Below are 56,124 nucleotides of genomic sequence, written 5' to 3' on the forward strand. Positions count from 1 at the left end.
AACAACTGCATATACTATATTACCATTTACCATCATTATGGACAGGCGGTGATTAGTGTGTGTAATAAAGGGGAGAAGAGAATGATTAAAACAGCTACTGTCGCTAAACGTGTTTCTGTTCCTGTTAAAAAATCTGGTTGGAAAAGAATGGCTGAAATCGCTGAACAAAGCATGAATCAAAACAACTACACTATTGAAGATGTCCGTAAAGATTTAAGGGAGATTAGAGATAGTTACTAAACAAATTCCTCTAGTTATTCCTGATACTAATATCTTTATTAATGCTTTGTTCGGTAGAGGAATGTTTAAAAATGATTCAATGATATTAGAACTAGAAGAACGAGGAACGATACAATTTGGGTTTACCCATCATACTCAGAATGAGTTATACGTAGTTGTTTGTAGAAAGATAACTGAAAGCAGTATTTTTGAATGTAAAGAGTTCTTTGTTTTTTTAAATGAGATTTTTGATCGTTCAAAAGTTATTGATTCGGCTAGTAAGTTAGAAAAGCTGTCAACTGATAAGGGTGATCAGTTTTTCATTGAGGCAGCAGTTGAGATGAACGCTACTTATTTAGTAACCAATGATGCTCAAAACGGTTTATTGGAACTAGGAGAATATCAAGGAGTTAAAATTGTTAAGCCCGAAAAGCTAATAAAACAATTAATTAAAGTTAAGTCATAACCTCCCCCACTCAACAATGAGTCATGTGGGAGGTTTTTTAGTGTTGACACAATATATTATTGTTGATTTACAAATATTAAGAGTCTGTCTAAACAACATATATTTCTTTTCTTTTTTTTATTAATTACAGTTAAATAGCGTATATCGGAGTGATACGTATGAATAAACAACCGCCATTAGATGATCGTCATTACTTAGCGATAGAACTATTACTGACGATTGGGCGTCGTAATAAAGGATTGAACCGGGCTGCAATCGCTAAACAATGCGGCGTCTCACGAATGCAATTATATCGTTGGGAGCAGCGTAAAGACTTTCAAAAAGCGTTAAAGAAGCGGACAAAGCAAAAGCATCGGAAGATGTTTCCGAAACGGACGACTCTCGCTGAAATGGCGCTACAAGGGGACGAGAAATCGGCGCTCCAGCTACTCGAAGCTTGCGACTTGCTGACGAAGGAAAAGCGTTAAAATTGGCCGGAACGTCTACGGCATTAACCTTTTCGCGAATACGACCTAGTTACATTTCTGTATATTTTCGCGATTTTTTGTAAGCGAGGGGTCGAGACGGACGCTTTTCCGAGACTTTTTCAGAGGGAGGGATAGACGCAACAAACTAAAAAGTGTACGTTTTAAGGGATAAATACATATAATATAAGTTAGCGTAAGAGAACGAAGGGAACAACGGCAGTAATCGGACAGCGTCGTCTTTTACTCTGTAACGTATCGGGAGTAGTGTCGAGTATATATAAGAAGAAACTCGTCATTTTACGAATTATTACGGTTACGATACGTTACGAATGGGCGCTATCAGGTGTCCGTCTATGTCCGAATTACGAGCGCGTGGGGTCCGAACACTTCGAAAAGTCAGCCGAAGCCCTCCGGAAGAGACAGGCCGCGAAAACTCAGGGGGTCAAAAAAAGACGACCTACTAGGCCGCCTTAGTAGTATCATCGCCATCGTTAGTGATGAAGAATTTAATTAAATTTTCCAAAATGGTTGCTAACGCTATAATCATAACTCCTTTTAATAGTAGAGGCTGCAATTCCTCTATTAGCATTTTTTGATTAGAGTCAACTAATTTAATTTGAAAATACAAACCAACTAGTGAAACGACCTGGCCGGAGATTTTTATAAATAGAATGAGTTTAGATATAATTTTTATAATCAAATTGATCTCTCCTTCCGTTCATTTAACGCGCGATACAATGCGCCTTTACTAACGCCAGTCATTTCGGTTATTTCCGCGATAGTGTGTTTCTCCGAATCGTATAACGTTATAGCTTGCGTCAGCTTCCTCTTATCCGTCTTAGGGCGGCCACCTTTGCGACCTCTTGCCCGTGCTGCTTCAAGTCCCGCCTTTGTCCGTTCCTTTATCATATCGCGTTCTAATTCGGCGATAACGCCAATCATCTTGAACATCGCTTTACCCGTCGGCGTCGTCGTGTCCATTCCGTCTTGAATACTAACAAGTTTCGCGCCAATGTTATCGATGTGTTCCGATACTTCGATTAGTTTCTTAGTGGAGCGTGCGAGTCGGTCTAGCTTATATACGACTAGCTTATCGCCCTCTCTTAGTACGTCTAACGCGCGAGCCAGTTCCTCTCTATCGTCCTTACCTCCGCTTGCCTTCTCCGTATAGATACGTTCACAGCCGGCCTTTTCTAACGCGTCCATTTGTAGGTCGAGCGATTGGTCCGCAGTTGATACGCGAGCATAACCGATAATCATAGAACATTCCGCCTCTCATCGTTTCATTACCTTTATAGTACGGAAACGTGCGTTAAAAGTCAATAGTTTATGGAACGGCTTTCGGAATGAAAAAGGCGGCTCAAACGTTGATAGTACGACGTTACGTATTTTAGTCCGTAAACTATCGTTTTAGGAACACTTGTCGCGAGAAGATGAAAGATGCCCCCGGGGCGGTCAAGCGCAAATCGCCTCGCCTGGCGTCCGAATCTTTCTTACAAAATTTTAAAACTCGGGGTGTAACGGTATTCCCGAAAGAGGGGGGGCGGTATTCACGATATATTCGCGTCTTCAAGCGCCTCTTAAATCCGCGTATCATAATATCACTCTAAAAAGAAAAAGACGCCCAATAAGGCGTCTCCTCTCCGCTGTGCTGCGAGTAGATAATCGGGATTGAATAATAAGTACGACTTGATTTTATGTCGAATAACAAAGAATTTTTCATATAGTTGGAGGGGATTGGTGATATATGGAGAATTACTAGGTAAATAGACAAAAGAAGGTATGATAAATATGAAATTTGAATTACTAGAAAATGGGTTAGATTCTTTAAAATTTGGAATTGAATTTTACGATAGGTTTATTGATTTAGAAAACAAATATGATGATAACCCTGGTTATTTAAAAATGGCTGTTACGTGTACTCAAAATGCCCTTGAGTTATTTAGTAAAAGATTATTGAGCGGAATAAATGAGTTACTTATATACAAAAAGTTATCGGATGAGATGTTATTGAACATTATTAAAAAACAAAAAGAGGAAGAGGAAAAAGATTATTTTACAACCCCTCTGGAGATATTTATGTTATCTGACCAAGTAAATGTCTTAACAATTGGATATAAGGAATGTATTGAGAGACTCAAAATAATATTTGATTTAACAATTGAACAGTATAAAACGTTAGAAGAAATAGGGCGGCTCAGAAATAAGTTAACACACTTCGGAATAAATAAGACAATTGACTATCATGAAATATTAACTGTTCTGAATGCATCTTTAGAGTTAGTTGACACGTTTTTTCGAAGTAATTTATCAGAAAAAGACCGGGATAAACTTAGTGAATCTCTACCATCTCTTAGCGAAATGATATATTACGGAAGGGAAGAAGAAGCTAAAGCTTGGGCTTCCTTTTTGTCAGATGAGTTTGTTGAAATTAATGAAATATTTATAGATGTTTATTCGGATGATGCATTTATTGAAGAGTTGGCGCAAAGTGGATATGAGTTGGATATCTCTCAAGGATATTACAGTGATTCGGGCCAAATAGAGATAAATTTAATAAAGGATGGCAACAAAACTAGTATATTTAGCTCTTATCACCTACCAAAACTTAATACAACCGTTTATGCGGGGGAAGTCAGTAATGGACCTATCTTGTTTTTGATTGACCATCTAAATAAATATATAGACCTTCAAAAACCGAAACATTTTTACATATATAAAGATTTAACATTTTATGAGAATTTTATTAATTCAAGTACAAAGTTTTGGGAAGAACATAAAAATGAGGGGAAGTGTTATTCTACAAGCTTTACAAAAGATAACATAATAAGGGCTATTAAAAATGCAATATTAAAGTAATAGTAATTGCCTACTGGAAAATTGTCTTTTTCACAAACGTCATAAGCGCAATTAGTTTCGGATTAGTGGGTTGTTGTGCGGTTGCACGCAAAAAGGCGCTCTAGGCGCCCTTCTTATTTATCAAATAATTGCTTTAGCGGACTAAATTTATTGTGCTGAACCGTAACGTTACTCGTCGCCATATTTACATATCTACGGGTCATTGTAATATCCGAATGGCCTAGTATACGCATTAAAGAGAAAGGGTCCCCGCCATTTAATATGTAAAATAACGCGCCCGTATGTCTTAGCGTATGCGGGCTTACACGTTTATTCGTTACTCCTGCTGCGTTCCCATATTCCTTCAATATCCAACGGAAACTCGAAGCCTCTAATGGTCTGCCGTCGTAAGTCAGAAATAAATGCTCATCGTAAAAGTCCTCAATTTCCGCGAGGTATTCGTTCAGATATCGTAGTGTTCGATTAGAAAGCGGAACCGTTCGGCCTTTTCTATTTTTGGTAGAATCCGGCTCTAACGTAATACTTGCGTTTTTAACATCTACATTTTCGCGCTTAATTGATAGTAACTCAGATATGCGAACCATGGAATCTACGCTAACTAATATCATAGTGATGTCGCGGAATCCCACGTACTTCGTATCGTCAATCACACTAAGAATTCGTTGTAATTCATCGGGCGTTAACGCGTCAATCTGTTCATTTGGTTGTTTAACCGGTTTAAATTTCACATGAATCGCTTCATCTATATATTCTTCGCTATGACACCAACGTAAAAAGGCGCGTAGTGTTCTAATACGAATATTTATCGTTGAGTTCATTAGTCCTTTCTCTTGCATAAATTGGACGTAATCAAGAAATGGTTCTGAAGTTATTTCCTCATGTAACAAATCGCGAACTCCCTCGTTAACCTCCAAGAAATCGCAAAACCAATCATAGTGAGTCACATAATCGGCCAGCGTTTTTCGCGCCAATCCTTCCGTTTTCTTAATCACCATAAATTTATCGAAGAGTTGAGACATCGCGAATTTTTTTACCGCATTGCCGTTGAATTTACCTCCCGCGTATTTCCGTGTACCTTTCTTCATTTTAGGTCGCTTAAAACTCGCCTTACCTTTTAGCGCCATAATAAAAAAACCTCCCGCGTGTTAATTTACGCAAAAGGTTTACACTATGTAGTCACCGTAATAGTATCGTTGTTCCACGCGGATTCCCCGTAAAGTACCAACACGGTTTCGATAAAACTCCGATTAATCCGTTCGGGCAATCACCGTACAAATCAACGCTCAAAGCTGCGTCAAATCAGCGAAAGCCTTGCGGGGCTTGGATATTGGCGGGACTGTGTAGGAATCGAACCTACCGGAGACGGCACGCGCCTCCCGTGCGGTTTTGAAGACCGTGGCAAACACCAGTGTTGCAGCCAGCCCCATCATAAAATTAGACATGAAATAATTATGAAGGATCTTAGGGATTAAATCAAGTAAAAATGAAAAGGAATTATTTTAATAAATAGTTTTAAAAAAACCCACATTATAGGAGAAAGGGTGGGGGGTACATTGGATCAAAAACAATCTGAGCTAATTGATAAAATTAAATCGCTGAAGGAACAACTTACAGAAATGCAAAATCAGTACTGGCAGCTTTATTCTAACATGGGGACTTGGCAATTTTGGGTGATTCTTTTAATGTTTACTCTTCCGTTGGTGGCTTTATATTTTTTAATTGATCGTCGAAAAATGCTTCTATTAGGATTTTATGGATTCAATATTCATATTTGGTTTGGGTATATCAATGTTTGGGGGTATAATCGGGGATTATGGGAATACCCTTATGAACTAGTCCCATTTCTTCCAGGGAATTTAGCTTTGGATGCTTCGCTTATACCAGTCTTGTTTATGCTTGTTTATCAATGGACATTAAATCATCGTAAAAATTATTATTTATATACATTAGGACTTTCTGCTTTTTTATCGTTTATTTTTAAACCATTTCTTGTAGCTGTTCATCTGTTTGAACTTGATAAAGGGACGACGTACATTCATCTTTTTATTGCTTATTGTGTCATCTTTTTATTTTCAAAGCTAATAACCAGTATATTTTTAAAGATGCAGAAATCTTAGCAAGTGTGAAGGGAATAAAAGTGTTATGACGATTACGTCTTTCTAATGTTATTGTTTTTCATTCGAGTCATAATCGATTATAGTAGAGTTACAGCGTAGGTAGAAGGACGTGAGAGTATGAAATATTTTACAATTGGCATGGCGGGTCATATTGACCATGGAAAAACATCGTTAACGAGAGCCCTAACGAATGTAGACACCGATCGATTAAAGGAAGAAAAGGAACGTAACATTTCCATAGAACTAGGGTATGCTCCATTTAAGCTTGATGATGAATTTGAAGTTTCAATCATAGATGTACCAGGACATGAACGATTCATAAGACAGATGATTGCCGGTGTTGCCGGAATCGATTTAGTTATTCTTGTCGTTGCGGCAGACGAAGGTGTTATGCCACAAACACGAGAGCATTTGGATATATTATCGTTGTTAGGAATTGAAAGGGGAATGATTGCCGTTTCGAAGGCGGATCGAGTCGACGAGGAGATTCAAGAAATTGTTGAACTAGATATACGTGAAGCAATTGAAGGGACTTTTCTTGAAGAAGCTCCGTTTTTCTTTGTTGATAGCTTAAGTGGCAACGGGATTGATGGGTTAAAATCTGGCATCCGCGAATCACTTGTAAATGTGACAGAACGAAATGCACATGGGGCTTTTCGTTTACCAATTGATCAAGTGTTTACTGTTCATGGTCAAGGAACCGTTGTGCGAGGGACAGTTTATGAAGGAGTAATAGAGGAAGGAGACATGTTAGCGGTGCTTCCACAAGGTTACTCTGTTCGGGCAAGACAGATACAAGTCCATCATCAACAGAGAAGTTCAGGAAGAGCCGGTCAACGTGTTGCCGTTAACATTGGGGGGATTACAAAGCAATCGATTACTCGCGGAAATGTTCTTGTTGCACCGGGTTATTACGAATCAACGACGACAATTGATATATCGTTAAAAATGACAAAGACCTTAACATATCCACTTAAACAACGAGGGGCAATTAAATTACATATTGGTACAGCAGAGATTTATGGGAAAATTGTGTTCTTTGATCGAAATGAATTGCTAGAGAATGATGGGGAAATTTTTTGTCAATTAAGATTAGATCAACCCATTGTGACGAGACGAGGCGACCGTTTTATTTTAAGAAGACCAACACCAATGGAAACAATTGGCGGAGGTCGCGTGATTGATGCACATGGAGAGCGCTATCGGTTTGGGGTAGAAACCATTTCAATGTTAGCTAAAAAAAGTGAAGGTACACCTGAGGAATTGATCACAAGCGTGTTAATTGAAAAGAAATTACTGCCTATTCAAGAGCTTGCTCAACAAACAGGTTTGCAGCCAGAAACGGTTCAAACTATTATTGAAGATATGAAGGGGCGCGAGGAATTATTTCAGTTACCGAGCGGTGAGGTGACAGTGCGAACGGTCGTTCATTCACTAAGGGATGCGGTTGTACAACAATTACAGGCCTATCACGAACAACACCCACTTCGAGAAGGAATTATTAAAGCTGAGCTTATCCAAGGCCTTGCCAAAACGTTCCCAAAACGCTTGTCAGAGTGGCTTATTCAATTGCACGACGATGTCTTCCGTGTTAACGGTCCTTACGTAGCATCAAAGAGCCATCAAGCTCATCCGCCACAGCAGTGGGGAAAACGTATTGAACAAGCTGAGAAAGCTTTAAAGGAAGAGGGGTTAACGGTAACTCCTCTTGAGCAACATTTACAAGCTCAGAAAATTCCTGAAACGCTCTACTCAGATTTACTTCATTATTTTACACGGCAGGCGATTGTGTATCAGCTTGATGAGAAGCTATATATACATCAGGAACCTTTTAAAAATGCAGTTTTGCGCTTGTTTTCTAAATCAAACACACAATTTTCCTTACAACAGGCCAAGGAAGTTACCGAATTAAGTCGAAAATATTTAGTTCCGTTTTTAGAGAAGTTAGATCAATTAGAATTAACTTCGCGTCTTGAAAATGAACGAAAATGGAGAACAACCAATGTCGAACAATTTCTTAATCAATAAACAGCGAATTTTCTTTTTCACACCGTATTATAAACAAAATCGTGGCAATGCAACGACGGCGAAACGATTAGTAAAAGGGTTAAAAGAAGCTTCTTTACAAGTGACTGTTTTTGCTTATGAAGAAGAGACGTGGAACCATACATGGCAAGAGTTATTTGAACAAGCGGATTTATATCACGTGTTGCATTTACGTCGTTTTGCAAGTTGGCAAAACGAGCATCAACTAAATCTTTCAAAGCCATATGTCCTTACATCCGGGGGAACGGATGTGAATGAGGATTTAAAAAACGAGGCAGCAGCCATTTTAATGAAAGCAGTTGCTGATGAATCTTGTGCGATCACTGTGTTTAGTCTTGATGCAAAACAAAAAATTGCCCAAGCTTATCCAGAACTTGCTGCTCGTGTTCATGTTATTCCTCAAAGCATTTGGCTCCCTAATCCAACACCCGAAAATTCCGTTATGAAAGTGAGTGGATGTCCAAAAATTCTGTTACCGGCAGGGTTACGACCTGTGAAGGATGTCTTTTATTTATGGGATGCTCTTTTGGAGCTTAGAAAACACTGGCCTGAGATGTCCTTTTCGATTATCGGGGCTAAACTTGATAAACAGGTTTCTCGTGAAGTTGAAATACGAACAAAGCAGTTCAAGTGGTTTCATTATTTAGGAGAAGTCCCTCTAGAGAAGATGGCAGATATCTATAAACAAATTGACATCGTATTAAATACTTCTAAATCGGAAGGACAGCCAACCTCTTTATTAGAGGCAATGTATATCGGAAAACCGGTAGTAGCTAAAAGAATTCCAGGGAATGAAAGTATTATATGTCACGGGGAAAATGGGTTACTATTCGATTCACCTTATGAATTTTTAGAGCAAGTTAAAACGCTACTAGCCTCTCCGTCTACAAGAGAACGGATCATTGCAGCGGGACGAGAGTACGTAAAAGAACATGATTTAACCAAAGAGGTAGGGCAATATACTTCGGTTTACACTCACTGTATGAACAAAGCATCTCAATCACGCTAAAAAGTGTTTGGAGTAGGCATTCTACTTTACTTTCATGGTAGAAGGTGATAGATTCTATCCTAGACCTTATGATGTTATAAATTTATAGAAAGAACTAGGAGTGGACGATGATGAAGAAATGGTTAATTATGTTTGGTTTAAGTTTTGCACTAACAGCATGTGGCAGTGGGGAACCTGAGACAAGTGAAAATATAGAACCCCCTGCTGAGGAGGAAATCCCGGCAGAGGAAGCAACAGAAAATGATGAGGTATTTGAAGTTGCGGTTATACCATCGCAAACAGTAGGAGAAATGGAAACAGGTCTTAATAATCTTGAAGCACATTTAAGTGAACAATTAAATCGAGAAGTGAAAGTTGAGTCATACCCTAATTATAATGCTGTAGTCGAAGCGATTAATTATAATCATATTGATCTTGCCTTTCTTGGTCCATTAACGTATGTGATTGCTCACGAGCAAAGTGGTGCACAGGCAATCTTAACACAAGAAATTGATGACAGCCCTTATTACTATTCTTATATTATTACGCATCAGGATAATGAATGGGAGAATTTAGAGGGACTTTTAGAGGATAGTGCAGATGTTAATTTTGCTTTTGCAAGTATTTCATCTACATCTGGTCATTTAATGCCTGGCTTACATTTACGTAATTTAGGCTACTACGATGATGAAACAAATCATAAGTTTAACCAAATTCAATTTGCAGGTTCCCACGATGTTGTGGCGACGCTTGTTAAAGAAAAAAATGTTGATGCAGGTGCTATCGATAGTGCGATTTTAAATGAATTAATGGAGCAGGATAAAACGCTTGAAGAGAGCATTAAAGTGCTTTGGGAGTCAGATAAATTATATCAATATCCTTGGGTTGTTCCAGCTCAAATGGATGAAGAGGAAATTAAAAACATACAAGAAGCTTTTTATGAAATAACTGATGAGGAAATATTAAGAATTTTTGGCGGGGCGTCAAAGTTTGTTGAAGCAGATGATGCTAAGTACGCAGAAGTTCTTGAAGCAGCTCGTGAATTTAACATGTTAAGCCTAGAATAGGAGTCTTATTATGGTTTGGTTTCGAAGGCGCTATTTTATTTACTTCGTATTAATTTTATTTGCATTTTGGTGGAGTATGGATGTTACTGGGTTTCAATGGCGAAAGCTTGGGCAATTTTCAAATATGGTTGACATGGCCACTCGATTTTTTCCAATAGAGTGGTCACTCTTTCCTAGAATGGCCCAGGAAAGCCTAGTAACATTGGCAATTGCTTTTTTAGGGACGAGTTTTGCCTTAATCGTTGCTTTACCTTTGAGCTTTTTAGCTGCTCGAACGACAAGTGGACGGGCAATGTATACATTTATTCGCTCTTTTTTAAGCGCCCTTCGATCCATTCCAGAGATTGTATTTGGGTTAATATTTGTGACTGCATTTGGACTAGGTCCCTTTGCAGCAGTATTAGCGATTATTCTTCATAACATTGGTGTACTCGGTAAGCTTATTTCCGAACTCATTGAGTCGGCTGATACTGGACCACAAGAAGCGATGAAGGCTGTTGGTGCGACAAAATGGGTCGGCTATCTATTTTCAATATTGCCACAAATATGGCCAAATGTTCTTTCGAATTACTTTTATCGTTTTGAAGTTGCGATTCGAACGTCTCTTATATTAGGTTTTATTGGTGGAGGTGGAATTGGACAGCAGTTGTTTAACCATTTTCAAAGCTTTTATTACCAAGCAGTGGCTCTGGATATTGTCTGTATCATGGTTCTTGTTATCCTCGTTGATGTCATTGGTGGACGAATTCGAGCAGGAGTTATATAGGAGGAGAGCTTGTGTTAACAGTTTCCAATTTAGTTGTCCAATACCCTAAATCAAAAGAATCTGCGATTAATCATCTATCACTATCCATTAATAAAGGTGAGTTTGTCTGTGTGCTTGGGAAGAGTGGCGCGGGAAAATCAACATTTATTCGCAGTCTTAATGGGTTACAACGGCCAACTTCAGGGTCAATACGCTGGGAAGGGATAGAACTAACTTCATTAAGAGAAGCGAAGCTAAGACAACTGCGTTCTGAAATCGTCATGATCTTTCAACACTTTAATTTAATACCGAGAATGTCGGTGTTTCAAAATACGTTAACAGGTTCCTTTGGAAAAAGGGCTCCCTACAAAAATATCTTTGGCTTGTTCTCAGCCGAAGAAAAAGAAAAGGCTTATAATGTATTAAAGCAGGTTGAATTATCGGCACATGCGCATAAACGAGTCGAAGCATTAAGTGGCGGGCAAAAGCAGCGTGTTGGAATTGCACGTGCACTAATGCAGGAACCGAGAATGCTACTTGGCGATGAACCAGTTGCAAGTTTAGATCCTTCAACCTCGAGGAAGATATTTGAACTTTTAAAGAAGATTCATATTGAACGTGAATTAGTAACGATAGTCAATGTGCACGATGTTCAATTGGCAAAAGAGTTTGCGACAAGAATTATTGCGTTTCGGGACGGACACCTAGTTTTTGATGATTCGCCTAAACAGCTTACAGATGAAATGTTTACGAACATATATGGATAAAGAAGAAGCAATACTAAATGCTTCTTCTTTTATTTTTTATCTAAGTAGGGCGTTGAAAAAATTTAAATGCAAAAATGTATGGTAAAGCAAAAAAAGAGAAGGTAAGGATTATTATTTACCGTATTGACAATGATTTTTTAAAGACAATGCTTAATCGATGAAAAATGATATAGAAAAATCTTAGGGTAGTGACTACATTTTTTCTATAAAAATGGTAAGATAGAAGAATAGTTTATTAATTTATTTAATTAATGAGGTGAGTTTTAATGGGCAAAAGGTTATATCACGGAGCGGCCTATTATCCGGAACTTTGGAGCGAAGAGATTATTGAACAGGATATTATGCTAATGAAGGAAGCTGGTATAAATGTTGTGCGTATCGGTGAATTTGCATGGCATACGATGGAGCCTGAAGAAGGGAATATCGATTTAGATTTTTTTGTAAACGTAATCAAAGAACTTTATGACAATGGGATTGAAACGGTTATGTGTACACCGACGCCGACACCACCAATTTGGTTTACCCATGGTCATCCTGAACGAATGTATATCGATCAGGATGGGAAGGTGATGGGGCATGGATCACGACAACATGCTTGTACGAATAACGCTTACTTTCGTGAAAAAGCGAACATCATTACGGAGCATATTGCAAAAGCGGTAGGAAATCTACCAGGTTTAATTGGATGGCAGATTGATAATGAATTTAAATGCCATGTTAGTGAATGTATGTGTAAGACGTGTAAATCACTATGGCATGAGTGGCTAAAAGAACGTTATGGAACTGTTGAGAAATTAAATGAGGCATGGGGAACGAAAATTTGGAGTGAATATTATCATAGCTTCGAACAAGTACCGCAGCCTGGACCAGCTCCATTTTTACATAACTCTTCTTTGAGTACAATGTATCGACTTTTTTCAATGGAGAAAATCGCAGAGTTTTCGGATAGTCAAGCTGAACTGATTCGTAAATATTCGGATGCACCCATTACACATAACAGTAACATTCCTTTTGCTGTAGATAATGAGCGATTGTTTAAGAACTTGGACTTTGCTTCGTTCGATACGTATGCAACACAGGAAAACAAGGCGAGTTACTTAATGAATTGTGATTTGTGGCGTAATTTTAAACGTGGTCGCGATTTTTGGATTATGGAAACAAGTACTTCCTATGCTGCCTCTTTAGAAAGCTATGCCAGTCCACATGCAAATGGCTATTTAAGAGCTGAAGCGGTGGCTGCATATGCATTAGGAGCCGAAGCGTTCTGTTATTGGTTATGGAGACAGCAGCGGGCTGGTTGTGAGCAGCCACATGGCTCTGTCATAAGTGCATGGGGAAAACCGACTGTTGGTTATCAAAATGTGTTAGCTGTTGAAGAAATGAGAAAGAAAATTGAGCCTTTTATCGTAACAACAAGACCTAAGCAGCCCGAAGTAGCTGTTACTTATTCAGATAGGGCAAAAGTGTTTCTACAAACAGAACCTCATCAAGGATTAGATTATCGCGGATTAATTACGAGTTTCTATGAAAGAGTAGTTTCATTAGGAATTCATCGGGATGTGATTCCTGAGAATGCTAGTTTAGAAGGATATAAGCTTTTGTTTACACCTTTTGTTCAATATATCTCTAAGGAATACATTGATAAAGCGATAGCATTTGTTGAAGCAGGGGGGACGTGGGTTGTTGGTCCGCTTAGTGGTGGTAGAACGGGAGAACATACGATACACACGAATGCGGCCTTGGGTGACCTAGAAGAAAAAGTCGGTGTCGAAGCATTATACACGTATCCAATGGACGGAACAGGGGCAATTGGCAACGCCTTTGGAGAAAAAGCACCATTAGGTTTATGGAGTACGATTTTTGAATATGATGAAAAAACGGCAGTTGGTACAGTAGAAGGTGGTGTATCAGAAGGAAAAGCGTTTATCACAGAATATAAAATAGGTGACGGGAAAGTGGTCATGCTAGGAGCATTGCCAATAGGTGAAGCGGGAGATAGTCTATTAAAGAAAATGATAAAGCATTATTCGAATGAAGCAGATATTCCTTCACAAGCCGTGACAAATGGAACCATTGTTGCGCCACGAGTCAATGAAGACTTCGAAACATGGTTTGTCATTAATATGGACGGTAAAGGGGGAACGGTTACACTTCCTTCAAATGCGGTTGATGGACTCAGTCATGAACGTATATCAAAAGGAGAAATAAACGTTGGTCCGTACGAGTATCGTGTAATTGAATTGCGATAATAGCTACAAGCTATCAGTTGCTATCTTAATGATAGCGACTGATAGCTTGTTTTGTTGAACGGTGTCAAAAAACCATATATTTCGCAAATGATAAACAAGAAACGAATTGGTGAAGGGATAAGGAGGAAATTTCTGCACATTTATGATAATGTGTTTTTAACGACATGAATTGGAGGGATGAGAAGATGTTACCGAAAGAAATTGTTACAGCTCTAAATAATCAAATGAACTATGAATTTGAAGCAGCACACTCCTACCTAGCTATGGCTTCATACTTTTCAGCACATGGCTATCATGGTTTTGCTAATTTTTATATGGTCCAAGCTGAGGAAGAACGTTTTCATGCGATGAAGTTTTATCACTTCCTTGTTTCAATGGGAGAGCGTCCACATTTCAAAGCTCTTACTGCTCCAAATAATATGCATGAAAGTCCATTACATATCGCGAAGCAATCACTTGAACAGGAGCAAGCAGTAACCCGAAGTATTTATGCTATCATGGATCTTGCGACGGAACATAAGGAGCATGCGACGATCCAATTTTTACATTGGTTTGTTGATGAGCAAGTGGAAGAAGAGGAACTATTCCGTGATATTATTCAAAAACTTTCTGGCATAAGTGTTGGCGGTGACTACTTTATGATGATGGATAAAGAATTTGCTGAACGGAAAATGCATTAATGATAGAAACAAAAGGACGCTTGTCACCCAAGCGTCCTTTTATAATCTAAGTTACATTACTTTTATTGCATGTTCACCTTTCTCAACAACTCGTCCGATTATTGTCGCGTGCGCTTCGTCACCATGCATCGCGTTCACATAGGAGTTTGCCTCGTCTTCCGTTAGGCTAATGAGTAGCCCACCAGATGTAATTGCATCACATAAAATGCTTTTCTCCACGTCTGTGACTGTTTCCGAATAAAAAACTGAGTCGGCAAGCCAACGTTCATTTGCTTTCGAGCCCCCAGGAATGATTCCCTTTTCTGCAAGCTCTTGTGTCCCATCAAGCATCGGAACATTTTTCACATCAATTTCAAACGTGACATCACTACCTTTTGCCATTTCAAAACTGTGGCCTAATAAACCAAAGCCAGTAACATCTGTAACAGCATGAGGGTGTAGTTGCTCTAAATGTTCAGCAGCATGTTTATTTAGTAAAGCCATCGTTTCGGTTACAGCAGCTTCTTGCTCCGGTGTTACAGCTTCACGTTTAATTCCAGTAGTTAAAATACCTACTCCAATTGGTTTGGTTAATACGAGTACATCGCCCGGTTTGGCCCCGACGTTTTTAAAAATGCGGTCAGGATGGGCAAGGCCTGTAACGGATAATCCGAACTTTGGTTCTTGATCGTCGATAGAATGTCCACCGACAATAACAGCCCCTGCTTCTTTTGTTTTATCTGCTGCGCCACGTAATATATCAGCGAGCATTTCAGGTGGAAGCTTTTTAATAGGAAAGCCAACAATATTCATAACCGTTGTAGGTTTTCCACCCATTGCATAAACGTCACTTAATGCATTTGCGGCTGCGATTTGCCCAAACATATAAGGGTCATCGACAACGGGGGTAAAATAGTCGACTGTTTGAATCATAGCTAGGTCGTCAGTTAAGCGATAAGCACCAGCATCATCGGACGTATCAAGGCCAACTAATAAATTTGAGTCATGTGTTTGCTTCGGTAAATGTCGCAAAACTTGCGACAGGTCTTCAGGACCAATTTTGCATCCTCAACCAGCTTTCGTTGAAAATGATGTGAGACGAATCATTTCTTGTTTGTCCAATTAGGACACCTCCTAAGTTATCATTCAAAGAGAAACGTTTACTTCTCGATAATAGTTTGGCTATTGAGAGCGGAATTTTTGCATCCGTCCTCATATTATCCTACAATAGAGGAGAAAAATCTGTAAAGGAGTTTGATTTGAATGGGCTATAAAGTATCTGTTGAATTTTGTATGATGTGAAACTATGCACCTAAAGCCGTGAGTTTCACGGACGAATTATTGGAGCATTTTCGTGGTAAGGTTGAAGAGGTTAAACTTATCACAAGTTCTGGCGGAGTGTTTGAAGTTACGGTTAACGATGAAAAGGTTTATTCAAAGAAGGAAACAGGTGAGTTTCCTGATCCACAAGCAGTTATAAAACAAATAGAAGCGATGGACGCTTAGTAAGAGCCCTTCTTCAGTGCTTTTACTAGGCTGAAGAAGGGTGGCATTTTGTTGAATACATTATTACGTCAAATTCCAGCTATTCACGAGTTACAACAGGACTCGAGGAGTAGCGATTTATTAAATAAAGGTTTTTCAGTTGAGTTAGTAACAGAGTGGATTCAAGCGTCTGTATCCGAGCTAAGACAGGAACTATTGCAAGGTCTGTCGATTGAATCTTCACTGATCACGAATATTATTTTTGAAAAGGTAAAAGAAAGACTTACTGCTTACAATACAACGAATTTACAGCGAGTTATTAATGCAACAGGTACTGTTTTACATACAAATCTTGGGCGCGCAAAGCTTTCTCAAGAAGCGATTGACCAAGTGATTGATGTTGCAGGAAATTATTCAAATTTAGAATATAATTTGGAAAAGGGGCAAAGAGGCTCAAGGCATGATATCATCGAAGATTTAGTAAAACAAGTTACAGGTGCTGAAGCCGCAATGGTCGTAAACAATAATGCGGCTGCAGTCTATCTTGTTTTAAAAGCTCTTGCTCGTGATAAAGAGGTCATTGTATCAAGAGGAGAATTAGTTGAGATAGGTGGTTCTTTTCGCGTATCCTCAATAATGGAGGAAAGTGGTGCATCTCTTGTTGAAGTGGGAACAACAAATAAAACTCATTTCTACGATTACGAACAAGCGATCACTGAAAATACAGCAATGATTATGAAAGTTCATACTAGTAATTTCAAAACGATCGGGTTTACAAGTGATGTAGCAGCTAAGCAGTTAGCACCTTTAACTCAATCGAAGGATATACTATTATACGAGGATTTAGGAAGTGGCGCGCTATTTGACTTAAGAACATATCAAATAGGTGAAGAGCCGACTGTGAAAGAAAGCCTTCAACAAGGTGCAGACATCGTTACCTTTAGTGGTGATAAACTTCTTGGTGGTCCTCAAGCTGGAATTATTGCTGGGAAGAAACGCTGGATTCAAAAATTAAAAAAGCATCAGCTAGCACGAGTTCTTCGTGTTGATAAAATGACACTTGCTGCCCTGGAAGCAACGTTTAAGGCATATCAAGATGAAAAGCAAGCAAAGCAGCTTCCTACGATGAAGGCGATATTATTAACCGAGGATGAAATTAAAGAAAAGGCCGAGCATTTCCGTGAAAAATTATCAAAGGTTTGGAATACTGAGCTTATTAAAGATGTTTCTATGGTCGGTGGTGGCACGATGCCAGCAGTTGAACTTAATACGTATTTGTTATTATTGTCGAATGAACACATTAAAGCCCAGAATCTTCATGAACAGTTACGTATGGGAAATCCTGCTGTTGTGACTCGGTTGAAAGAGAATTGTATTGCTCTTGATTTTCGTACAATTGATGATAAGGAATCGGTTGATTTACTCGTTCGATTGCAGGAGTTTGAACCGACGAACTCGTGAAAGGGGAATGTCACCATGAAAGGTAAACCAGCTTCCCAATCAAAAACGATTTTAACTGATCTTGTGTTACCACCTGATACTAATCATCTTGGAACGATGTTCGGGGGGAATGTGATGGCGTACGTTGATAAAGTCGCTAGTATCGCAGCAATGCGACATTCACGAAGATCTGTCGTAACGGCTTCAAGTGATAGTTTTGATTTTATTTCACCTATCCGCACAGGAGAGGCAATTTGTATCGAAGGGATTGTTACGTATACAAGAAGAACATCAATGGAGGTATTTGTGAAGGTCGAAGCAGAAGATCTCCAAACTGGAGAACGGAGACTCACAGCAACGTCTTATTTAACCTTTGTTGCTTTAAATGATGAAGGGAAGCCAATCACAGTCGTTCCAGTTATTCCGGAAACGGATGAGGAGAAATGGCATTACGATCAGGCTGAAGATCGGTATCACTCAAGGAAAAAAAGACGAGAAGAAAGTTTAAAGCACCAAGAGGATAAATGAAAAAGGAACGGCACCAATTGTTAGAGGTGCCGTTCCTTTTTAGAAAGCTACATGAAAGGAATTTTTTTAGTGGCCGCCTTTTTGGTTCCTGATTTTCACTTTTTTTGAACCACTTAATGGTTCAGGCTGGCTAGCTGAATATTGACCTTTTGGTGAATTCCTTCTTTGATCTTTATATGTGTTATGCTCTGTCATGAACATTCCCTCCAGACTATTGACGTTTCTTCGTTTTTTTATTGTTTTGTCTTTGCATTTCCGTTAGTGGTTCATTACCCATCTCTTCCATTACTTGTGATGATAACCCTGTGTCTTTCCCTTGTGCTTTAGCGTCATTCATCCCCGGTCTTACGTGATTTGCTTTTTTTCTCGTCATTGTTATCACCTCCATCATACATATAGTTTGTGTCGATAAAAAAGGATCATTCGTTGCATTTGTAATATATAAGACTAGTTTGAGGAATAATGGGTGTAGACGAACGACAGTGAAGTGGGGATTTTGTTTTTCTTTGAAAAAGCCTTTATTTCGGATGGGGATTTGTCCTAATGTTCGGTTTTTCTTTCAAAAACCTTAGTTTTTTATTCTAATTGGTTTCGAAGTACTATTTTTTTCGAAAAATACAATCAATAAAATTTTAAAAATTCATTTATTCTTTTCTTGATTTTTGCTATTCTAGAGAAGGAGTGTGGCAACTATAAAGCGCTTTCTAATGTAGTAAGGCTTCATTCCAATATAGATAGATTTAGACAAGTTGTGCCGCATGCGGTATGATAGTTTTGAGAAGGAGGGTATACATATGTCAAAGAGTAATGATGTTTTTAAGGCTCGTTCGTCTTTTTCAGTAGACGGAAAAACGTATAATTATTATTCATTGCAAGCTTTAGAAGATGCTGGTATTGGACAGGTGTCGAAGCTACCATATTCGGTAAAGGTGTTATTAGAATCTGTTCTACGTCAGTATGATGATTATTTCATTAAAAAAGAACATGTAGAAAACCTAGCGAAGTGGGGAACTGCTGAGCAGAGTGCTGACGTTGATGTTCCTTTCAAGCCATCACGTGTTATTTTACAAGACTTCACAGGTGTTCCAACGGTTGTTGACCTTGCAGCACTACGTAAGGCTATGGCTGATATGGGTGGTAACCCTGACCAAATTAACCCTGAAATCCCTGTAGACTTAGTTATTGACCACTCTGTACAAGTTGATAAAGCAGGTACAGATGATTCATTAGACTTTAACATGAACCTAGAATTCCAACGTAATGAAGAGCGTTATAAGTTCCTTAGCTGGGCAAAAAAAGCATTTGATAACTATCGTGCCGTTCCACCAGCAACAGGGATTGTTCACCAAGTTAACCTTGAGTATTTAGCAAACGTTGTTCATTCTCTTGAAAAAGACGGGGAAACGATTGCATTTCCAGATACACTTGTAGGTACTGATTCTCATACAACAATGATTAACGGTATTGGTGTACTTGGATGGGGTGTTGGTGGTATTGAAGCAGAAGCTGGTATGCTTGGCCAACCTTCATACTTCCCAGTTCCAGAAGTTATCGGTGTTAAATTCACAGGTTCTCTTCCAAGTGGAACAACAGCAACAGACGTAGCGCTAAAAGTTACACAAGTTTTACGTGAGAAAAAGGTAGTAGGTAAGTTTGTTGAATTCTACGGTCCTGGTCTAGCAGTAATGCCACTTGCTGATCGTGCAACAATTTCAAACATGGCTCCAGAATATGGTGCAACATGTGGTTTCTTCCCAGTTGATGAAGAAGCACTAAACTATCTACGTCTTACAGGTCGTTCTGAAGAGCAAATTAAGCTTGTTGAAGAGTACAGTAAGGCAAATGGCTTATTTTATGTACCAGGTGAAACACCTGATCCAACATATACAAGTGTGGTTGAGATTGACCTTTCTGAAATTGTGGCAAACCTTTCTGGTCCTAAACGCCCACAAGATCTTGTACCATTAACTGAAATGCAAGATTCTTTCCGCAAAGCTGTTGTAGCACCACAAGGAACACAAGGGCTTGGACTTTCAGAGGAAGAATTTAAGAAAGAAGTGAAGGTTAGCTTCAAGGATGGTCGTGAAACAGTTATGAAAACTGGTTCAATTGCAATTGCGGCTATTACAAGCTGTACGAACACTTCAAACCCTTATGTTCTTATCGGAGCAGGGCTTGTTGCGAAAAAGGCTGTTGAAAAAGGTTTAGAAGTTCCTGAGTTCGTTAAAACGTCATTAGCTCCTGGTTCAAAGGTTGTTACAGGTTACTTAACAGATTCTGGCCTTCTTCCATATATGGAAAAGCTCGGCTTTAATATTGTTGGTTATGGCTGTACAACATGTATTGGTAACTCAGGTCCTTTAGAGGATGAAATCGAAGCGGCGGTTGCAGAAAACGACTTAACAGTAACGTCTGTACTTTCTGGTAACCGTAACTTTGAGGGGCGTATTCATCCGTTAGTAAAAGCGAACTACTTAGCGTCACCACCGCTAGTTGTTGCTTATGCGTTAGCAGGAACTGTTGATGTAGACCTTCAAAATGATTCTTTAGGTAAGGATAAAGACGGAAATGATGTCTTCTTTAAAGATATCTGGCCTTCAGCTGCAGAAATTAAAGAAGTAGTTCAATCAACAGTAACACCTGAGCTATTCCGTCGTGAATATGATGAAGTATTCAATAGTAATGCTCGTTGGAATGAAATTTCTACGACTGAAGATTCACTTTATCAGTGGGATGAAGATTCAACATACATTGCAAATCCTCCGTTCTTTGAAGGATTATCTGCTGAACCAGAAGATATTAAGCCATTATCAGGTCTTCGTGTTATCGGTAAATTTGGTGACACTGTTACAACTGACCATATTTCTCCTGCTGGTGCAATCGGTAAAGATACGCCTGCTGGTAAGTACTTAATGTCTAAAGGTGTTGAGCCAAAAGATTTCAACTCTTACGGATCGCGTCGTGGTCACCACGAAGTTATGATGCGTGGTACATTTGCGAATATCCGTATTCGTAACCAAGTTGCTCCTGGTACTGAAGGTGGATTCACAACATACTGGCCTACTGGTGAAGTAACATCAATTTATGATGCTGCAATGAAGTACAAAGAAGATGGAACAGGTCTTGCTATCCTTGCAGGTAAGGATTACGGAATGGGAAGCTCACGTGACTGGGCTGCTAAAGGTACAAACCTATTAGGTATTAAGACAGTTATTGCAGAAAGCTATGAGCGTATTCACCGTAGCAACCTTGTTCTTATGGGTGTACTTCCACTTCAGTTCTTAGAGGGTGACAGTGCAGAATCTTTAGGATTAACAGGTAAAGAATCATTTGATGTTCAATTATCAAATGATGTTAAGCCACGTGACATCGTTAAAGTTGTGGCAACAGATGAAAACGGAAAGAAAACGGAATTTGAAGCACTCGTTCGTTTCGATAGTGAAGTAGATGTTGATTACTATCGTCATGGTGGTATCCTTCAAATGGTTCTTCGTAACCGTTTAGCATAATATAAAGAAAACAATCCGCATTTTTGCGGATTGTTTTTCTTTATAATTAAAAATTTCACGTACCGTATTAAAAATAAAAAAAGAATTCATAACTGATGAAGATTTGAGCAAGCTACCAATGAAGAATAAGAAAGTGAGGGATAGAAATGGGTCGTCAGAAAAAGGGTAATCCAAACGCACAGCGCAATAATAATGCCAAAAAGCAAGGAAAAGACAATCATCCAGAAACAGAATTTGAGACGTATGCAGATAGAGAAGCCGAAAAAATGAATCGAAACTTCAAAGGATAAAGGAGTCGGTTATGACTGTTCAAACACAAATACAGCAAGCGATAGCCTCTGCACAAAGTGTAGAAGCAAGTTTAACACAGTTTGCACTTGAAACACAGAATCAACAAGCCAAATCGATGTTTCAACAGTTAGCAGAGCAACAAAAAAACATTGTAACGATGCTTGAAGGGCGTTATCAGCAAGTGTTACAGGAAGAACCACAATTTAATCAAAATTAAACGAAGGGAAAGGTTATTATACCTTTCCTTATACGATATGATTTAAAAGCAGGTGATTCACTTGTTCGAATTTTGGACTGGATCAGAAACACTTCCAATTTCAGGTTTTCTTATTAGAGCGGTTATCGTGTATCTTTATATTTTTATCCTAGTTAAAATTATAGGGCAACGTTCAATGAATGCCATTGAGCCTCTAGACTTTATATTTGGCGTTGTCATCGGGGATATTTTAGGAGAACCATTAGCAGATGGAGAAGCACCATTAGCTGGTCCATTTTCAGCGGCAGCCTTAGTTGCTACACTGCATGTATCTCTTACACTTGTTGCACTTAGAGCTCCTCGTTTAAGACGTGTATTAGAGGATGAACCGATTATTTTAATGAGGCATGGTGTCATTTTACATGAACAATTAAAAAAAGCACGTATTACACTGGAATCATTTATGATGGATCTTAGGCTAAAAAGTGCAACCGATTTAAATGAGGTTGAGTACGCAATATTAGAGATGAACGGTGATATTAGTGTCATTAAAAAGTCTGCTTACGATTCTGTAACACCAAATGACCTTCAAATGTCAACACCTTCGAAGGGATATCCATCTGTATTAATTGAAGATGGACATATAATAGATGCAAATGTAAAGAAATTCGGTACGGTTGATTGGTTAAGAACAGAAATTCATAAGCACGGATATGCAAATCCAAAGGAAATTTTTTGTATGACGATTGATGAAATAGGAAATATTTTCATTAGTCCAAAAGAAAAAAAGAAAACAAATTAAGTATAAATTCACTCCTTTTTCGACAAAATGGTTAAAAAGAACAAGGAGTGTTTTCTTATGAGAAGAGTCAGAAAATTAACATTTGAGGAACTAGTAAGAGAAAATAAAGAACGTTTATTAAAGGATAGACAAGCGCTTGAGCGTCTTGAAGAACAATGGGAGGAACGCCATACTAAGGCAAAATAAAAACAAATAGTGGTTGGTTTAACTCTCTCGTTATTGCACAAAATAAAATCGAGGAGGGATTTTTAATGAAAAAAACACAGCATAACCATGCCAGATTCAGACCCGACCACTTAGGGACACAACCACGTGCTTCTGATGCAAATGGTGGTAAAAAGATGGCGACAAAAGGGAATCAACAGCCTGATTACATTCCTCCAAAAGGTTAATAATCGAGCTCTTCGCATTGCGAAGGGCCTTTTTTGTTTAAATATAATTAGGCTTGCTGTCGAATCTATGTTAGTAAAAACTTGTCGAGAAAAATGGCTTGTCATTCTAAGGAGAAAAGGAAATAATGGAGGGAGAAGGTGGAACAAAGGATGTGTCTGAATGATAAGAAAGCATCGGAAGACATTCCTCTATGTAATACTCGGATTATATGTCCTTGCGCTTTTTTATGTAACACTTTTTGCTTGGAATTATGGAGCTTCTCTTGGGCCTGTTGGACCTGGCGGGAGAAATTACAACCTCACTCCTTTTCGAAGTATTTATCGAATTGCAGTGTTTAGTCAAGATGTCATGGATCCTATTCGAATATTACTTGGAAATGTCATTTTATTTATCCCTTTAGGTTTTTTATTACCTTTAACTATTAGACGCTTGCAACATATTAGTGTCGTCTTTATCATTGGGTTTTCAACCTCGCTCTTTATCGAGGTCTGCCAGTTTTTATTTACCCAACGTGTTTCAAATATTGATGATGTCATTTTAAATTCATCGGGTACGTTTATAGGAACTATATTCTATTTAATCATATCATGGGTGAAGAAAAGAATTGTTGTTTTTCAAGTTTAAATAGGTTGTCCTCAAGGTGTTATGACCTTTTGGGCAACCTATTGTGTTTTGCTAATTGAAGCTTGTTAACTATGCGATAACAGGCGTAAACAATAGCTAGAAAAATCCCATAGCTAATAACAATAAAGAGTAATTGTCCTGGATTGGTGAAAAGTGTATTACCAATTACAGCGAATAATATCATCGCGGGAATTTTCCCAATTGATGAGGCAATCGTATAGCTTATGAATGAGAGTTTGCTTACTGCTGAATATATGTTCACAACAATTGAAGGGACTACGGGTAGTAAACGAAAGATAAAAACAGCCATAAAACCATTTCGTTCAAATAGGTGTGTTACTTTAGAAAGTGTTTGATAACGGGAAAGTATCGCTTGCCCCCAATCTTGGTACCCATATCTAACAAAAACAAACATCATAACTGATGCGAGGGATGACCCAAGCCATGTAATCATACTTCCTAGAAATGGACCATAGGTAGCACCTAGGATCCCTCCAATGATAGGATAGGGAATAATCGGAAACAGCGCAAATGTCATAGCCAAAACGGTTGTAACAAGGAGATAATCAGTGCCTCCTGTTCGGATCCAGTCGAGAAGACTTTCTCCATATAAATAAATTAGTAAAGCCATGAGTAAATAAGTAAAAAGTACAATGAGCTTTTTTAACATAACGTCCTCCTATCAGTATTTTCTCATATTTCTTAAATAGATAAAGCATTCTCTCTTGAATGTCAGAAATTTGTTGAATGTTGCAATGATGCATGTGTTAAAATGTTCAAAAAAGGGGGAGTAAGGGTGCATTTGACAGAAACAAAGATTGAGGTACGCTATGCAGAGACAGACCAAATGGGAGTTGTTCATCATTCCAACTATGTTGTCTGGTTTGAGCTAGGAAGGACGCAGCTAATTAGGGAAATCGGTTTTAATTATGCTGAGATGGAGAAAGAAGGAATTTTATCTCCGGTAACAGATATTCAAGTTTCCTATAAATATCCTGCAACCTATGGTGAGGCAGTATCGGTAAAGACATGGGTTGAAAACTACGATGGGATCCGTGTTACTTATCAATATGAAGTACTAAATCAAGAAGGGAAGCTTTGTGCTACTGGCTCAAGCACACACGTTTGTGTGAAAAAAGAAACCTTTCGTCCTATTTCAATGCGTAAAAATTTACCAAAGTGGCATGAAGTGTACGAGACGATAAAACAGAAATGAATAATCGTTATTTGAATTCTCATACTAAATAGGTAGTAAAATATAGAGGAGGATTCACAGTGGCTAAGCCAGATAACCGAAACGACAATGTTGAGAAGTTGCAAACAATGAAGGAACAGACAGCGCACAATATTGAGGCTGCAGAAGAAACAATGGCTAATACGGATTTGACAAAAGCAGAAAAACGAGCGATTCAAGAAAAGAACAATCGTCGTCAGCAAAGTATTGACAGCTTTGAGGCTGAAATCGCAGATGAAATGTCTGACAGAAAAAACGGGTACAAATAGTTTTTTGCAGCAATAGCCGGGTTATTACCTGGCTATTTTTTTTGCTGAAAGTATGTAAAGTGAGTTCACTCGCTAATTAAAGACGAAAAACTACAATTTAAATCAAAGGATTAAGATGAAGAAGGGGGAATAAGATGATAACAAAAAAATAAGGGGGACGATAACATGGCTATATACTCGGAGAATGATATAGAGTGGTCTAAATTTGCAGTTGTCGTTAAACAGATGAGTTCTGATAATCCACATATTCGTGCATTAGCACTGGAGTCTCTTGACCGAATGGTAGAAGCAGACGTCATGAAGCGGAAAAACGAAATAGAGAAGCATCCAGTAAAAACGCATGATGTATTGCAACGAATTCGATTAGTACAGTATGAAAAGACAGCACAGCTTCAAAGAAGAAAAAAATGGTTTAACATGGTATGATAGAATAGATGTGATAAGTTGAAAGCTGGTGATTCAAAGTGGCGCTTGGTATTAACAAAAAAGACCTTCAGCAATGGAAGGATAAAGCGTTAAGAGGAGAAATCGCCTTCCTTACTCATTATTGGTTAGATGACCGGTTTCCAACTTGCAAAACTGTTACGAAGGTAGCTTGTGCTGATGTCAGAAAGCTTCTTGCTTGGGGGAGGGCATACGGTCTAAAACAAGAATGGTTACATAATCGACACCCTTTTCCTCATTTTGATTTACTTGGAGAGAAACAACAAGATATATTAAAGCAAGAAGGGATTGAAATTCAGCTTGAGCGTTTAATAAACAAGCATTAATTTCAAGCGTGGATTAGGAGGATGAACGATGAAAAAAAACCAACAGCAAATTATTGATGATTTGAATACAAAGCCTGAAATCAATGCTCGTGAACAAATTCAACTGCGAGTTGATTTTTTAAAGGATTATCTACTTCATACGAAAGCAAATGGATATGTACTAGGTTTATCCGGTGGACAAGACTCGACACTTGCGGGGAAATTGGCACAGCAAGCTGTAAATGAATTAAATGGAGAACAGGATACGGTTGAATACCAATTTATCGCAGTACGCCTTCCGTATGGTGAACAGCAGGATGAAGCGGATGCCCAGGATGCGATAAAATTTATAGAGCCTTCTCGTGTCGTGACTGTCAACATCAAGCCTGCTGTAGATGCGTCCGTTGCTGCTTTTCAACAAGCAACAAACGAGGAGCTTTCAGTATTTAACAAAGGCAATACGAAGGCGAGAGAACGCATGAAGGTGCAATATGATATAGGGGCCCACTTTGGTTGTCTCGTGATTGGAACAGATCATGCAGCTGAAGCGATTACCGGTTTCTTCACAAAGCACGGGGACGGTGCATGTGACATTGCTCCGTTGTTTGGGTTAACAAAGCGACAAGGAAAAGCGTTATTAATTGAGCTAGATGCTCCTGAACACCTTTATAAAAAAGCACCGACTGCTGACTTAGAAGATGATAAACCAGGTTTACCTGACGAAGTTGCTTTAGGAATGACATATGAACAACTTGATGACTATCTTGAAGGAAAAAAGGTAGAAGAATCAATTAAGAACAAAATTGAAGGTAGATACAACATGACAGAGCATAAACGACATTTACCTGTGACGATATATGATGCTTGGTGGAAGTCTTAATACCTATCATCAACCTTTTCCGTATTTCATAAAATAAGTACTATCGTCAAACGAGAGACGATCAAGATAAACATCGTTGAGGAGAGGAACTGCTATGAAGGGGAAAGTGTTTGTTTTAATATGCCTTAGTTTTTGTTTAATTGGATTAATTGGATACGGGATGATCAGTAATAAGTTCTCTCAGGCCGTTACTCAGCAAACGTTAAAAGAGACTAACCAGTCTATGAGCAATGAAATAAATGGGTTAATTTTAACTGTTAATCATGTACGAACGGAGCCGAGTGAAAAGGCAGATACTCATTTTGTCATTGTTGATTTAACTATAGAAAATACACGTGAATCAGTGTATGAATTTTCGATGTTTAAGCTAACATTAGTTGATGAGGAGAATTATGCGTATAACTATTCTTCTAATATTGAAACAAAGGGGATTTTAAGTGGGCAAATTCACCCAGAAAGCATTAAACGAGGTGAAGTTGCCTTTGAGGTCCCAATTGGTACAAACTATACGTTTGTTTACACAGATCATTTACGGACAGGGCAGGTTACTTGGGATATTAAGCTTTAACTTGAAAGGAAGGAACGGATGCGAACGTTTAAAAAAAATAGTGATCTTCATATGCATTCAACAGCATCTGATGGTGGTTACTCCCCGAAAGAGCTCCTTCATAAATGTGCAGAAGTTGGCCTTGAGATTATTTCATTAACTGACCATGATACAGTTGAAGGAATCGAAGAAGCAATTATAGTGGGAGAGAATCTTGGAATTACAGTGATTCCTGGAATTGAGTTCTCGACAAAATTTCAAGGGAAAAGCGTTCATATTTTAGGCTATGGCTTTGACTGGAAAAATCAGCAACTGCGTCAAATGTTAGTGGAACAGCGTAACATTAGACGAAGAAGGCTTGATACAATGCTCGATAAACTTGAGAAAGTTGAGTTAGACGTGAAAGCTGCAGATGTATTAAAATATGTCGATGGAGGGAGTATTGGGCGTCCCCACGTTGCGAAAGCATTAATTGATCATGGTTATGTAAACACTGTATCCGAAGCATTTGAGCGGTATTTAGCGGAGGGAAAGTCATGTTACGTTGCGAAAGAAAAGGAAATGACAATTAAAGAAGCGATTGACTGGATTCATCAAACGGGTGGATTCGCGATTGTTGCTCATCCAATCTACTATGACCTAGACGATTTCATCGGTACATGGGTAAGGGATTGGGGATTAGATGGAATAGAAGTCTACCATCGTGATCATAGCGACGAGGATAAAGTTCGCTATGAATCCCTTTGTAAACAAATTGAAGAAGAACTAGGAGTAACTTTGCTTCGTACTGGTGGTTCGGATTTTCATCACGAAGATTATGGAAGGGTTCCAGAACCACTTGGTGTGACGAGACTAGAAGATACATTTGCATTACAAGTAATGGAGCGCCTTGAAAATCATTAAAAGTCATCTTGAGAAGGCCGAATTTAAGGGAATCCCTTAAATTCGGCCTTCATTTTGTGAATTTGCAATATCTAAGTGATTACCCTTGAACTTGTTCAAGTACGCTTGAAATTTCAACATTTTTTAATGCTTGCGATGCTAATTGATCCGCTTCCTTATTTAATTGACGTTCAAGCAGCTCATATGAAGGTGTTAAGCCGAGCTTTTTTACTTTTTGCTCAATACGCTCCAGCCAAGGGATGTAGTTCTCTTCAAAGCAAGGCCATTCACCAGAAGCTTGATTTACAACAACCATGGAATCTGCATGGATTACAATGGGTTGATGGTGAACACCTAGCTCCTCTAATTTATCATAGAGTAAGGAAAGCGCAGCATATTCTGCTTCATTATTATCAAGTAGTAAATCAATCTTTTGATTATGACGGATACGCCATTTTTTATGGTGTTGTGTATAATAGATAACGATTCCTAGTCCTGCCTGTTTTGACTGGATATCGAAGCCACCGTCAAAATAAGCATAGATGTCATGAGGTTCGGTTTCAAATTTCTTTAAATAGCGTAATAAATCTTTTTTTGTCCAGCTTGTATCTTGTTCGTCATAGAAGGTAAGTTCTTTTAACCGGCCTGTTTTTTCTAAATCCTCAGCAAGCTGTAAAGCCTCCCCTAAAGGAATCTGTTCACTTTTCATAAAATACTCTCGTTTACGTTTTGGCTCTCGATACGTCCATTCGATCCGAACATTCATATCATCAACTCTTTTCATCAAAATAATGATTGCGAATCCATTAAAATCATGATATTTTAAATAATTACATAGAACGTCTTCGACAATATAAAAGAATATCCTTTATGTTTTACCAAACATCGTGTATTCTTTTACGTAGCATAAAAAGACAAGCTTATGTTTTTATCTTAGTATTTGAAGAAAATAATTGTTACATACAAATAGATGACTAAGAGAGACAAAGGAGTAGAGAGAAAATGCCAATTAGAATCCCAGATCACTTACCGGCAAAAGAAATCTTAAATTCAGAAAATATCTTTGTGATGGATGAAAGTCGTGCCTACAGTCAAGACATACGACCTTTAAAAATTGTCATTTTAAACTTGATGCCGATTAAGGAAACGACTGAAACTCAGTTATTACGTTTACTCGGAAACTCACCGTTGCAAGTAGATGTATCTTTCATGTATCCAGACACGCATGTATCGAAGAACACTTCGCATGAACATCTTAAATCGTTTTATAAAACGATTGATGAAGTGAAATCGCAAAAATTTGACGGAATGATAATAACGGGAGCCCCTGTTGAACGTTTTGAATTTGAAGCGGTTGATTATTGGGAAGAATTAAAGCAAATCATGGACTGGAGTGTTCAAAATGTGACGTCCACGCTTCATATTTGCTGGGGGGCACAAGCTGGACTATATCATCATTATGGCGTTGGCAAATATCGGTTAGACCAAAAATTATTTGGTATTTTTCCACATACAGTTGAAATTCCAAATCGCAAGCTTTTACGTGGTTTTGATGATGAGTTTTTAGCACCACACTCAAGGCATACCGATGTGCGTGCAGAAGATATTAGAGAAGTTCCAGATATTGAAATATTAAGTATGTCTGAACAAGCCGGTGTATACATTGTTGCCTCAAAAAACGGTAAGCAAATTTTTGTTACAGGCCATTCTGAGTATGATGCCTGTACGTTAAGAGATGAGTACGAACGTGATGTTCAAAAAGGGTTGAATATTACGATTCCTCAAAATTATTTTCCGAAAGATGATGTAACACAAGAACCACGCCTGCGTTGGAGAGCTCATAGTAATTTACTTTTTTCAAATTGGTTAAACTACTATGTATACCAGGAAACACCGTACGATTTATCCAAATAACAGAAAGAGCAGCTTGTTAAACGAGCTGCTCTTTATCTTGTTGTATTTCTACTGAGTTATAACAATGCGTTTTTGAATGTCTAGCTGTTTACGGAGCGGGTATATAATCACTTCTTCTTATAAGCTACGCATTTAAATTCCAACAAAACAGCTTCAATTGCGGTTGTTGTTTTAAAATACTCATTTATCGTATGCATGTTGGCAATTAAAACCGTACAAATTAATCCATATAACACATGTCAATAAATATTTGGGGTGGATTGCTAGACATGTAAACAGAGCCTCCTACACCTAACATAAATATAAATGAGAATGATGAATTCATACTTTCGAGTTGCCTATATTGTACATGAGGACCATTCTAACAATATGAAAAATAAACGGCAGTGATGGGAGGTTGATGTATGAGAGAAGCAACTGAAAAAACGACGTTATATTTGCTTAATACAGATGTGTATTATGAGTTGTATAAGTGCTCTCGTCGAAGTCATGGTGTACTGTTAATGATTCATGGCTTTGTGTCATCAAGTTATAGTTTTCGAGCGCTTATTCCTTATTTACGAAAGAAATATGATATTATTACAGTTGATTTACCGGGATTTGGTCGAAGTGCAAAAAGACATGACTTTCGTTATTCCTTCGATAATTACTCGAATTTAATCGCAGCTTTTATTACACATATGGCGTTAACAAATGTAACATTAATTGGCCATTCTATGGGTGGACAGGTTGCCCTTTATACAGCAAAGAAATTTCCTAACCTAGTAAATTACATTGTTCTCCTTTCAAGCTCAGGTTATTTAAAACGTGTGAAACGCTCATATGTTTACGCAACGTATCTTCCATTTGCACAAACGTTTATAAGAAGATGGCTTCAGAAAAAAGATTATAAAAAGGCAATAAATCAAGTTGTATACAATAAAAAAATGGTGAGTGATGACGTCGTTCGAGAGTACAGCCGTCCTTTTAATGAGGAAGCTTTTTATGATTCATTAATTTGTTTAGTTCGGCAAAGGGAAGGGGATTTAACGGCAAGTGAACTACAAATGATATCGCAGCCATGCCTTATTTTGTGGGGGGAAGAAGATAAAATTATCCCAGTACGTATAGGAAAACGACTAGCAAGTGATTTACCCAGATCACAGTTTTTTTCCTTTAAGAAAACAGGACATTTAGTGCCAGAGGAACGACCAAAAGAGGTGTCTCAAAAAATTAAGCGTTTTTTGCAGAATCCACTAAAAAGGTAAATAGTGGCTTGATTAAATAGCAACGGCTTCGCACTTGCTTGGAGGGTACTGAAAGGTAAAATCAACCTTTTCAGTATCCTCTTTTTTTGCGTCACCCCTTTTAAAGGTCCAGCTTCTTTTCCATGATTATCCGAAAGTTTGTGCTATAATAAAATAGTGATCGCTTGGTTTTGGAGGTGGAACAATGGACCCGTTAGATGTCATGATGAATAAAGAAAAAGTAATTCCTTATTATCAGCCAATCATAAGTGCTGATAAACAGTTGGTCGTGGGTTACGAAGTACTTGCCCGCATGGAAACGGAAGAAGGGGTCGAAAAACTTGGTTGGTTTTTTCAAGATAAATCCATACCTGATGATTTTCGATTAGAGCTTGATGATCACATGCAAAAAAAAGCGCTAGATGCATTTTTGGAAACAGAGCAAAAAGATGTTCTTTTTTTTAATTATGACGCGAACTTATTGTTGAAAGATAATGGAGAAACGTTACTTAAACGTATCGAGCCTTATCGAGAAAAAGGCCTAAATCTAAATCAAATTGTTCTTGAGCTTAAGGAAGAAGAAGTCTCTAATCATTTAGACGATATTAAGCATTTACTCGCATATTTACAAAATATGGGTATTCGAATTGCGATTGATGATCTTGGTCAGTCTAATACGAACCTCGACCAAATTGCAATGTTGAAACCAAACATTGTTAAGGTGAACGTCACCTTTATGGAGGCTGAAGAATTACCTCATTTGTATCGTGAAGTTCATCATTCCCTAGCCATGCTTTCACGGAAAATTGGTGCAACATTGCTGTTTGAGGGAATTTCGAATTTTAACCAACTTAATTACGCGTGGCGTAATGGTGGACGTTATTACCAAGGCTTTTACTTAATGAGACCAGTTCCTAAATTTGTGAATTCTGCTATTTGTAAAGAAAAAATGCAGAAGGAGTTTCATCATTTTATTGTGTTTGAACGTAGGAAAATGGAGGCACAGTTAGCATTAAGTAATCAGTTAAATCAACAACTAAAAGCCTTAATGAAGAAAATTAGTGAACAAGACTCGTATGACGAAATGATTATGAAGGTTGCAAAAGATTGTAATCCATTTGCATTTAGAATATATATTTGTAACGAAGAGGGTTTTCAACAATCTTCAAATGCTGAAAAACGACGTGAAAATGATTGGGTGCTTATAGAAGAAGGTCGATATAAAAATTGGAGCTGGCGGCCTTATTTTCTTGAAAATATTGTACGGATGAATGTAGAGAAAAGAGGGATTCTTTCGGATTTGTACACTGATATTGATCGAGATGAACGAATTCGAACATATTCCTATCCAATCTCTGAGTCTCTGTACCTATTCTTAGACATCCCCTATGATTTTTTATTTGAACAAGATGGATTATTGTAAAAAGGAATACCTCAGTCATCTTAGATGATAGAGGTATTTTTATTCATTTATATCCTTCTTTTTTTGAGAATGTCCTTTTTATAGGGAAGGTAGCGCTGGCTTTCCTTGTAACTTGTAAATTTCGCTATACCAATTTATTTCAAAAAAAACTAGAAAGTTAAAGTGGAAAGGAGTATCCTTAGAAAGGGTGAAATATTTCGGGAATCGAATAAAAGGGGGACTACCACCATGGAATTTCGGTCTGTCTACCGGTTAATGGCATATTTATTTTTTGTCTATTCTGCGATGACCATTGTCAACAGCTACATTCCAGTTTTTTTTCGTGAAGAAGGGTTATCTGGAAGTCAAGTAGGAATGTTAATGGCAGTAGGTCCATTTGCAACAATTATTGCACAGCCGATATGGGGCTACATGAGCGATAAATATAAAACAATTAAGCGGATGATACTGTTAACATTACTCGGGGTTTTAACGACAGGATTTGTTTTTATATTTATGGATTCATTTAACGGCTACTTAGTGATGATGTTCGTTTTGTTTCTTTTCTTATCGTCTAGTACGGCATTAGGAGATAGCTTGTCTCAAAGAACGGCAAGCGATAAAAAGATTAGCTTTGGGCGGATTCGGATGTGGGGATCGTTAGGGTTTGCAAGTACATCGCTCATTGCAGGTTATATCTTAATGGTTATAGGGGTTCAACATGCGATGATCCTGATGCTCGTTATGGCATTCATTGCGTCTGTGTTAGCATTCACGTTAAAGGATATTACTGTTACAAATAAACCTGTGACAATCTTAAGTGCATTGAGAGTAGGCTTAAATCCAGCCCTACTGCTGTTTTTTCCATGTGCAATGTTAATTTCAATTAGTCATCGGACGAATGATAGTTTCTTAGGCATCTACATTATGGAATTAGGTGGACCAGAATCGTTAATTGGCTGGAGTTGGTTTATCGGCGTAGCGACTGAAGCCGCTGTTTTCGCAACAAGTGGAATGTGGCTTCATCGATGGAAACCGATAACGTTAATGATTGCTTCAGGGCTGCTTTATGGTACTCGTTGGTTTATTATGAGTGTCATTACTGTACCGTGGATGATCCTGCCATTACAGCTTACACATGGAATTTGCTTTGGTCTTTTTTATATTGGTGGGCTCCAATTTGTAAGTAAATTAGTTCCCGAACAGTTACAAGCTACTGGACACCTTTTATTTTTGACGGTTTCTTTAGGGGTTTGTGGAATTTTTGGGTCGTTAGTTGGCGGTTGGATGATTGAAGTGTTTGGTCTTCCAGTACTCTATGTTACGATCGGAACGACTGCCCTACTTGGAGCCATTAGCTTAACTGTTTTTCAAAAAATGTATAAACCTTCAATTGCGAGTGAGCACTCATTAGGAGCATAATCTGCTTCCTATCATGGGTGTTTTTTTCTGAACGAGACGGATTGATCTGATTATATGTAAAAAGGTAGGATAGAAATAGGTGAGGAGACGGTTTATGCTAAAACCCTTATGATTCGTTTTCACAAAGGAGCCGGACAGCCTGGAAGTAGAAAGAACGAACTAAATGATTAACGCGGATGATTCTTTCACGCTTCGAATAAGGACTAAATCACAGGATGCATGGTAAAATAAAACAAGGAAGGGGGTGCATTATGAATATTATTGTGACGGACCCTGCTTTAGATCATTTAAAAGGCACGATCAACGATGAACGTGCCGTGCGGATTGTCGCGAGAGACACATTTGAATGAAGTACAATGATTGAGTTTTATCTCGCTCTGGATGAGCCGAGACCGCATGATACAGAAGTATTAATCGACAAGATCCTATTTATCTATGATTTGAAAGCATATGATGAGATTGGCGGTTATTTGAAAATTGATTTTAATCCTTCACAAGGTTTAAAAATGATCAATTCAAATCAGACCCTTGCCTATGGTCTACGTTTGAAAAAATAGGATTATTTTTTAATAAAGAATGATCCTACTTGTTTAACAAGAGGGGAAACTTGATGAACGGTTTTTACGACTTGATCAACAGTGTTGACGGTTTTCCCCATATCAAATTTTCCGTCCTCTGACATAAAGGCGGATTTAAACAATGATGGCTTTTGAGGAGCCATTTGTTGATATTGCATCATCTGTTGACCTTGCTGCATAAATGGTGGATGCTGCTGCCCTGGCATTCCCCAATGAGGTGGTTGCTGAGGACGATTTGCTCCCATTTGAGGATGGGAATATAGATGTGGCTGTTGAGTATATGGCCTTTGTGGATGCTGCCTTGGTCGTTGTGGTCCAAACATAAGATAACCTCCTTAATCAATTTGAATATTTTGACGTTTGTTCGGAATTTTAATTTTTAGAAGTCCGTTACGATACGCAGCTTTCACATCCTTTTTCTCTATTGAAAAAGGAATCGGAATTATACGCTCTCGTACTTGGGTTGACTCACGCTTTTCAACGATGTCATTTTTCTCGTTGTTAATTTGAACCTGCTCACTATGATTGACTTGAATTCGAACCGATTGACGATAAATATCAAGATGTATTTGTTGTTTGTCAACACCGGGAAGTTCCGCTTCAATTAATAAATAATCACTTTGTTCATAAACTCTAATTGGAATTGGATGATCGAATAGAGGAATTTCTTGCAGGTGTTGATACGTTTGTTGAAAAAAATCATCAATTGACTTCAAGATGTCTCGATAGCCTGTCGGAAGCTTTTTTGGCTTTGGTTGCTTTTCAGAAGACATCGTCATTCCCTCCATTTCATAGTAATACATAACAGTTGTTATATCTTATATGTATGTATAGGTATTGAAAAGGTGATTCGATTTTAGGGATATAGGAGGTTGTCATATGCCCATTCAAATCATAGATACACACTGCGATGCGTTGCTTAAGCTTTGGGAAAACCCAAAGCGCTCGTTTATAAATGATCCGAAGATTGACGCAAATCTTGAGCGATTAAAACGGGGGCAAGTAAAGATTCAATGCTTTGCTCTATTTGTTGAACCATTCATTCGTCAAGAACAAAAATTTCAAGTTATTTTAGAGCAAGTCGATTTATTTAATGAGAAAGTAGTGAAGCCGAATCCCGAAATAAAGCATATAAAAAGTTGGGACGACATTCAAACGTTAAAGAGCGATGAGATAGGTGCTATTCTTACGTTAGAAGGCTTAGATGGTATTGGTGATGACTTAACAAAGCTACGAATTCTCTTTCAATTAGGGGTTTTATCTGTTGGTCTGACTTGGAATCAAGCCAATTTATTTGCAGACGGGGTCGGTGAATTACGTGGTGCTGGCTTAAGCACACTTGGAAAGCTAGCTGTGCAGGCAAATAATGATAATAAGATTCTAACGGATGTTTCTCATTTACATATAAACGGCTTTTGGGACGTGATTGAGCTTGCTGATTATCCTATTGCAAGCCATTCAAATGCTTATACACTATGTGATCATCCCCGAAATTTAAATGATGAACAAATTCATGCTCTTGTTAAAAAGAGAGGGTATATCGGGATTGTTTTTCACCCGTTATTTTTAACGGGGCAAGACTTTGCAACGATAACAGATGTTATAAAACATATTGAGCATATGTGTAACTTAGGAGCCTCAGAGCAGATAGGGTTTGGCTCTGATTTTGATGGGATATCCGTGTATGTTAATGGATTAAGGCACGCTGGACAATTTCAACATTTAATCAACGAGCTGCAGAAGCATTACTCTGAGCAGCTTGTTCGAGGTTTCGCTGGAGAGAATTTTCGAAGGCTAATTCCACAATAAATATTTGCGTATACTATGACTTCATCAGTGATTTCCTATATACTACACTTGTAAAGTGAGGTGATAACAATGAATATTACAGATAGTGCAAAAGCATTTATTGAAGAAACGATGAATGAACATTCCGTTTCGACCATTCGCGTGGTGTTTGCTGGGATGGGTTGAGGTGGTCCAAAGTTAGGGCTAGCTCTGGATGAGCCGGCAGAAACGGATAAACGAGAAATAATAAATGGCATCGAAGTTGCATTTGAGGAAAGTGTCATTTCTCATGTGGCGGATTTAACCCTTGACTACCAGAAGAATGAAGAAGGTGAAGGGTTAGTAATGGTAGGTGCTGGTCAAGATTGTTGTTAATGAAAGCGGTCCTGTATAGGGGCCGTTTTTTAATTTGAAGAGGAAGGTTTCTATTTATATAAGGATAGGCCACCGTGCCGTTTTTCTTAGAATTTTACATGTTTTTTCAAATTTAATCACCAGCTTTATGAAAAAGCGTAAAAGGACAAGGCTTTTAAGTAATTTAAGGTTTCATAAGATTACATAAATAACTTGATATGAGTTCATTTAGTCGCGTTCTTGAAAAATGATACCTCTAAATATGTTACAATGGGCCAAGTTGTAATTTAGAAAGGGGTTTTGTTTTATGAAGAAAAAAGTAGCAACAGGAATGATGATATTCGGTTTAACTTTTAGTCTAATCGCTTGTGGAAACGAGTCAGATGAAAATGTGGGAGAAACGCCAGAAAAACCGTTAACAGAAGATAGCGTTCCAGAGGATGCAGTTCCAGAAGAACAACCTGAGCAGCCAAGTGAAGCGAAATTAAATACAGATGACATTCCAGATGTTATTGCAACAGTTAATGGTGAAGAGATTAATAAGGATTTATTTGTGACATCTCTACAGCAGGAAGCAAACATGTATGCTTCACAGGGAATGGATTTTTCAAGTGAAGATGGGGAAGAACTACTTACTATGCTGAAGCAAGATATAGTTGATCGTCTTGTAAATGAACGTGTTTTAATGCAAACCGTTGAAGAGCAAGGGATCGAAGCTTCAGAGGAAGAAATTGATACAGAGCTTCAAACACAAATGCAATTAGTACAAATTGAATCAGAAGAACAGTTAGAACAAGCTTTAAGTGCACAAAATATGACAATCGAACAGTTCCGTTCGGAGCTTGAGAAACATGTAAAGCTCAACAAATATATTGAGCAAAACATGGATAAACCTTCTGTTACTGAAGATGAATTACGTGAAGCATACGATGAAATCGTTGCGATGAATCCAGAAGCAGAAGAAGCAGACATTCCTAGTTTTGAAGAATATAAGGATGATTTAGAAAGCCAGCTTCAAGATCAAAAACAACAGGAGCAACTTCAAGTCTTACTTGAAGAGCTTCGTGAAGAAAGTGAAATTACAATTAATATTTAATTTACTCTAGTAAGAGTGCATTAAAAGGAAAATACATTCTTTTGAGGGCACTGAAAATGAACTGCACCCCAAAAGTTAGAGTTAACAATCTGACTTTGGGGTGTGTTTTTTATGGCTAAATATAGTGACCAATTTAAATTAATGATGGTACATGAGTATCAAAAAGGACATTTATCGTTTGACAGGTTGGCAAAAAAACACGGTATGAATGACAGCACTGCCATAAAAAAATGGGTGAAAGTTTACGATAAATTTGGGACGACAGGTTTGATGAAAAAGAGTAAGAGGGAAACTTTTTCTGTCCAATTCAAACTCGATGTATTAAGCTTTATGAAAAGAACAGGATCTTCAGAGATGGATACCGCTATTTACTTTGGATTGTCCACCCCTTCGATGATAGGTGCATGGAAGAAAGCTTTTTTGGAAGATGGTGCTGAAGCCCTGGATAGAACGAAAGGAAGACTACCCATGTCTGATAAAGCTAAAAATATAAAAAAACAACGTACAGAAAAAGAAATGACGTATGAACAAAAGCTTGAAAGAGAGAACGAGCTCCTACGTTTAGAGGTAGAATACTTAAAAAAGTTGCGAGCTTTTCAGATGGATCCGGAGGGCTATCTCGAAAAGCACAAGCAGCGTTATCATTCGAACTCAAAGAAAAGTTCAAACTAAAAGATGTTCTACAAAGAGTCGGAATTCCTGATTCCTCCTACCATTATCATATAAAAGAGATCAAGAAGGAGAATCCGAATCAGAAACTCGAGGAATGCATCCAATCCAAGTTTGAGGAACATAATGGGAATTATGGGTATCGTCGTATCTGTTTGGAGTTAAAACAAGATGGGCTCAAAGTGAATCACAAGAAGGTTCAACGCATCATGAATAAACTTGGGCTTAAATGCAAGAAATTTAGTAGAAAGTCACGAAAATATAGTTCTTACAAAGGAACAATTGGAACTGTTGCCAAGAACCTTATCAATCGTCGGTTTCACACAAGTGTGTGTCATCAGAAATTAACAACAGATATCACAGAATTCAAGTGCTCAGATGGTGTAAAACTGTACCTAAATCCAATTATGGACTTGTTTAATGGCGAAATTCTTTCTTATGAGATAAATATGCGTCCAACCTTAGAATTGGCTCTTAAACCTCTTGAGGAAGCTTTAGAAATAGTAAAAGATTCAAGGTATAGAACGACTGTTCATTCTGATCAAGGCTGGCATTATCAACATAAAAAATGGGTAAAAACTCTAAAGAAACATAAGGTGTTCCAGAGTATGTCACGAAAAGGAAATTGCTTAGACAATTCACCTATGGAAAGCTTTTTCGGATTATTAAAACAAGAAATGTATTATGGTGAGGCACTCTGCTCATTTGAGAAATTAAAAAAGAGAATTGAAGACTATATCAATTATTATAATAACAAACGCATAAAGCAAAAATTGGCAGGCATGAATCCGGTTCAATACCGTATTCATACCAGCCAATTAGCAGCTTAATATAAAACTCTAACTTTAGGGGGTCACATCAAAAAGGCTTCCCTTTTTCAGTGCCCTTTAAGTAATGTGCAGAGCATTGCGCTTTTTAGAGAGCTACGTGAAAGGAGTTTTTCAGTGTTCGCCATTCTATTGACGCACCCTTTTTAATAAAAAATTAAAGTTTTTATTGCTCAATCGTTCTTTATTCCTATAAACTAAGAATAGATCATTAATAAGTTAACCCATATAAAGATGAAAGGTTATCTGATGGTTAGGGCTTTAAGAAAATTTTTTTGCTGGAGGATGCCTTATGAATGATGCTGAAAAAAATGGAATATTATTAGAAAGTGGTACAAATGAATTAGAAATTGTTATGTTTTCGATTGGCCGTAGTACATTTGGTATTAATGTACTAAAAGTCCGTGAAATTATTAATCCGCTTCCTGTTACTGATACACCTAACGGCCACCCACATGTTGAGGGGGTTATCCGGTTACGCCAGGAGGTTATTCCTGTCGTTGATTTGGCGAAAGTGTTAAACCTTCCACCATCTGAACATCCCGAACAGGACAAATTTATTATTTCTGAACTAAATAAGACGAAAGTAGCCTTCCATGTTCATAATGTATCTCGAATACATCGAATCTCTTGGGAACAAATTGAAAAACCGAGTGAATTGTCACAAGGAATGCAGGCACAAACAATTGGAATCGTAAAAATGGAAGAAACGATGGCATTGTTGCTTGATTTTGAAAAAATTGTCGTCGACATTAGTCCTGAATCCGGTTTAAGTGTAGAAAAGGTAAAAGCGATGGGGCCTCGTCAACGCTCAGAAAAAAGGATACTTATAGCAGAGGATTCAGCAATCCTTAGAAAACTTTTACAAGACACATTAGTTGAAGCTGGCTATGACAGCTTGCAATTTTTTGAAAATGGACGTATGGCTTGGGATTACTTAGAACAACTAAGTCATAAAACGAGCTCAGAAATTGAGAAAAAGGTAGATATCATTATTACCGATATTGAGATGCCTCAAATGGACGGGCATCACTTAACACGACGTATAAAGGAAACAAACTCCCTAACTCATATACCAATTATCATTTTCTCTTCATTAATCACAGACGATTTGTTTCACAAAGGTGAGAAGGTAGGAGCGAATGGACAAATTAGTAAGCCAGAAATTGTACAACTTGTAGAAATGATTGATCAATTCATAATCTCAAAGTAGTACGAAATAAAAAGTGAAACCGATTAGGGGATTTTGGATATCGGCTTCACTTTTTTCTTTTAGTCAGGAGATCTTTTTGTGTTTTTGTTATCATTCCAAATTTATATAAAAGATGAGCATAAAAAATCTTTTTTTTCTGGCTACTCATTGTCATCGACTCCTTTTCTACTATAAATTATTCACTTACGCTAAAAAAGTTTCCTTAGGTAAACTTTTTTAGGCTTGTCTCTCTAATAAATAGACTAGATTGATTATTCTTGTTATCATACACTTAGTACAAAGAGTAATAGGGAGTGGAATGACATTGAAAATTGAGATTACAAAACCTGCATTGGCCTGGTTTAAACAAGAGTTTGATTTGCAAGGAAAAGGAGAGGAAACAATTCGTTTTTATGCTCGCTTAGGGGGATGCGCATCCATTCAAACAGGCTTTTCACTTGGTATCAGCCAGGATACCCCTTCAACTATTGGTGTATCGCAAGAGATGGAAGGAATTCTTTTTTTTATTGAACAAGAAGATCTTTGGTTTTTTAAGCAATATGATTTAAAGGTGAAATTTAGTCGAAAACGTAATGAAATAGAGTTTGTTTACGAGGAATCTGCATGAGCATAATGACGGTTTAGTTAGTGTTTCTAAGGGGAACCTTTGGGGCACTTTTTTTATAGAGTGAGATTTATAATGGCATAACCCAAACAATTTCTTGAAGTCTTATAAAGAAAGAAGTTTTACTTGCTTGAAGCACAACGTGATCTGGCTTGACATCAGTAAGCGTGCCGCGGACACTTCCTCTACTTGTTTCAATCACCATTTTGGTTCCGATCATCGTTTTCATTGTTTGAACAAGATATGGTTCAACATATTCATGATTATCGTTATGGTGCATCTTTATACCTCCTCTTTCAACTTATTCTAATCTTATGAAATAAGGTAACAATATGATTGGGCGAATGTCTAAAAATAAGCTCAAAAATAAGTATCTTAATATAATGGATTCAACACTTTTACTTCACTAGTAAGAAAACAACAGATAGAAAAGTAGGCTCAATTAAACAAATGTATGAGATTAAAAAGGGAAATATGAATTTATTCGACAACATTCAATCAATATGTAAAAATATAAAAAAATAACTGAAATTCTATAACAACGGCTATCGTTTTTTGATATAATAATAAAAAGAGGAGACACAAACGTCTGATTTTTGAAGCGGGGAGGGAAAAGGATGAAAACTATTTTAGGGAAACTGAAAATACTCTCAATTGTAAGCGCTTTATTTATGGTTGTGCTGGTACTATTTGTTATTATCTCCGTGCAAGCTTGGACAGACACGGAGGCAGGAAAAGTACCTCCAAAAACAGCTGTATTACTTCATGCAGTTCACCATAATTTAGTTACATCTAATATGAAGACCCCAAAATTTTTGCAAAAAAAAGGGAAGGCAACGTTTACTCGTGAAAATATCACGATTCCAGTCTCAGACGGAACAGACATTTCTGCGAGAGTCTATAAACCTATTGATGATGGTCCCCATCCAATTATTTTATATTACCATGGAGGAGCTTTTATGGAAGGCTATGGTAGTATCAACACACATGATAATATCGTCCGTTCATTAGCGGGAAGAACGAAAAGCATTGTTATTGCTGTCGCGTATCGTGTGGCACCTGCACATCCGTTTCCGACAGCAATCGAAGATAGTTATGATGCTCTTCTGTGGGCAAGTGAACATGCGGAGGATTTAGGTGGAGACCCTAACAAAATTGCGGTAGTTGGTGATAGTGCAGGTGGTAATATTGCAACAGTCGTTTCGTTAATGGCGAGAGATCGACAAGGACCATCGATAACTGCTCAAGCCTTATTGTATCCTTTAACTACATTTCAGGATGTTGAGTTTTCATCACGCTCAGTTTATGACAGCGGTTATTACCTTTTATCGCGGCAAGTAATGCAACGTGCAAGGGAAGCGTATACACCTGATGAATCAATGTGGAACTCGCCTTACACTTCTCCATTAGAGGCTGAACATTTGTATCAGCTTCCACCAGCTCTTGTTATTACAGCTGAATTTGATCCTCTAAGAGATGAGGGTGAGGCTTATGCCCAACGTTTAACAGAGTATAATATCCCTGTTAAAACGATACGTTACAACGGTGTCATGCACGGCTTTATCTCATTTTATGAAGTCATGTATCGAGGAAATCACGGGTTATCACAAACAGCTGCCTTTTTAAACAAAGCTTTTAAAGATGAAATACGTTATGAAACTTATAAACTACATGTATTTGATGGGGTAGAAGGAAGAAATCAGATAAAAGAAGAAGCCGAAGCTTATGCAATAGGCAGCTTTCTCATCGGAAAGAAAGCGCTTACGTCTATTCCGTTTTTAAAGTAATCATGTTCGTTCATACACGCCTTACTACGTTTTCGCTGTAGTAAGGCTTTTCCGTTTATTGCATTGCTCGTTTTGCAAACATTTGTTCATTTTCAATTAATCCGCAAGTAGCGCATTGTATTTTTAGTTCAGGTCCTCTATAAGGCATATGAAACGGATCTAACTGACCTTCATTATATTGTTGAACAATCTCCCCGCTTTGAGGGTCTAATTTTACAGGGGTAGCAACCTGCTGAATCATATTAAAGCGAGAACGATTTGTCTTACAATTTGGACATAAATATGGACCGGCCATAGCAGTGCCTCCTTTGGAATATAAAATGATGAAAGCTAAGGGGGCTGTCTCAAAAGCTTAAAGCGTGTTTGCAATGGCTCCGTTCGCTACCCGCCTTACGATGAGAACCCCACTCATCGTAAGGTTTTAAGCGATATAGCGACTACGCTCAATGCAGGCTGTGCCAAAAGGTTAAAAAACACCCTTTTTCAATGTCTCTAAGCAATGTATGGGTTTCTCATAGTAGAACAACTTGTGGAGCCATTGCTGCTTCCTAGCGTGTCTTTCAAGGGGGTTTTCAGTGGCCTTTTTTCGTACAGCCTTTTTACAGAGTTAATGAAACTCTATGTCGATTTTCTTTTGGCTTTCGTTTGTAGCCTTCTGCATTCTAACTTCTAGAATTCCTTTTTTGTAAAAGGCCTTTACACCCTCATCTGAAATAAGGGTCGGAAGTGTGACTGAATGATGGAACGTACCGACATAGCGTTCCTGCCGATGATAGCGCCCTTCTTCCGATGAAGAGGACCGATTTACGGTACCGCTTACTGAAAGGGTACGGTTGCTAATAATATGAATATTAACATCCTCATTCCGTTCTAACCCTGGTATGTCAAATGTTACAATAACATCGTTTCCCGTTTCACGAATATCCGTACGTAATGTATGGTTTGTCTGGTCAAACATTGAGTTGGAGGGAATCGACTGAGCCAGTTCACCTACATGTTGCGTCATTGGTTCAAAATAGAATTGTGACATATCCAGTCTCCTTTTCTAACAAGAGTTATCAATGTTATCATGTCACAAGAAGTAGAAAAATATTCAAGTAATAAAATAATGAAGAGGTTGATATAAGATGGATATGACTTGGCTATTGGAGAGACCGATTGCTCATCGAGGTTATCATTCAGAGCATGTACCTGAAAATTCACTCGCTGCTTTTTATGGGGCAATTCAAGAGGACTTTATCATTGAATTAGATGTCCGCTTATTAAAAGATGGTGAAGTTGTTGTCTTTCATGATGAAAACTTACAAAGAATGACAGGTAGGGATAAGAAGATTAGAGATTGCACATATGCCGGGTTAAAGAAAATAACACTTCGGCATTCTTCGGAACGTATCCCATTGCTTAAAGAAGTTCTTGATCAAGTTAACGGAAAAGTGCCGTTGCTTATTGAAATAAAAAATAAAGGGCGAGTAGGGGAGCTTGAGTCAAAAGTCGTTGAATTACTTTATAAGTATAATGGTGTATACGCGATTCAATCCTTTAATCCATTATCAATTTCTTGGTTTAAACGGCATGCACCAACGGTTATAAGAGGTCAAATCGCAGGAGATTTAGTAGAAGAAAAATCGTTAAAAATGAGACAAAAGCATGTCTGGAATTATTTTCTTTCATTGAAAGTTAGCAAACCACATTTTATCAGCAATGATCTGTATACACCAATGTGGTTATTGAAGCGCTTTGCTAATTTTGAAGAGCTTATAAAGCTAGGCTGGACGGCAAAAACGCAACAAGAGTATGAAAGAGGATTACAATACTTTGATAATATTATTTTTGAAGGATTTCACCCTTTAACATAAATGCCGGTGTCCCATAGTCAATATAAACCTACAGGACACCGACGATTTACGTGATTATTACTGTCTAAATTGCCCAATTTCCATTTCTGAAAATCGGTTCTCGTTTACCATCTTCATATACACCGTCAATGTTCATATCCGAGGACCCAATCATGAAATCAACGTGTGTCATACTCGTGTTTAGGCCATTTTTCTCAAGCTCTTCTTTGTTCATTTCTTTACCACCTTCAATACAAAATGCATAAGCACTTCCAATCGCAAGGTGGTTTGAAGCATTCTCATCAAAAAGGGTGTTGTAGAAGATAATATTTGTATCTGAAATGGGTGATTGATGTGGGACAAGGGCAACTTCACCGATATATCGTGAGCCTTCATCTGTATCTAAAAGGCGTTTTAATGTTTCGTAACCTTCCTCAGCTTTAAAATCGACAACCTTTCCATCTTTAAATCGCAGTGAAAAATTATTAATGAGTGTGCCGCCGTAGTTTAACGGCTTCGTACTTGATACAACACCATTGACACCCGTTTTTTTAGCCGACGTAAACACTTCTTCGGTCGGCATATTAGCAACAAATTGCACACCTTCCTTACTAGTACTCCCCCCACTTACCCAAATATGAGTTTCAGGAAGCTCGATTAGTAAGTCAGTTCCTTCTGATTGATAGTGAAGCTCCTTGAAATGTTTTTCGTTCAAGATATTCATTTTTTCGTCTAATGTTGCAAGATGTGCTTTCCATGCTGTAACCGGGTCTACTTCATTTATTCTAGTGGCAGAGAAAATAGCTTCCCACAGCTTCGCGACAGCTGTATCAGTATCTTCATTTGGAAATACTTTTTTAGCCCATCCTTCAGAAGGAGCAGCGATAATTGACCAGCTTACCTTATCTGAAGTAATGTAGGAACGGAAGCCCTCCATTGCCCTTCCGCTTGCCTTATTCGCGTTTGCAACATGTTCTGGCTTTGCCTGTTTTAGCAAATCAGGGTCTGAACCGGTAATACTTAAAAAAGCAGCTCCTCGTTCGGCTAACTCTTCATAGCCTTTCGTAACCCATGTTGGAAATTCATGAAATGCATCATCAGGGGCTAAATCAAATTTTATTTTTGTAATCTCTTCATCGCTCCAGTCAACATGGACAATTTTTGCTCCTGCTTCATAAGCTTTTTTAGTGGCAAGACGCGCAAGACTCGCTGCAAACAGTGGAGCACGGATGACAAGTATTTGACCGGGCTGGATGTTGATTCCGACCTTAATGGCTAACTCTGCGTATTTTTCTAGCTTTTCTTGAAAATTTGTTGTCATAATTACCCTCATTTCTATGTAAGTTTGTCCATCTCTTTCCTACAAGAATAGTTTACCAATTCTTTTCAAGAGTGAAAAGAATAGCGACTTTCAATATATATATGGTATGATAAGTTTTGCAAGAAAATGTAGATAAAATCACATGAATGCTCATGTGAGAGAGGTTCGCAAACTCCCTCTATAAAAAACTAAGGTAGGGACTGTACGGCTTTGTGCAGTTTTTTGTTGCGTTATCGAGAGCGCTACAAGTTTTTTAGTATAGTTTCGCTTTTTTGCGTGGGGTTTTTCGAATACTCGTTCTTCTACGATGAAGGGAGAAATGAGTAAATGAAACAGGATAAAGCCGTTGTAGTTTTCAGTGGTGGACAAGATAGTACGACCTGTTTATTTTGGGCGTTAAAGCAATTTAAAGAAGTAGCTACAGTTACGTTTGATTATGGACAACGACATCGACAGGAGATTGAATGCGCTCGTGAAATCGCAGATGAATTAGGGGTTTCCTTTCATGTTTTGGATATGGGTCTCATTAACCAACTATCTGCAAATGCGTTAACTCGCTCTGATATTGAGGTAAAAGCTGGTGAGAGTGGTGAGTTGCCTTCTACATTTGTTGAAGGTCGAAATCTCCTCTTTCTGTCTTTTGCAGCTATTTATGCTAAACAAATTGGTGCTAAGCATTTAATTACCGGCGTCTGTGAAACGGATTTTAGTGGGTATCCAGACTGTCGAGATATCTTTATTAAATCATTAAATGTCACATTAAATTTAGCGATGGATGACCAGTTCGTCATTCATACACCGTTAATGTGGTTAAACAAAGAACAAACGTGGGAGTTAGCGGATGAATTAGGGAAATTACCATTTATTCGTGAAAAAACATTAACATGCTACCACGGGGTCCGTGGTGATGGTTGTGGCGAATGCCCTTCCTGTGAACTACGTCAAAAAGGACTAGATGCTTACTTGGCAAAAAAGGCAGGTGAAATACAGTGATTCAACAATTTTATCCGCAAGTTCCACACTCTTTTCGTTTTGAGCTAAACAAAGACATGCATCTGGCAGCAGCGCATTTTATTCCAGACGAACGAGCAGGTCAGTGTAAAGAAATGCATGGACATACGTATTTTATTAACGTGACAATAGCGGGAGATGAGTTAGATGAATTAGGCTTTCTCGTTAACTTTAAAGACATTAAGGAGCTTGTTCATAAGCGCTATGATCATTCATTGCTCAATGAGCATCCTGAATATAATAGTCAGTTCCCAACGACTGAAGTGGTAGCTGAACAAATTTGGAAACGAATCGAACAGCATTTGCAAAAGAGACGAAATAAACCAACGTGTATACAGGTGGTTGTGAGAGAAACCCCAACTAGCTATGTAGTGTACCGACCAAAGCCGGAGGAGCTGTAATGAAGAAAATACCGGTGATGGAGATTTTCGGCCCTACGATTCAAGGAGAAGGAAAAGTCATAGGCCAAAAAACGATGTTTGTTCGAACAGCTGGCTGTGATTACAGTTGCTCTTGGTGTGATTCTCGCTTTACATGGGACGGAACAGGAAAGAGTACGCTAATGTCAGCTACACAAATATGGGAAAGGCTTGTTGAAACCGGGGCATCTGCCTTTTCTCATGTGACAATCTCTGGTGGGAATCCTGCGCTTCACCAAGGCTTGAGTGAATTAGTGAATCTTCTAAAGTCAAAAGGGATAAAAACAGCTGTTGAGACACAAGGAACAGTTTGGCAGGATTGGCTAACAGATGTTGATGACGTAACGGTTTCACCAAAGCCTCCAAGCTCAGGGATGGTGACGGATGTTGAGAGACTTGATATGTTTATGAATTCACTTAAACCTGAACAAATGAGTATGAAAATTGTCATCTTTAATGAAGGTGATTTCAAATATGCAGAACAGCTTCGCAATCGTTATAAAGATGTTTCCTTCTTCCTGCAGGTAGGTAACAAAGATATAGAAACTACCGAGAATGAACAATTACTAACGAAGCTAATCGGACAATATGAGTGGCTCATAAATCAAGTCATTGAGTCGACAATTATGAACGACGTAAGGGTTTTGCCCCAACTCCATACACTTGTATGGGGTAATAAACGAGGTGTTTAGGAGGTCTATTAAATGGGTGGAAGAACTGATGATGAACTAAAGGGTGTTACATTACTTGGAAATCAGGGAACAACGTATACATTTGCTTATAATCCCGATGTTTTAGAGGCGTTCGATAATAAACATACTGAAAGGGACTATTTTGTGAAATTAAATTTTCCAGAGTTTACTTCCTTATGTCCGAAAACAGGACAACCTGATTTTGCTACAATTTATATTAGTTATATTCCGGATATAAAAATGGTCGAGAGTAAATCATTGAAACTATATTTATTTAGTTTCCGTAACCATGGTGACTTCCATGAAGACTGCATGAATATTATTATGAACGATTTAATAAAGCTCATGGATCCACGTTATATCGAGGTGTGGGGGAAATTCACGCCACGTGGTGGAATAAGCATTGACCCTTATTGTAACTATGGAAAGCCAGGAACGAAATTTGAGGAAATGGCGAATTATCGTTTAATGAATCACGACCTTAATCCTGAGAAAATTGATAATCGATAGAGGTCCTATAAAGGGGATAGGAAACCGTTCGCTATGCGTACGATGAAATAAGAGTCTTCTATCGTCAACTATCGGCGTAAGGTATGTTCCACCAATAAAATCCACTCGTCTTAGATGTAGAGATTTCACATAAGAGGGTGACCCAAAAGGTTAAAAATAGGAGGGCACTGAAAAAGGGAAAAGCACCCCTTTTTCAGTGCCTCTTATTAAGTAGCAATGGCTCCACACGTCGCTTGCCTGCTATGAGAAACCCACTCATAGCAGGCTTTTAAAAAGATGGCAACTCAAAAATAGGATCTGTTGAGTCACCCTCTTGTTTTTATGGTGCTGAAAGGGAAAAGCCTTGAATACAATAGTAATAACTTTTTGTATAGGGGGTTGGGGGATGGACTTACATAAATTAACTGAAAAAGAATTACAATTTGTATCTGAATTATTAGAGGACCGCATTAAAACTCAGAGAAAAGTAAATGAAGAATTAGATTCAATTGGAATTAAAGGGGAGGAAACGATTATTGATATGTGTGAATTGATTAAGGTGAAGGTCAAAAATCATTTAGGTGAGTACAATGAATAGTTCGTCTGTTAAAAAGTAGTAGCCAAAGTAAAAAAGATACTCGCTCAAGCAGGTAGTGAGCGAGTACATCTATAAATAAGTTTCTGTGTGAACTAAACGGTTCGTCAATCTGGTTTTATTAAAAAGCTTTTTACATTAAAGCGGTACAAAGACACATGAAATTTTCTTAGGAAAAATAACACATTTAACGCAGACAAGGACATTATTAGGATAGGTCTTTTTGTGAATAGATACGTATATAAATACATTTTAAAATATAAATAGGTAGACCATCCGATGTGCCACCCGTGAGCAAAGAATAATAAACCGCATTTCTTTAAAAAGACTTCTACGAATACAGAAAATAAAACCCATTTAACTGTGTATGTTATACGATGACTAAGGTTTTTGGGGAAATTGGAAAGAAACATTAGGTTAAGGATTGGCGTGATAATGAAAATATGAATACTTCTGATCCATTTAATATTCATGTAGTTTGATTTGAAGTCCCACAAACGATATTTATAAAAAAAACAATAATATAAACAGTTGCAAAGCATCAAATACAGTAAATTACCAGAGTACTTGTGAATGTTTTTAGAGAGGCCTTTTTTTATAAGAACGTATACAAAAACTATTCCTAATAATGTGTTACGCATAAGTCCTCCTTGTTTAACTTCCGTTAGATAGGTATAGCTTTTACAAGTAAAGAAAATCAATTCTGTAAATTACTGTCATTCCTTTGGGGCTTTGTTACGAAATTGTTCATAAACAAGAGGCTGTAAGGTCCTGACTTCGAGATATAATAAAGGTACATCTTATATTTAGTGAGGAGTCAAAAACAGATGAAAGTTTTTACGGATATAAAAACCTGGTTTATTTTCTTTATTACGGGTTTAATTGTAGTATCACCTTTTTTTGTGGAAGCACATGTGAAATGGTTCACAAATTTAGAGCCGCAAAAATCAACGTTAGAGGAGATAATGAGCCCTTTATTTATCGGGCTTGCTATTATAGCAGCAAGTGTATTGGCCATTCTTCCACAAATCTTACCAATCATTTCGAAATGGGAATGGTCTGAAGTGATTGATCATAAATTAGGTTCCTTAAGACCCTATTCAATGAGGATATTGAAGTATGGGACTGTGGTAGCGCTTTGTATACAAGTGGTAACAGGAGTGATATTTGCACCTGAACTTTTGATAACAGAAGACTGGGTACTATGGCTAATGTGGGTAAGTATTGTTTTATTTATCGTCCCACATGCTCTAGCCACTAGACTTTCGGCAGTTATTATGATAGGTCTATTTGGTTACATGACTTTAGAGTACGGAGTTTTCCATATGCTAGACTATGGATTTTATATCGCAATTTTTGTTGTTTTATTTATGGAACGAACGCGATTCGAAGCATTTGGTTTTCCGTTTTTATATTTAGGGACAGGTTTATCTCTTTGCTGGGTTGCAGTTGAGAAATGGGTTTATCCCGTAATGGCACTTGATATTATTACTGAACACCATGTTCCTACATTTGGATTTGAACCAAGCATCTTTATTGTCTTCACAGCTTTTATCGAATTTATTGTTGGTTATTTGCTTGTCGTAGGTATCCTAAATCGTGCATTAGCAGTGTTGGTCACTCTCATCTTTTTCTCAACAACACTATTATTTGGTTTTACTGAAATCATAGGCCATTTTATGATTCATGTATTATTACTGTTGTTCTTAATTGAAGGTACATCATTTTATAATCCTCCAGTGAAGATGCACCAACGTAAAATCGATCAAATTATTTTTGTATTTCTTAATTTTATCTTTGTGTTAGCTACCATTTTGTTAATTTTTTATCGTTTTGCTTAAGGAAATTAAAGACGAGAAGGATGTCACAGACAACCCTTCTCGTCTTTATGTCGATTTATGCTTTTACCCTTAGTTTGCTATGCTCTTTAGCAACCGAGATTTCAAAGAAACAATCATCGTCTTCATATATTCGATCTATAATGATTAAAACATCTTCAAACGAAACGGAATGATTATTGGTCTTATTTTCATTCATAAAAAAAATCATTTTTTCAATTTCTTGATTAATTTTAGTATGTAACATTTCTTCCGTCATTCGTTTACTTCTATGACAATCGTGAAAATCGATCGGATAGTTAGGCAGTGACATCATAGAACCTCCATCTAGTCATTCAAATTTCCTTCATCATAAACTGTAATGCTATTGTGAGACAAGTATAAAATGTAGGACATAAAAAGTTTTTATTTTTTAACAATTTAAGACTTAAAAAAATAGTTTACTGGCTCCAAGAATTATAAATAATATCCCAGGCAGCGTTTCTACCGTTTGCATAATGAGTTTGTTTTCGGTGATATGTCCATAAATAATACCGACCATTAAAGTGAATCCAATAAAAAAACCACCTAAAGGAGCAAGCCAATACGGTTGATTCGCTATGCCAGCTTGGATGCCATATCCAAAGCTGTCCACGTTCATAAGCAGAGTAATCATAACAAAAAAAGACCGTCGATACAAAGGCAGTTCATTAAAGAGATTGTAAATCCCTAATCCAATCATCAATAGTCCCGCAAAGGTGGAAAGGAAATGTGCAGAGATAATTTCGCCTATTAACTGTCCGAGGGCCATAGCGAAAAATATGACAAATCCAGAAAAAAAAGCAATCATAGCGAGCATCAATAGTGAGATTCTAATTTTCTTTAAGCCGAACAAAAATCCAATAAAAAAACCATCAAAACTAATTAGAAGTAAAAGCAGAAGGCTAAAAAAAAGCGGCAATGGGACGTCACCTCCAACGGATATCGCTAAAGCATGTATATGTCCCAGAAATAAAAATTAGACAAACAGGATAATAACAGAGCTTTTAATTTGGTAATTGAATAAGCTCATAATGTTGTATATAAGCTTCATAAAAAAACAATACCTCTTCCACATATTCTTCACTTTGATTATAAGAGAAAAGTGCTTTATTTAAGTCGCCTTTTGCTGCACCATGATCAGCTAAATACTTAGCAGCCGCATACGTAGCATCCTCAATATCAAATGGGTCTGCAATGCCATTTCCACTTGCATCGACTCCGTACCCTTGATGAGATTCAATTAACGTAATATCTGTAATATCTATGTTTTCATCTATTAGCCCCAGCTCACTACCAGGGTGGGACCAACCGACCCATGTTCTAGGCATGAATTGAAAGTGTCCAACTGCTCCAACAGGACTCACGAGGGGATCCATTGTTGAAAAAATTGTTTCGACACGGTGAACAGATGCAAGTAGCTCCCAAGGAATATTAAATTCGTCAGCAGCAGATTGGTATATTGGTATATATTGTTCGGGTATGGCGTGTGTCTTTAAAGTTGCCTTAAATATAAAATGTTGTACTTTGCTATTGTTTTCAAAAATGAGAAAACAGATAATGAAACCTAATATGATAAATAAATACTGTTTTTTTCTCACAAATCAGCCATCCTTTGATTTGAAATAGGTGAATGTTAAATAATTTTGATAGAACACAAGCTGTTTAAGTAAAGCCGATTTATATAGTGCTTTTATTATATACGTTCCTTCATGAATCGAACATATTGATTTTTTATTTATAATAGATAATGTTAGGTCGATTGATTAAAGATGGTAAACTAATGTATAGAATGTAAAGGAGAGGATTATTTGGAACAGATTTATTTAGATTATAATGCAAGCACACCACTTGACTCCGAGGTCGTCTCAGCAATGTTACCATATTTAACTGAGCATTATGGGAATCCTTCCACGAATCATTTTGCTGCAATTGGCGCAAAAAAGGCAATTGAGCATGCACGGAAGCAAGTAAGCTCATTAATTCATGCCAAAACGGCAGAAATTATTTTTACTAGTGGTGGGAGCGAATCGAATAATTATGTGATAAAAAATGTTTTTGAAACGTTTCAGTCAAAAGGGAATCATATTATTTCTTCTAGAATTGAGCACCCCGCTATTCTCAAGCCGCTAGCTTTTTTAGAAAAAAAGGGTGTGGACGTAACGTACGTAGGTGTTGATGAATATGGTCAAGTATCTGTCGAGGAAATTGAAAAGGCAATTAGACCAGAAACAATATTAATTTCAATTATGCACGCGAACAATGAAGTCGGTACTTTACAACCAATTAAAGAAATCGGAAAACTTGCTAAAAAACACAATATTCTTTTCCACACGGATGCAGCCCAGTCGGTAGGAAAAGTCCCAATTGATGTTGAAGAATTACAGGTTGATTTTTTAAGCATTGCAGGGCATAAGCTGTATGCCCCTAAAGGAGTAGGGGCACTTTATATCCGTGATGGAATCGATATCGGTTCTTTCATCCATGGTGCAGGGCATGAGCAAGGACGTAGAGCAGGTACTGAAAATGTATTGCTTATTGTTGGGCTCGGACAAGCATGTGAACTTTGTGAACAGAAGCAAGCAGAAAATGAACGAATCAAAGAGCTTTGTCGTTATTTTTGGAAACAATTACAAGAGACCTTTCCAAATTGTGTTAATCTTAACGGTCATCCTGAGGAAAGGTTACCTAACACACTAAATGTCAGCTTTCGCAGCTATATTGGTCAAGAAATCCTAGAGCAAATGCCTGACGTCGCTGCTTCAACTGGTTCAGCTTGTCATTCGGGTGTCGTAACGTTATCACCGGTTTTACAGGCTATGGGAGTAACAGCTGAGGAAGGAAAGGGTACCATTCGATTTAGTTTAGGTCGTATGACGACGCAAGAACAGATTAACCAGGTCATTGCACGGTTAAAGAGAATTCTTTGAGCATTATATTTTACAGCAGAATTCGTTTTTCGATAAACTTAAAAAGAAAGTAAAAACAAGGGAGTGAACACGATGAGTCGTACGACATTTGACGAAAAAATTGATGTGTTTCAAGTGATTCAAAAACGCCAATCTGTTCGGAAATATGAAAAAGGTGTTCAAATTCCAAATGAGGAGCTAGAAGCTATTCTAAACGCAGCTGCCAAAGCACCATCATCTTGGAATTTACAGCATTGGCGTTTTCTCGTTATAACGGATGAAGCAAAGAAAAAGGAGTTATTACCGATTGGTTACAACCAACAGCAAATTGTTGATTGCTCTGCAGTAATAGCGGTGCTAGGGGACGTAGAGGCAGATAAAGAAGCGGAGTCTGTATACGGTGAAGCTGTTGAGAAAGGGTTAATGCCTGAAAAAGTAAAGGAAACGTTAGTCGGGCAAATCCATGGTGCTTATAAAAATGAAGGTCCATTTCCTCGCGATGAAGCTGTATTAAATGCATCTTTAGCAGCGATGCAATTGATGCTTGCAGCGAAGGGAAAAGGGTATGATACGTGCCCGATGGGTGGCTTTAACCGACATGCATTTGTTGAAGCTTTTAAAGTACCTGAACGATTTGTACCTGTTATGCTCTTAACTTTAGGAAAGGCACAGGAAGAAGCCCATCCTTCAATGAGAAAGCCACTTAGTGAAAGGGTTGTCTACAATTCTTTCTAAGAGAGAAGAAAAATTTTTTTTTGAAAGGCCGGTATGAGTTACTCATACCGGTCCTTTTAAGCGGAAATACATAATTGAGTAATAAATGTGCACGAAAGGAGTCATGATAATGATTGATTTATTCTTTGAAACATACCAAGAATGTCAATTAACAAATATGAAGATCGTTGATTCATACCCAGTTCAGCAGTGGCAGCATTACATTGTCTCATTTTCTTCCGACGCATTACCAGCAGAGTTGGAAGATCCTGAGGCATTGATTATTTTTAGCGAGTTTGGAAATGTACTCCAGGTCGTGCTAAGGGAAGAAGGCTGTGATTCACCTCATTTTCAATTTACGGAGCTAGAGAAAAAGCAGCTGACCGATTGGATTCAAAACGAATTTACTTAAATGGATTTTAAGTAAGCGACAACCTCGTCTGGCTCATTGATCAAGTTTATGGAACGCTTTTCTAGTTCGTGTTTGTGAACATGAAGAAAATACTGCACTTCTTTCTGGATAGCATTCGTCCATTCCGCTAATTGCTGTTTTTGGTTGTCGGATAGCGCGTCTTCAACTGTTGTACAGATAAAGGACCGACACACGGCATTTTTAAAAGAAGGATGTAGAGAACATCCTTGATCGTTTTTGAAAAACTGACAAATAGAATAGGAAGTTTTTAAATCATCACGTTCTAGCTTTGAATAGGGCGAAAGGTCCAATAGATGAAAGGTCGCGTGAACTTCGGCTTCAACAAAAATAGTAAACGGATGAATCGTTGCTGCTTGATGTGAGTATAAGGAATAAAAGAAATCTTCATTTATCTTAACCATATTGTGGATTTCGAATAATGTAAATACAGGACTGTAAGAGCAGCAGCCAATAACGGGAAGTTCTGGAATAGGTGGCTGAAAGTGCTCGTCT

Annotated in this window: 69 protein-coding genes, 1 tRNA gene, 1 pseudogene and 1 riboswitch (1 of these 72 only partly in view); of the genes and pseudogenes, 52 read left to right on the forward strand and 19 right to left on the reverse strand. The window is 37.9% G+C overall.

Features of this window, described 5'->3' with window-relative positions:
• Positions 1-81 precede the first annotated feature (81 nt).
• From B1R93_RS23090 to B1R93_RS17585, 3 genes are all read left to right on the forward strand, one after another.
• Complete coding sequence (locus B1R93_RS23090; RefSeq protein WP_165763861.1) at positions 82-240, forward strand: hypothetical protein; 159 nt, start codon at positions 82-84, stop codon at positions 238-240.
• A 16-nt stretch (positions 241-256) separates the two neighbouring features.
• The gene (locus B1R93_RS17580) at positions 257-685 is read left to right on the forward strand and encodes a PIN domain-containing protein (protein WP_280949505.1); all 429 of its coding nucleotides are present in this window, start codon (positions 257-259) and stop codon (positions 683-685) included.
• A gap of 158 nt (positions 686-843) precedes the next feature.
• The gene (locus B1R93_RS17585; protein ID WP_088105252.1) at positions 844-1,152 is read left to right on the forward strand and encodes a phBC6A51 family helix-turn-helix protein; all 309 of its coding nucleotides are present in this window, start codon (positions 844-846) and stop codon (positions 1,150-1,152) included.
• Positions 1,153-1,612: 460 nt separating this feature from the next.
• On the opposite strand, the gene B1R93_RS17590 is transcribed toward B1R93_RS17585, so the two are convergent.
• Together B1R93_RS17590 and B1R93_RS17595 are read right to left on the reverse strand one after the other, a co-directional pair.
• Entirely contained in the window at positions 1,613-1,852 is a 240-nt protein-coding gene (locus B1R93_RS17590) for a hypothetical protein (protein ID WP_088105253.1), read from the reverse strand.
• Entirely contained in the window at positions 1,849-2,412 is a 564-nt protein-coding gene (locus tag B1R93_RS17595) for a recombinase family protein (RefSeq protein ID WP_088105254.1), read from the reverse strand. Before B1R93_RS17595 ends, B1R93_RS17590 begins: the two co-directional genes overlap by 4 nt.
• Positions 2,413-2,943: 531 nt before the next feature.
• Here B1R93_RS17595 and B1R93_RS17600 point away from each other — a divergent pair.
• Positions 2,944-4,011 carry a hypothetical protein gene (locus B1R93_RS17600; RefSeq protein ID WP_088105255.1) on the forward strand — a complete coding sequence of 356 codons (1,068 nt, stop codon included), beginning with the start codon at positions 2,944-2,946 and terminating at the stop codon, positions 4,009-4,011.
• Positions 4,012-4,124: 113 nt separating this feature from the next.
• On the opposite strand, the gene B1R93_RS17605 is transcribed toward B1R93_RS17600, so the two are convergent.
• The gene (locus tag B1R93_RS17605) at positions 4,125-5,135 is read right to left on the reverse strand and encodes a tyrosine-type recombinase/integrase (RefSeq protein ID WP_245308318.1); all 1,011 of its coding nucleotides are present in this window, start codon (positions 5,133-5,135) and stop codon (positions 4,125-4,127) included.
• A 204-nt stretch (positions 5,136-5,339) separates the two neighbouring features.
• Positions 5,340-5,436 (reverse strand) — tRNA-Sec (locus B1R93_RS23095).
• 128 nt (positions 5,437-5,564) lie between these two features.
• On the opposite strand from B1R93_RS23095, the gene B1R93_RS17610 reads away from it, so the two are divergent.
• The 8 genes from B1R93_RS17610 to B1R93_RS17645 all read left to right on the forward strand — a co-directional run bounded on the left by B1R93_RS17610 (position 5,565) and on the right by B1R93_RS17645 (position 14,670).
• Positions 5,565-6,128: a CBO0543 family protein gene (locus B1R93_RS17610; protein ID WP_088105680.1), complete on the forward strand. Its 564-nt coding sequence runs from the start codon at positions 5,565-5,567 to the stop codon at positions 6,126-6,128.
• Between the two features lie 117 nt (positions 6,129-6,245).
• On the forward strand, positions 6,246-8,156 hold the full coding sequence (selB, locus tag B1R93_RS17615) for a selenocysteine-specific translation elongation factor (protein WP_088105256.1): 1,911 nt from the start codon (positions 6,246-6,248) through the stop codon (positions 8,154-8,156).
• On the forward strand, positions 8,131-9,183 hold the full coding sequence (locus tag B1R93_RS17620; RefSeq protein ID WP_165763863.1) for a glycosyltransferase: 1,053 nt from the start codon (positions 8,131-8,133) through the stop codon (positions 9,181-9,183). Before selB ends, B1R93_RS17620 begins: the two co-directional genes overlap by 26 nt.
• A 110-nt stretch (positions 9,184-9,293) precedes the next feature.
• On the forward strand, positions 9,294-10,229 hold the full coding sequence (phnD, locus tag B1R93_RS17625; protein ID WP_088105258.1) for a phosphate/phosphite/phosphonate ABC transporter substrate-binding protein: 936 nt from the start codon (positions 9,294-9,296) through the stop codon (positions 10,227-10,229).
• A 10-nt stretch (positions 10,230-10,239) separates the two neighbouring features.
• Positions 10,240-10,995 carry a phosphonate ABC transporter, permease protein PhnE gene (gene phnE / locus B1R93_RS17630; RefSeq protein WP_088105259.1) on the forward strand — a complete coding sequence of 252 codons (756 nt, stop codon included), beginning with the start codon at positions 10,240-10,242 and terminating at the stop codon, positions 10,993-10,995.
• An 11-nt stretch (positions 10,996-11,006) separates the two neighbouring features.
• Positions 11,007-11,741: a phosphonate ABC transporter ATP-binding protein gene (phnC, locus tag B1R93_RS17635; protein ID WP_088105260.1), complete on the forward strand. Its 735-nt coding sequence runs from the start codon at positions 11,007-11,009 to the stop codon at positions 11,739-11,741.
• Positions 11,742-12,007: 266 nt separating this feature from the next.
• Entirely contained in the window at positions 12,008-13,990 is a 1,983-nt protein-coding gene (locus B1R93_RS17640) for a beta-galactosidase (RefSeq protein WP_088105261.1), read from the forward strand.
• 185 nt (positions 13,991-14,175) lie between these two features.
• Positions 14,176-14,670: a ferritin gene (locus tag B1R93_RS17645; RefSeq protein WP_088105262.1), complete on the forward strand. Its 495-nt coding sequence runs from the start codon at positions 14,176-14,178 to the stop codon at positions 14,668-14,670.
• Positions 14,671-14,721: 51 nt separating this feature from the next.
• Here the strand turns inward: B1R93_RS17645 and selD are convergent, their stop codons facing one another.
• Positions 14,722-15,756 (reverse strand): selenide, water dikinase SelD, encoded by a 1,035-nt coding sequence (selD, locus tag B1R93_RS17650; RefSeq protein ID WP_342587538.1) that lies wholly within the window; start codon positions 15,754-15,756, stop codon positions 14,722-14,724.
• A gap of 207 nt (positions 15,757-15,963) precedes the next feature.
• On the opposite strand from selD, the pseudogene B1R93_RS17655 reads away from it, so the two are divergent.
• From B1R93_RS17655 to B1R93_RS17665, 3 genes and pseudogenes are all read left to right on the forward strand, one after another.
• Positions 15,964-16,155: pseudogene (locus B1R93_RS17655) on the forward strand (Rdx family protein); the annotation flags it as partial.
• 51 nt (positions 16,156-16,206) lie between these two features.
• Positions 16,207-17,595, forward strand: a complete 1,389-nt coding sequence (selA, locus tag B1R93_RS17660; protein ID WP_088105265.1) for an L-seryl-tRNA(Sec) selenium transferase — start codon at positions 16,207-16,209, stop codon at positions 17,593-17,595.
• 15 nt (positions 17,596-17,610) lie between these two features.
• A complete protein-coding gene (locus tag B1R93_RS17665) occupies positions 17,611-18,102 on the forward strand; it encodes an acyl-CoA thioesterase (protein WP_088105266.1) in 492 nt (163 codons plus the stop codon).
• Between the two features lie 66 nt (positions 18,103-18,168).
• Here B1R93_RS17665 and B1R93_RS17670 read toward each other — a convergent pair whose 3' ends face one another.
• Both B1R93_RS17670 and sspO read right to left on the reverse strand, forming a co-directional pair.
• Positions 18,169-18,297: a small acid-soluble spore protein P gene (locus B1R93_RS17670; RefSeq protein WP_088105267.1), complete on the reverse strand. Its 129-nt coding sequence runs from the start codon at positions 18,295-18,297 to the stop codon at positions 18,169-18,171.
• 16 nt (positions 18,298-18,313) lie between these two features.
• Positions 18,314-18,475: a small acid-soluble spore protein O gene (sspO, locus tag B1R93_RS17675; protein WP_088105268.1), complete on the reverse strand. Its 162-nt coding sequence runs from the start codon at positions 18,473-18,475 to the stop codon at positions 18,314-18,316.
• Positions 18,476-18,896: 421 nt separating this feature from the next.
• On the opposite strand from sspO, the gene acnA reads away from it, so the two are divergent.
• From acnA to B1R93_RS17705, 7 genes are all read left to right on the forward strand, one after another.
• On the forward strand, positions 18,897-21,611 hold the full coding sequence (gene acnA / locus B1R93_RS17680) for an aconitate hydratase AcnA (RefSeq protein WP_088105269.1): 2,715 nt from the start codon (positions 18,897-18,899) through the stop codon (positions 21,609-21,611).
• Between the two features lie 146 nt (positions 21,612-21,757).
• A complete protein-coding gene (locus B1R93_RS23100) occupies positions 21,758-21,901 on the forward strand; it encodes a hypothetical protein (protein ID WP_165763865.1) in 144 nt (47 codons plus the stop codon).
• 11 nt (positions 21,902-21,912) lie between these two features.
• Positions 21,913-22,119 (forward strand): DUF1657 domain-containing protein, encoded by a 207-nt coding sequence (locus B1R93_RS17685; protein WP_088105270.1) that lies wholly within the window; start codon positions 21,913-21,915, stop codon positions 22,117-22,119.
• 61 nt (positions 22,120-22,180) lie between these two features.
• Positions 22,181-22,900, forward strand: a complete 720-nt coding sequence (locus B1R93_RS17690; RefSeq protein ID WP_088105271.1) for a DUF421 domain-containing protein — start codon at positions 22,181-22,183, stop codon at positions 22,898-22,900.
• 57 nt (positions 22,901-22,957) lie between these two features.
• Positions 22,958-23,086, forward strand: a complete 129-nt coding sequence (locus B1R93_RS17695) for an FbpB family small basic protein (protein WP_088105272.1) — start codon at positions 22,958-22,960, stop codon at positions 23,084-23,086.
• Positions 23,087-23,151: 65 nt separating this feature from the next.
• The gene (locus B1R93_RS17700) at positions 23,152-23,292 is read left to right on the forward strand and encodes an acid-soluble spore protein N (protein WP_088105273.1); all 141 of its coding nucleotides are present in this window, start codon (positions 23,152-23,154) and stop codon (positions 23,290-23,292) included.
• Positions 23,293-23,452: 160 nt separating this feature from the next.
• On the forward strand, positions 23,453-23,917 hold the full coding sequence (locus B1R93_RS17705; RefSeq protein WP_088105274.1) for a VanZ family protein: 465 nt from the start codon (positions 23,453-23,455) through the stop codon (positions 23,915-23,917).
• A gap of 19 nt (positions 23,918-23,936) precedes the next feature.
• Here the strand turns inward: B1R93_RS17705 and B1R93_RS17710 are convergent, their stop codons facing one another.
• A complete protein-coding gene (locus B1R93_RS17710; protein WP_088105275.1) occupies positions 23,937-24,587 on the reverse strand; it encodes a TVP38/TMEM64 family protein in 651 nt (216 codons plus the stop codon).
• Between the two features lie 102 nt (positions 24,588-24,689).
• On the opposite strand from B1R93_RS17710, the gene B1R93_RS17715 reads away from it, so the two are divergent.
• From B1R93_RS17715 to B1R93_RS17745, 7 genes are all read left to right on the forward strand, one after another.
• On the forward strand, positions 24,690-25,133 hold the full coding sequence (locus B1R93_RS17715) for an acyl-CoA thioesterase (RefSeq protein WP_425348974.1): 444 nt from the start codon (positions 24,690-24,692) through the stop codon (positions 25,131-25,133).
• Between the two features lie 59 nt (positions 25,134-25,192).
• The gene (gene tlp / locus B1R93_RS17720) at positions 25,193-25,420 is read left to right on the forward strand and encodes a small acid-soluble spore protein Tlp (RefSeq protein WP_088105277.1); all 228 of its coding nucleotides are present in this window, start codon (positions 25,193-25,195) and stop codon (positions 25,418-25,420) included.
• 165 nt (positions 25,421-25,585) lie between these two features.
• Entirely contained in the window at positions 25,586-25,846 is a 261-nt protein-coding gene (locus B1R93_RS17725; RefSeq protein WP_088105278.1) for a hypothetical protein, read from the forward strand.
• A gap of 38 nt (positions 25,847-25,884) precedes the next feature.
• Positions 25,885-26,190 carry a hypothetical protein gene (locus tag B1R93_RS17730; RefSeq protein WP_088105279.1) on the forward strand — a complete coding sequence of 102 codons (306 nt, stop codon included), beginning with the start codon at positions 25,885-25,887 and terminating at the stop codon, positions 26,188-26,190.
• A 28-nt stretch (positions 26,191-26,218) separates the two neighbouring features.
• A complete protein-coding gene (gene nadE, locus B1R93_RS17735; RefSeq protein WP_088105280.1) occupies positions 26,219-27,049 on the forward strand; it encodes an ammonia-dependent NAD(+) synthetase in 831 nt (276 codons plus the stop codon).
• A gap of 94 nt (positions 27,050-27,143) precedes the next feature.
• The gene (locus B1R93_RS17740) at positions 27,144-27,617 is read left to right on the forward strand and encodes a DUF4352 domain-containing protein (RefSeq protein ID WP_088105281.1); all 474 of its coding nucleotides are present in this window, start codon (positions 27,144-27,146) and stop codon (positions 27,615-27,617) included.
• Positions 27,618-27,635: 18 nt separating this feature from the next.
• Positions 27,636-28,499, forward strand: coding sequence for a PHP domain-containing protein (locus B1R93_RS17745; protein WP_088105282.1), 864 nt, complete (start codon positions 27,636-27,638; stop codon positions 28,497-28,499).
• Between the two features lie 79 nt (positions 28,500-28,578).
• On the opposite strand, the gene B1R93_RS17750 is transcribed toward B1R93_RS17745, so the two are convergent.
• Positions 28,579-29,244 (reverse strand): reverse transcriptase-like protein, encoded by a 666-nt coding sequence (locus B1R93_RS17750; RefSeq protein ID WP_088105283.1) that lies wholly within the window; start codon positions 29,242-29,244, stop codon positions 28,579-28,581.
• 236 nt (positions 29,245-29,480) lie between these two features.
• Here B1R93_RS17750 and metA point away from each other — a divergent pair, with 236 nt between their 5' ends.
• The 5 genes from metA to B1R93_RS17775 all read left to right on the forward strand — a co-directional run bounded on the left by metA (position 29,481) and on the right by B1R93_RS17775 (position 34,999).
• Entirely contained in the window at positions 29,481-30,392 is a 912-nt protein-coding gene (metA, locus tag B1R93_RS17755) for a homoserine O-acetyltransferase MetA (RefSeq protein ID WP_088105284.1), read from the forward strand.
• 404 nt (positions 30,393-30,796) lie between these two features.
• The gene (locus B1R93_RS17760; protein WP_088105285.1) at positions 30,797-31,639 is read left to right on the forward strand and encodes an alpha/beta fold hydrolase; all 843 of its coding nucleotides are present in this window, start codon (positions 30,797-30,799) and stop codon (positions 31,637-31,639) included.
• A gap of 184 nt (positions 31,640-31,823) precedes the next feature.
• A complete protein-coding gene (locus B1R93_RS17765) occupies positions 31,824-33,041 on the forward strand; it encodes an EAL domain-containing protein (RefSeq protein ID WP_088105286.1) in 1,218 nt (405 codons plus the stop codon).
• 228 nt (positions 33,042-33,269) lie between these two features.
• Positions 33,270-34,442 carry an MFS transporter gene (locus tag B1R93_RS17770; protein WP_088105287.1) on the forward strand — a complete coding sequence of 391 codons (1,173 nt, stop codon included), beginning with the start codon at positions 33,270-33,272 and terminating at the stop codon, positions 34,440-34,442.
• A 356-nt stretch (positions 34,443-34,798) separates the two neighbouring features.
• Positions 34,799-34,999: a hypothetical protein gene (locus B1R93_RS17775; protein WP_088105288.1), complete on the forward strand. Its 201-nt coding sequence runs from the start codon at positions 34,799-34,801 to the stop codon at positions 34,997-34,999.
• Positions 35,000-35,001: 2 nt separating this feature from the next.
• On the opposite strand, the gene B1R93_RS17780 is transcribed toward B1R93_RS17775, so the two are convergent.
• Positions 35,002-35,343: a YppG family protein gene (locus B1R93_RS17780; RefSeq protein ID WP_088105289.1), complete on the reverse strand. Its 342-nt coding sequence runs from the start codon at positions 35,341-35,343 to the stop codon at positions 35,002-35,004.
• Positions 35,344-35,355: 12 nt separating this feature from the next.
• Positions 35,356-35,793, reverse strand: a complete 438-nt coding sequence (locus tag B1R93_RS17785; RefSeq protein WP_165763866.1) for an Hsp20/alpha crystallin family protein — start codon at positions 35,791-35,793, stop codon at positions 35,356-35,358.
• A gap of 106 nt (positions 35,794-35,899) precedes the next feature.
• Between B1R93_RS17785 and B1R93_RS17790 the strand changes: the two genes are divergently transcribed.
• The 7 genes from B1R93_RS17790 to B1R93_RS17820 all read left to right on the forward strand — a co-directional run bounded on the left by B1R93_RS17790 (position 35,900) and on the right by B1R93_RS17820 (position 41,574).
• On the forward strand, positions 35,900-36,829 hold the full coding sequence (locus tag B1R93_RS17790) for a dipeptidase (protein WP_342587532.1): 930 nt from the start codon (positions 35,900-35,902) through the stop codon (positions 36,827-36,829).
• Positions 36,830-36,898: 69 nt separating this feature from the next.
• Positions 36,899-37,183, forward strand: coding sequence for an iron-sulfur cluster assembly accessory protein (locus B1R93_RS23835; RefSeq protein WP_088105291.1), 285 nt, complete (start codon positions 36,899-36,901; stop codon positions 37,181-37,183).
• 286 nt (positions 37,184-37,469) lie between these two features.
• Positions 37,470-38,258 carry a SurA N-terminal domain-containing protein gene (locus tag B1R93_RS17800; protein ID WP_088105292.1) on the forward strand — a complete coding sequence of 263 codons (789 nt, stop codon included), beginning with the start codon at positions 37,470-37,472 and terminating at the stop codon, positions 38,256-38,258.
• 111 nt (positions 38,259-38,369) lie between these two features.
• Positions 38,370-38,930, forward strand: coding sequence for a transposase (locus tag B1R93_RS17805; protein WP_088103969.1), 561 nt, complete (start codon positions 38,370-38,372; stop codon positions 38,928-38,930).
• Positions 38,831-39,757 (forward strand): IS3 family transposase, encoded by a 927-nt coding sequence (locus B1R93_RS17810; RefSeq protein ID WP_133058600.1) that lies wholly within the window; start codon positions 38,831-38,833, stop codon positions 39,755-39,757. Before B1R93_RS17805 ends, B1R93_RS17810 begins: the two co-directional genes overlap by 100 nt.
• A gap of 289 nt (positions 39,758-40,046) precedes the next feature.
• Positions 40,047-40,967 carry a chemotaxis protein gene (locus B1R93_RS17815; protein WP_088105293.1) on the forward strand — a complete coding sequence of 307 codons (921 nt, stop codon included), beginning with the start codon at positions 40,047-40,049 and terminating at the stop codon, positions 40,965-40,967.
• A 304-nt stretch (positions 40,968-41,271) separates the two neighbouring features.
• On the forward strand, positions 41,272-41,574 hold the full coding sequence (locus tag B1R93_RS17820) for a HesB/YadR/YfhF family protein (protein ID WP_088105294.1): 303 nt from the start codon (positions 41,272-41,274) through the stop codon (positions 41,572-41,574).
• 67 nt (positions 41,575-41,641) lie between these two features.
• On the opposite strand, the gene B1R93_RS17825 is transcribed toward B1R93_RS17820, so the two are convergent.
• The gene (locus B1R93_RS17825; RefSeq protein ID WP_088105295.1) at positions 41,642-41,851 is read right to left on the reverse strand and encodes a YuzF family protein; all 210 of its coding nucleotides are present in this window, start codon (positions 41,849-41,851) and stop codon (positions 41,642-41,644) included.
• A 337-nt stretch (positions 41,852-42,188) separates the two neighbouring features.
• Here B1R93_RS17825 and B1R93_RS17830 point away from each other — a divergent pair, with 337 nt between their 5' ends.
• Positions 42,189-43,358 (forward strand): alpha/beta hydrolase, encoded by a 1,170-nt coding sequence (locus tag B1R93_RS17830; protein ID WP_088105296.1) that lies wholly within the window; start codon positions 42,189-42,191, stop codon positions 43,356-43,358.
• A gap of 55 nt (positions 43,359-43,413) precedes the next feature.
• Here B1R93_RS17830 and B1R93_RS17835 read toward each other — a convergent pair whose 3' ends face one another.
• Both B1R93_RS17835 and B1R93_RS17840 read right to left on the reverse strand, forming a co-directional pair.
• On the reverse strand, positions 43,414-43,653 hold the full coding sequence (locus tag B1R93_RS17835; RefSeq protein WP_088105297.1) for a DNA alkylation repair protein: 240 nt from the start codon (positions 43,651-43,653) through the stop codon (positions 43,414-43,416).
• A gap of 312 nt (positions 43,654-43,965) precedes the next feature.
• Positions 43,966-44,388, reverse strand: a complete 423-nt coding sequence (locus tag B1R93_RS17840) for an Hsp20/alpha crystallin family protein (RefSeq protein WP_088105298.1) — start codon at positions 44,386-44,388, stop codon at positions 43,966-43,968.
• Positions 44,389-44,485: 97 nt separating this feature from the next.
• On the opposite strand from B1R93_RS17840, the gene B1R93_RS17845 reads away from it, so the two are divergent.
• Positions 44,486-45,214: a glycerophosphodiester phosphodiesterase family protein gene (locus B1R93_RS17845; protein ID WP_088105299.1), complete on the forward strand. Its 729-nt coding sequence runs from the start codon at positions 44,486-44,488 to the stop codon at positions 45,212-45,214.
• 64 nt (positions 45,215-45,278) lie between these two features.
• Here the strand turns inward: B1R93_RS17845 and B1R93_RS17850 are convergent, their stop codons facing one another.
• Positions 45,279-46,514: an aminopeptidase gene (locus B1R93_RS17850; RefSeq protein WP_088105300.1), complete on the reverse strand. Its 1,236-nt coding sequence runs from the start codon at positions 46,512-46,514 to the stop codon at positions 45,279-45,281.
• Between the two features lie 154 nt (positions 46,515-46,668).
• Positions 46,669-46,712: riboswitch (PreQ1 riboswitch) on the forward strand.
• A gap of 129 nt (positions 46,713-46,841) precedes the next feature.
• Between B1R93_RS17850 and queC the strand changes: the two genes are divergently transcribed.
• From queC to B1R93_RS17880, 6 genes are all read left to right on the forward strand, one after another.
• Positions 46,842-47,507 (forward strand): 7-cyano-7-deazaguanine synthase QueC, encoded by a 666-nt coding sequence (gene queC / locus B1R93_RS17855; RefSeq protein WP_088105301.1) that lies wholly within the window; start codon positions 46,842-46,844, stop codon positions 47,505-47,507.
• Entirely contained in the window at positions 47,504-47,926 is a 423-nt protein-coding gene (gene queD / locus B1R93_RS17860) for a 6-carboxytetrahydropterin synthase QueD (RefSeq protein ID WP_088105302.1), read from the forward strand. Before queC ends, queD begins: the two co-directional genes overlap by 4 nt.
• Positions 47,926-48,636, forward strand: a complete 711-nt coding sequence (gene queE, locus B1R93_RS17865) for a 7-carboxy-7-deazaguanine synthase QueE (protein WP_088105303.1) — start codon at positions 47,926-47,928, stop codon at positions 48,634-48,636. The genes queD and queE overlap by 1 nt, the downstream gene beginning before the upstream one ends.
• Before the next feature lie 12 nt (positions 48,637-48,648).
• A complete protein-coding gene (gene queF / locus B1R93_RS17870; protein WP_088105304.1) occupies positions 48,649-49,146 on the forward strand; it encodes a preQ(1) synthase in 498 nt (165 codons plus the stop codon).
• A gap of 385 nt (positions 49,147-49,531) precedes the next feature.
• Positions 49,532-49,723, forward strand: a complete 192-nt coding sequence (locus tag B1R93_RS17875) for a hypothetical protein (protein WP_088105305.1) — start codon at positions 49,532-49,534, stop codon at positions 49,721-49,723.
• Between the two features lie 824 nt (positions 49,724-50,547).
• Complete coding sequence (locus B1R93_RS17880; RefSeq protein WP_088105306.1) at positions 50,548-51,561, forward strand: hypothetical protein; 1,014 nt, start codon at positions 50,548-50,550, stop codon at positions 51,559-51,561.
• 55 nt (positions 51,562-51,616) lie between these two features.
• Here the strand turns inward: B1R93_RS17880 and B1R93_RS17885 are convergent, their stop codons facing one another.
• The 3 genes from B1R93_RS17885 to B1R93_RS17895 form a co-directional block, all read right to left on the reverse strand.
• A complete protein-coding gene (locus B1R93_RS17885; protein ID WP_088105307.1) occupies positions 51,617-51,871 on the reverse strand; it encodes a hypothetical protein in 255 nt (84 codons plus the stop codon).
• 114 nt (positions 51,872-51,985) lie between these two features.
• Complete coding sequence (locus B1R93_RS17890; protein WP_088105308.1) at positions 51,986-52,498, reverse strand: MntP/YtaF family protein; 513 nt, start codon at positions 52,496-52,498, stop codon at positions 51,986-51,988.
• An 85-nt stretch (positions 52,499-52,583) separates the two neighbouring features.
• A complete protein-coding gene (locus B1R93_RS17895; RefSeq protein WP_088105309.1) occupies positions 52,584-53,177 on the reverse strand; it encodes a lytic transglycosylase domain-containing protein in 594 nt (197 codons plus the stop codon).
• A gap of 210 nt (positions 53,178-53,387) precedes the next feature.
• On the opposite strand from B1R93_RS17895, the gene B1R93_RS17900 reads away from it, so the two are divergent.
• From B1R93_RS17900 to B1R93_RS17910, 3 genes are all read left to right on the forward strand, one after another.
• Positions 53,388-54,506, forward strand: coding sequence for a cysteine desulfurase family protein (locus tag B1R93_RS17900; protein ID WP_088105310.1), 1,119 nt, complete (start codon positions 53,388-53,390; stop codon positions 54,504-54,506).
• Positions 54,507-54,578: 72 nt separating this feature from the next.
• Positions 54,579-55,220 (forward strand): nitroreductase family protein, encoded by a 642-nt coding sequence (locus B1R93_RS17905; RefSeq protein ID WP_088105311.1) that lies wholly within the window; start codon positions 54,579-54,581, stop codon positions 55,218-55,220.
• Positions 55,221-55,329: 109 nt separating this feature from the next.
• Positions 55,330-55,611 carry a hypothetical protein gene (locus B1R93_RS17910; RefSeq protein ID WP_088105312.1) on the forward strand — a complete coding sequence of 94 codons (282 nt, stop codon included), beginning with the start codon at positions 55,330-55,332 and terminating at the stop codon, positions 55,609-55,611.
• On the opposite strand, the gene B1R93_RS17915 is transcribed toward B1R93_RS17910, so the two are convergent.
• A protein-coding gene (locus B1R93_RS17915; RefSeq protein WP_088105313.1) for a hypothetical protein crosses the window boundary here: on the reverse strand, positions 55,608-56,124 show its 3' portion. It continues 59 nt past the right edge of the window; 517 of the gene's 576 nt are visible here — the last part of the coding sequence; its start codon lies beyond the right edge, outside the window — the gene reads right to left on this strand; the stop codon is at positions 55,608-55,610. The genes B1R93_RS17910 and B1R93_RS17915 overlap by 4 nt on opposite strands.

Origin of the sequence: Halalkalibacter urbisdiaboli, from assembly GCF_002156385.1 — a bacterium.
GTDB classification, from domain to species: domain Bacteria; phylum Bacillota; class Bacilli; order Bacillales; family Bacillaceae_D; genus Halalkalibacter_A; species Halalkalibacter_A urbisdiaboli.

Excerpts from the sequence above, each read along its gene's own strand:
- B1R93_RS23090 (WP_165763861.1), top strand. The coding sequence starts at position 82 with ATGATTAAAACAGCTACTGTCGCTAAACGTGTTTCTGTTCCTGTTAAA.
- B1R93_RS17585 (WP_088105252.1), top strand. The coding sequence starts at position 844 with ATGAATAAACAACCGCCATTAGATGATCGTCATTACTTAGCGATAGAA.
- B1R93_RS17595 (WP_088105254.1), bottom strand. The coding sequence starts at position 2,412 with ATGATTATCGGTTATGCTCGCGTATCAACTGCGGACCAATCGCTCGAC.
- B1R93_RS17600 (WP_088105255.1), top strand. The coding sequence starts at position 2,944 with ATGAAATTTGAATTACTAGAAAATGGGTTAGATTCTTTAAAATTTGGA.
- B1R93_RS17605 (WP_245308318.1), bottom strand. The coding sequence starts at position 5,135 with ATGGCGCTAAAAGGTAAGGCGAGTTTTAAGCGACCTAAAATGAAGAAA.
- selB (WP_088105256.1), top strand. The coding sequence starts at position 6,246 with ATGAAATATTTTACAATTGGCATGGCGGGTCATATTGACCATGGAAAA.
- B1R93_RS17620 (WP_165763863.1), top strand. The coding sequence starts at position 8,131 with ATGTCGAACAATTTCTTAATCAATAAACAGCGAATTTTCTTTTTCACA.
- phnD (WP_088105258.1), top strand. The coding sequence starts at position 9,294 with ATGAAGAAATGGTTAATTATGTTTGGTTTAAGTTTTGCACTAACAGCA.
- phnE (WP_088105259.1), top strand. The coding sequence starts at position 10,240 with ATGGTTTGGTTTCGAAGGCGCTATTTTATTTACTTCGTATTAATTTTA.
- B1R93_RS17640 (WP_088105261.1), top strand. The coding sequence starts at position 12,008 with ATGGGCAAAAGGTTATATCACGGAGCGGCCTATTATCCGGAACTTTGG.
- B1R93_RS17645 (WP_088105262.1), top strand. The coding sequence starts at position 14,176 with ATGTTACCGAAAGAAATTGTTACAGCTCTAAATAATCAAATGAACTAT.
- B1R93_RS17665 (WP_088105266.1), top strand. The coding sequence starts at position 17,611 with ATGAAAGGTAAACCAGCTTCCCAATCAAAAACGATTTTAACTGATCTT.
- B1R93_RS17670 (WP_088105267.1), bottom strand. The coding sequence starts at position 18,297 with ATGACAGAGCATAACACATATAAAGATCAAAGAAGGAATTCACCAAAA.
- sspO (WP_088105268.1), bottom strand. The coding sequence starts at position 18,475 with ATGACGAGAAAAAAAGCAAATCACGTAAGACCGGGGATGAATGACGCT.
- acnA (WP_088105269.1), top strand. The coding sequence starts at position 18,897 with ATGTCAAAGAGTAATGATGTTTTTAAGGCTCGTTCGTCTTTTTCAGTA.
- B1R93_RS23100 (WP_165763865.1), top strand. The coding sequence starts at position 21,758 with ATGGGTCGTCAGAAAAAGGGTAATCCAAACGCACAGCGCAATAATAAT.
- B1R93_RS17685 (WP_088105270.1), top strand. The coding sequence starts at position 21,913 with ATGACTGTTCAAACACAAATACAGCAAGCGATAGCCTCTGCACAAAGT.
- B1R93_RS17695 (WP_088105272.1), top strand. The coding sequence starts at position 22,958 with ATGAGAAGAGTCAGAAAATTAACATTTGAGGAACTAGTAAGAGAAAAT.
- B1R93_RS17700 (WP_088105273.1), top strand. The coding sequence starts at position 23,152 with ATGAAAAAAACACAGCATAACCATGCCAGATTCAGACCCGACCACTTA.
- B1R93_RS17705 (WP_088105274.1), top strand. The coding sequence starts at position 23,453 with ATGATAAGAAAGCATCGGAAGACATTCCTCTATGTAATACTCGGATTA.
- B1R93_RS17710 (WP_088105275.1), bottom strand. The coding sequence starts at position 24,587 with ATGTTAAAAAAGCTCATTGTACTTTTTACTTATTTACTCATGGCTTTA.
- B1R93_RS17715 (WP_425348974.1), top strand. The coding sequence starts at position 24,690 with ATGTTCAAAAAAGGGGGAGTAAGGGTGCATTTGACAGAAACAAAGATT.
- B1R93_RS17725 (WP_088105278.1), top strand. The coding sequence starts at position 25,586 with ATGGCTATATACTCGGAGAATGATATAGAGTGGTCTAAATTTGCAGTT.
- nadE (WP_088105280.1), top strand. The coding sequence starts at position 26,219 with ATGAAAAAAAACCAACAGCAAATTATTGATGATTTGAATACAAAGCCT.
- B1R93_RS17740 (WP_088105281.1), top strand. The coding sequence starts at position 27,144 with ATGAAGGGGAAAGTGTTTGTTTTAATATGCCTTAGTTTTTGTTTAATT.
- B1R93_RS17745 (WP_088105282.1), top strand. The coding sequence starts at position 27,636 with ATGCGAACGTTTAAAAAAAATAGTGATCTTCATATGCATTCAACAGCA.
- B1R93_RS17750 (WP_088105283.1), bottom strand. The coding sequence starts at position 29,244 with ATGAATGTTCGGATCGAATGGACGTATCGAGAGCCAAAACGTAAACGA.
- metA (WP_088105284.1), top strand. The coding sequence starts at position 29,481 with ATGCCAATTAGAATCCCAGATCACTTACCGGCAAAAGAAATCTTAAAT.
- B1R93_RS17760 (WP_088105285.1), top strand. The coding sequence starts at position 30,797 with ATGAGAGAAGCAACTGAAAAAACGACGTTATATTTGCTTAATACAGAT.
- B1R93_RS17765 (WP_088105286.1), top strand. The coding sequence starts at position 31,824 with ATGGACCCGTTAGATGTCATGATGAATAAAGAAAAAGTAATTCCTTAT.
- B1R93_RS17770 (WP_088105287.1), top strand. The coding sequence starts at position 33,270 with ATGGAATTTCGGTCTGTCTACCGGTTAATGGCATATTTATTTTTTGTC.
- B1R93_RS17775 (WP_088105288.1), top strand. The coding sequence starts at position 34,799 with ATGATTGAGTTTTATCTCGCTCTGGATGAGCCGAGACCGCATGATACA.
- B1R93_RS17780 (WP_088105289.1), bottom strand. The coding sequence starts at position 35,343 with ATGTTTGGACCACAACGACCAAGGCAGCATCCACAAAGGCCATATACT.
- B1R93_RS17785 (WP_165763866.1), bottom strand. The coding sequence starts at position 35,793 with ATGTCTTCTGAAAAGCAACCAAAGCCAAAAAAGCTTCCGACAGGCTAT.
- B1R93_RS17790 (WP_342587532.1), top strand. The coding sequence starts at position 35,900 with ATGCCCATTCAAATCATAGATACACACTGCGATGCGTTGCTTAAGCTT.
- B1R93_RS17800 (WP_088105292.1), top strand. The coding sequence starts at position 37,470 with ATGAAGAAAAAAGTAGCAACAGGAATGATGATATTCGGTTTAACTTTT.
- B1R93_RS17805 (WP_088103969.1), top strand. The coding sequence starts at position 38,370 with ATGGCTAAATATAGTGACCAATTTAAATTAATGATGGTACATGAGTAT.
- B1R93_RS17815 (WP_088105293.1), top strand. The coding sequence starts at position 40,047 with ATGAATGATGCTGAAAAAAATGGAATATTATTAGAAAGTGGTACAAAT.
- B1R93_RS17825 (WP_088105295.1), bottom strand. The coding sequence starts at position 41,851 with ATGCACCATAACGATAATCATGAATATGTTGAACCATATCTTGTTCAA.
- B1R93_RS17830 (WP_088105296.1), top strand. The coding sequence starts at position 42,189 with ATGAAAACTATTTTAGGGAAACTGAAAATACTCTCAATTGTAAGCGCT.
- B1R93_RS17835 (WP_088105297.1), bottom strand. The coding sequence starts at position 43,653 with ATGGCCGGTCCATATTTATGTCCAAATTGTAAGACAAATCGTTCTCGC.
- B1R93_RS17840 (WP_088105298.1), bottom strand. The coding sequence starts at position 44,388 with ATGTCACAATTCTATTTTGAACCAATGACGCAACATGTAGGTGAACTG.
- B1R93_RS17845 (WP_088105299.1), top strand. The coding sequence starts at position 44,486 with ATGGATATGACTTGGCTATTGGAGAGACCGATTGCTCATCGAGGTTAT.
- B1R93_RS17850 (WP_088105300.1), bottom strand. The coding sequence starts at position 46,514 with ATGACAACAAATTTTCAAGAAAAGCTAGAAAAATACGCAGAGTTAGCC.
- queC (WP_088105301.1), top strand. The coding sequence starts at position 46,842 with ATGAAACAGGATAAAGCCGTTGTAGTTTTCAGTGGTGGACAAGATAGT.
- queE (WP_088105303.1), top strand. The coding sequence starts at position 47,926 with ATGAAGAAAATACCGGTGATGGAGATTTTCGGCCCTACGATTCAAGGA.
- queF (WP_088105304.1), top strand. The coding sequence starts at position 48,649 with ATGGGTGGAAGAACTGATGATGAACTAAAGGGTGTTACATTACTTGGA.
- B1R93_RS17875 (WP_088105305.1), top strand. The coding sequence starts at position 49,532 with ATGGACTTACATAAATTAACTGAAAAAGAATTACAATTTGTATCTGAA.
- B1R93_RS17880 (WP_088105306.1), top strand. The coding sequence starts at position 50,548 with ATGAAAGTTTTTACGGATATAAAAACCTGGTTTATTTTCTTTATTACG.
- B1R93_RS17885 (WP_088105307.1), bottom strand. The coding sequence starts at position 51,871 with ATGTCACTGCCTAACTATCCGATCGATTTTCACGATTGTCATAGAAGT.
- B1R93_RS17905 (WP_088105311.1), top strand. The coding sequence starts at position 54,579 with ATGAGTCGTACGACATTTGACGAAAAAATTGATGTGTTTCAAGTGATT.
- B1R93_RS17910 (WP_088105312.1), top strand. The coding sequence starts at position 55,330 with ATGATTGATTTATTCTTTGAAACATACCAAGAATGTCAATTAACAAAT.